Genomic DNA, 43,841 nt, shown 5'->3' on the forward strand with positions numbered 1-43,841 from the left:
AATAGCGCCGGGTGTCGGCGCTGCGCTTGTCGATGAAGCTCATGTCATGCAGCATCACCAGACTGCTGCCATCGGCTGCGTCGGCTTTCAGCGGCTGCACGCCCACATGCACCGAGCCCGACTCGAGCAACAGGCGCGGCACGGTCTGCTCGGCCAGTTCGCTGGCACGGGTGCAGCCGAGCGTCTTCGGATAGCCCTCGGTCCGGCGCAGCATTTCGCCGCCCGGCCCGCACAGCGCGATTGCAACCAGTCGTTCATCTTGGACCGCACTGTCAAACAGGGACTGAATACGCCAGGATTTGCCGTCGGCCTGGGCCTCGTTGATTGCATCCGACAACGTATTGGCCACCAATGCATCGCGGGTGTTGAGATCGCGTGCAAACCAGCGTAGCGTCAGCCTGTCCATCAACGGCAAGGCCACCAGGGCTGCCACCGTTAATGTCAAAAGCAGTGGAACCAGGAATCGAAGTTGGAGACGAAGGGTTTTCATGGTGAACATTGGCAACCGAGGGGCAAACGCCGTGCCCGGCCGCCTGGGGACGGTCGGTCAGGGTAGGCCAGTCCGCACAACCTAACCGTTTGAGTTTGTGTCAATGAACATCGATCCAAAAGCAAGCACACTCGATCTCGCCCTCACCGGCAACTGCGCGGTCAGCGCCCTCATCGAACGTGAAGGGGACATCGTCTGGTGTTGCATGCCCCGTTTCGACGGGGACCCCGTGTTCCATGCGCTGCTGGGTGCGCCCACTGGCGAGCGCGCCGATGGCCGGCTGTCGGTCGAACTCGAAAACATGGTGCGCAGCGAGCAGGCCTACGTGCCCGGCACCGCGATTGTGCGCACCCGACTCTACGACGACCAGGGCCAGGCGATCGAGCTGACCGATTTCTGCCCCCGCTTCTGGCACCACGGCCGCATGTTCCGCCCGACCCAGCTGGTGCGCCGCGTACGGCCGCTGCACGGACATCCGCGCATCCGCTTCATCGTGCGACCGCGCGGCGAGTGGGGCTCGATCGCGCCCGAGCTGACGCGTGGCAGCAATCATCTGCGTTATGTGTTGCCGGCCCAGACGCTGCGCCTGAACACCAGCGCACCGCCGACCTATGTGGCCGCCGAGCGCTGGTTCTCGCTGCATGCGCCAGTCAGCATGATCCTCGGGCCCGATGAAACCTTCGAGGGCGGCATCGAGCAGACCGCGCGCGACTTCGAAGAGCAGACGATGCTGCACTGGCAACAGTGGACACGCCGGCTCGCGGTGCCGCTGGAATGGCAGGATGCGGTGATCCGCGCCGCCATCACGCTGAAGCTGTGCCAGTTCGAGGAGACTGGCGCGATCGTCGCCGCGATGACCACCAGCCTGCCCGAAGCGCCGAACAGCGGCCGCAACTGGGACTACCGTTTCTGCTGGCTGCGCGACGCCTTCTTCGTCGTGCGGGCGTTGAACAGCCTGTCCGAAGTCGGCACGATGGAAGACTACCTGCGCTGGATGCACGACGTGGTGCGCAGCGCCGACGGCCACGTGCAGCCGCTGTACGGCATTGACCTCGAACGCCAGCTGACCGAACGCATCGAGAAGCAACTGCCAGGCTACCGCGGCATGGGCCCGGTGCGCGTGGGCAACCAGGCCTACGAGCACTTCCAGCACGACGTCTACGGCAACATCGTGCTCGGCTCTTCGCAGGCTTTCCATGACCATCGGCTGTTCCGTCGCGCCGATGCGAGCGACTTCGCCCAGCTGGAGCAGGTCGGCGAGCGTGCGTTCTCGCTCTACGACCAGCCAGACGCCGGCATGTGGGAGCTGCGCACCCGCGCGCGCATCCACACCTCATCGTCGCTGATGTGCTGGGCCGCCTGCGACCGGCTGGCCAAGATCGCCTATGTGCTGAAGCAGCCGTCGCGGGTCACCTTCTGGCGCGAGCGGGCCGACCTGATCCGCCACCGCATCCTGACCGAGGCCTGGAGCGACGAACGCCAGGCCTTCGTCGAAAGCTTCGGCGGCCGCGAGCTCGACGCCAGCGTGCTGTTGATGGCCGAGGTCGGCTTCCTGCCGGCGTCCGACCCGCGCTTCATGAAGACGGTCGACGCGATGGAGCGAACATTGTGCGACGGGCCGTTCATGCGCCGCTACGAAGCGCCGGACGACTTCGGCCGGCCCGAGACCGCGTTCAACGTCTGCGCCTTCTGGCGCGTCGATGCGCTCGCGCGCACCGGCCGGCGCGACGAGGCGCGCGAGGCGTTCGAGGCGCTGCTGGCCCGGCGCAACCACGTCGGACTGTTGTCCGAGGATCTCGACCCGACCACCGGCGAGTTGTGGGGCAACTTTCCGCAGACCTACTCGATGGTCGGCATCATCAATGGCGCGATGCAACTGTCCGCGCCCTGGGCCGATGCAGTGTGATTGTTGGCCCCACGACCCCTTCCGGGGCCTGCCCCCCAAAGGGGGCTCGCGCAGCGGACCGGCAGAGCCGGATCCGCGCACGCCCGTTGAAGAAGAGCGACGCTTCGCGCGCTCTCCAAACCCTTCGGTCGCGGCCACATGGCCCCACGGCATGCATCTGCCACACGAGCGCGCTAACCTCGTTGCTTTGCCGATCATCACAAACGAGGAGCGCCCGATGCCTACGCCTGCCACCCCCATGCGCTATCGCCGCCTCGGCCGCGCCGGCCTGCAAGTCAGTGAGCTGTCGCTCGGCTCCTGGATCACGTACCACAACCAGGTCGACGTCGATGCGGCGGTCGAGATGATGGCCGCGGCCTACGACGCCGGCATCAACTTCTTCGACAACGCCGAGGCCTACGCCGGCGGTCGCAGCGAAGAGGTGATGGGCCAGGCGATCAAACGCCTGGGCTGGCCGCGCCTGAACTACGTCGTCTCGACGAAATTCTTCTGGGGACTGGACCGCACCGGCCACGCCACCAACCGGCGCGACACGCTGAACCGCAAGTACCTGATGCAGGCGATCGACGGTTCGTTGAAGCGCTTCGGCCTCGAACACATCGACCTGGTCTACTGCCATCGGCCCGACCCGCAGACGCCGGTCGAGGAAACCGTCTGGGCGATGAGCGACATGATCACCCGGGGCAAGGCGCTGTACTGGGGCACCAGCGAGTGGAGCGCGGCCGACATCCGCGCCGCGTGGGAGATCGCCGAGCGCCACCACCTGCACAAGCCGGTCGTCGAGCAGCCGCAGTACCACCTGTTCCATCGCCAGCGCGTCGAGCAGGAATACGCGCGGCTGTACGAGGACCTGGGCCTCGGCCTGACCACCTGGAGCCCGCTGGCCTCGGGCCTGCTGAGCGGCAAGTACGCAGCCGGCGTGCCGGCCGGCTCGCGTGGCGCGATGGAGAACATGGGTTTTCTGCGCGACGGCCTGACCGACGCCGCGAAGAACGCCGCGGTCGCCGAACTGGCCCCGATCGCCCGCGACCTGGGCGCCACCACCGCCCAGCTGGCAATCGCCTGGGTCACCAAGAACCCGCGTGTGTCCAGCGTGATCACCGGCGCGTCGAAGGTCGAGCAACTGCACAGCAACCTCGGTGCGCTGGCGGTGGCCGATCAATTGACGCCGGAGCTGATGTCGCGCATCGAGGCGATCACCTCGCCGCTGGCCGAATGAGCGCGGCGCCAGCCTTCGTGGTGAGTCGGGGCGACTACGAGATCTCGACCGACCCGGCGCGGTTGGACTTCGCAGCGGTCCACGCCTACCTGACGCGCAGCTACTGGTCGCCCGGCATCTCGCGCGCGCTGGTCGAGCGCGCGGCGGCACACTCGATGAGCTTCGGGCTCTACCATGCCGGCGAACAGATCGGTTATGCCCGCGTCGTGACCGACCGGACAACCTTTGCCTACCTGTGCGACGTCTACGTGCTCGAAGCGCACCGCGGGCAGGGGCTGTCGAAATGGTTGATGCGGACGATCCAGGCCCACCCGGATTTGCAGCACCTGCGCCGCTTCATGCTGGCCACGCGCGATGCGCACGGCCTGTATGCAGCGTTCCAGTTCACCCCGCTGGCGCATCCCGAGCGGCTGATGGAGATCGTGGTGCCGCAGGCGCACCTCACGGCGGCCGCCGCGGGCCGCGCCTGAGCGACCCGCGGCGGGCGTCAACGTCGGCCCGCCGCAAGCGGGTCAGGGCTTGCGCGCTGTCAGCACCGGCTGGAACAGCACGTCGTCGTGGCGGCGCAGGTCGACGAAGCCGGCGGCGTGCATCAGCGTCAGCAGTTGGTCGATCGTGACCGCGTGGTAGCGGCTTTTCAGCACCTGGGTGCGGCATTCGCCGGCCGGCGATTCATGGGTCAGGTAGACGCGCAGGTCGTAGTGCGTGTCGCCATCCCACTCCCAGACCTGGGTCGCGAGAAAGCGGTCGCCGTTCTCGTAGCGCAAGCCGTACGGACGCACGTCGGGGTTCTGGCGTTCAATCGCGGCGTAGTCGCGCACCGACAGCAGCAGCATGCCGCCCGGCCTCAGGCAGCGGTAGGCGCTGTGAAAGGCCTGCAGCAGTTCGCCGTCGGTCAACAGGTGCGGCACGCTGTTGTCGCAGGCCATCACCGCGTCGGCGCTGGCGTCCTCGGACTCGAGCAAGGTGCGCATGTCATCGACGCGCACCTGGGCCTTCAGACCACGCTGGAGCAGCTCTTCGTTCAACCGGCCGACGGCGCCCGGCGAAATGTCCGACGCGCTGACGTGGTAGCCGTAGGGCAGCAGGCCCAGCGTCTGGGTGCCGATGCCGCAGGCGGCGTCCAGCACATGCGCGCCGGGACCGATGCCGTGGCGCCCGAGCAGGCCGGCCAGCGCGCGGCCTTGCTGGGCCGAGGCCGCCTCCCAGTCGCCGTACAGCAGGTGGTAGAAGGGCGCCAGTTCGTCGTAGAAGCTCGCGATCATGGGACCTCGGTTCTGCTGGGGATGGCCGTGGAGGACGGGCTGCGGCGCTCGCGCCGCGGGGGGCATTCTGCGCCGAATCAGCCCTGGTTCAAGGCCGCCAGCCGCTCGGGGGTGCCGACATCGGTCCACGCGCCGTGCCACAGCCGCGCGCCCAGGCGGCGCGCACCGATCGCCGCATCGAGCCGCGGCCGCAGCGGCATGCGCGTGCCGGGCACGATGTCGCTGAACATCGCGGCGCGGAACAGGCCCACGCTGGCCCAGGTGTAGCGCTGCGGCGCATGGGCCAGCGCCAGGCCATCCGGGCCGATGCCGTAGTCGCCGCGCGGGTGGTGCGGTGCATTGGGCACCATCCACAGCTCGGCCAGCCGCTCGGGATGGGCCGCCATCTCGTCCAGCGCGGCGGTGGAGAAGTCGAAACCCGGCAGGAACACATCGCCCGAGACGACCCAGAACGGCGCCGTGTCGTGCTGCGGCGCCAGCCAGGGCAGTGCCTTGGCGATGCCGCCGGCGGTCTCGAGCGCGCCGCCGTGGTCGCGTCCTTCCATCGAATAGCGGATATTCAGGCCGAAACGACTGCCGTCGCCCAGCACCGCCGGGAACTGGTCCTCCAGCCAGTCGGTGTTGACGACCACCTCGCGCACGCCGGCTGCGGCCAGGGCATCCAGGTGCCATTCGATCAACGGCCGGCCCTGCACCACCAGCAGCGGCTTCGGGCAGGTGTCGGTCAGCGGCCGCATGCGCTCGCCGCGGCCCGCGGCCAGCACGATCGCGCGCGGCGGCGCCTGGAGGCTCACCGCTGCTCCGGCCGGCGACGGCTGCTGCCCATGTCGCTCACTGCAAGACCACCGTCGCCACGGTGCCCGGCTGCAGCTCGGCTTTCAGCGTGCATCCCTGCGCGCCGCCCTGGGCGCTCGCGTCACGCACCGCGGCCTTGGCGTCGGCACCGCCGGCGTTGTAGGCATCGATCTTGGCCACGGCACCGCAGGCCTTGCTGCCCTGCAGGCGCGCGGTCACGGCCTGCGCCTGCGACGTCGGGTTGACCATCATCACAAAGGTCTTGCCGTTGGCCTGCAGCGCGGCCGCCGGCAGCTGCGCGTTGGGCTTGCTGGCACCCACCACCTTGGCGCCGGGCGGCACGCTGCCGAACAAGGCCTTCATCGCGAACGCCGCCGGGCGGCGCTGGCCGTTCTCGGCCAGCATGCCGTGCTGCTTCTTGGTGAAGCTGAAGTCCTGCAGCTGCCAGTAGATCAGCGCGCTCGCGCCCTGGCCCAGCAGCAGTGTCGCGCTCGCCGCAGCCTGCACCGCGTAGGCGGTCGAGCCCACGTCGAGGTCGCTGGCCGCCTCGGGATCGTCATCGTTGTGCTTCTTGACGCCGAACTCGGTGACCATGATCGGGCCGAACTTGCCGCGTCCCAGGAAGCTGGCCATGCCGGGGGCGGCATGGTCGGCCAGCACCTGCGGCGTCACGTACGAGTGGGCACTGATGAAACCCAGCGCCTTGGTGGCGTTGGCATTGACGATGCCGCCGATGTAGTGGTCGAAGTTGCGGATGCCCGTGCCCGGCCCGGCGATGGCCCAGCTCTGCAGGCCGCGCGCGTCCATCGCCGCCCGGGTCTTCAGCACCAATGCGGCGTACTGCTCGCGCTCGTACTTGGTATCCCAGGCGCCATGCGGCTCGTTGGTCAACTCGACGGCCACCGCCTGCACGCCCTGGCGCTGCAGCCAGACCATCTGTGCAGTCAGGAAGTTCGCATAGTCCTGAAGGTGCTCGTTCTTCGCGAAATGGGCCTGGCCCTTCGAGCCGGCCTTCTGCATGCGCTTTTCGGCCCAGGGCTCGGGCATGCGCCAGAAGATCAGCACCGGCTGGATGTTGAGCTCCTTCATGCGGCGGTTGAACGCCGCCAGGCGGTCGCGCTGGGCCGGGTTGTCGTTGCGCTGCAGCACCTCCAGCAGCTGGTCCACGCTCATGCCGGGCCGCAGCTGGTCGAAGGTGACCTTGGGGATCAGCGAGACGCGCACGAAGCGGGCATTCAGCTCCTTCAGCAGCTGGGTACCGGCTTCGTCACTGTCCGCCGCGGCGTTGGTGGCGGCCAGCTTCTCGCGCGCTTTCGGCCCGAGCTTGGGGCCGGCGGCGTCCGCGCCACCGCGGTCGCCCTTGAGCCAGACCTGGGTACCGAAGCCGATGAAGTCGTGCGCCCGCGAGAAGTCGAAGTCGATCGCCACCTCCCCGGCCGAGACCGTGCCACCCGCCGCCGCCAGCACGCATGCCGCGGCCCAGCATGCGACACCGCGCCGCCGGGCCATCGGCGGCGATGAAATGATCGATCGACCCAACTCACGCTGACAGCTCATTCCGCAGCCTCCTTCGAACTTCATCCAGTGAATGCGGCCGGGACCTTAGCAGAGGGGGCCGGCAATACACAGCAATACGGTAACGGGCTGTGGTGACAGGCATCGGCCCATCAGCGCCCCGAGCCGGCCAACACCGGCATCGGCAGCTCACCGCGCTGCAGCCGGTGACGCTCGACCTGCATCGGCGCGAACACCGCCACCAGCCGCACCAGCAAGGCCTCGGCCTGCGCCGAATGGTCGGTCCCGAGGTTGCAGACGTAGACGTCCAGCGTCACGGCGCCGAGCTCGGGCCAGGTGTGCACCGCCAGGTGCGACTCGGCCAGCAGCACCACGCCGGTGACCCCCGGCGCATCTGTCGTGCCCGGCCGCGGCGCGAAGCGGTGGAACAACTCGCCGACGGCCTGCAAGCCCACCTGGTCGACGGCCGACTGGCACGCTGCGCGCAGCACGCCCGGCTCGGTCATCACGGGCGCATCGGCGGCGCAGCCGCTGAGGTCGGCGGTGAGGTGCAGGCCTTGCATCGTGGCGCAGATTATCGGCCGCCGATCGACGACCAAGGGGGATCCATCCCTAACCGGTCTCCCGCGATCGGGGCCCCGAACCCCCGCGGGAGCGGGAGGGCGCAGCAGGCACCGCCTGCCTACGCTTCGCCTGGTGGTGATTCGCACCGCAGTTCCGGCGCCAAACCTTGCGGCGCCTTCATCTCAAGGGAGAAATCATGCGACTGAAACTGGCACTCTCGATGTCCACCGCCGCACTGCTGGCGGCCATGGCATCCCCCGGGCACGCGACCGTGCTGCCCTACAAGAACGTCGACGCACTGGTCCACGAAGCCGATGGCATCGTGATCGGCACGGTGCGCTCGGTCGAGGCCGCGGCCAGCAAGCCGCACGACGTGTACACCTACGTCACGCTCGACCAGCTGGACGTGCTGAGCGGGCAGCTCAACGCACCGACGCTGACGCTGCGCCTGCGTGGCGGCCTGGTCGATGGCCGCGGCCTGCATGTCGACGGTGCGCCCAATTTCGCGCCGAACGAGCGCGTGCTGCTCTTCGTGCAGGGCAATGGCCAGGACCTGGTGCCGCTGGTCGGCTGGGGCCAGGGCATGTTCCGCCTGGTGCCCGATGCCGCGAGCGGCAAGACCAAGGTCCAGGACGCCGAAGGCAACGACCTGGTCGGCCTGGCCGATGGCCACCTGCAGCGCCGCGACGGCGAACACATGGACGTGGCGCTGCTCGGTGCGCCCGAAATGACGCTGGCCCGCCAGCCCAAGCCCGAAGCCCATGCCGGCCAGACGGACGACGGCTCGGCCAGCACGCTGGTCGACGTGCAGGCGCTGCCGGCCCGCGCGATGTCGGCCGATCGCTTTGTGGCCGAGATGCGCCAGCGCGCCGCCGGCCACCGCGGCAAGACGCTGCGCAGCATGACACCGCAGACCCAGCAGGCCGAAGCGGCCAGCGCCACTGACGCCGCCGCGGCCCACAGCCGCCCCGCCGCGCAGCCCGTCGCGATGCCCGAGGGCACTGGCGTCAGCCTGCCCGCGCAACGCGCCGTGCCGTCGGCCGCCGACCAGCGCTGAAGCGCGCGGCGCCGACACCCCGACGAACACCGACCGATCAAGAGGAATCCATGAACACGATTGACAAGACCCCCGCCCGCTGCGGCCTGCGCAAAGCCGCCGCCGTGCTCGGCCTGCTGGCGATGACGGCCTCGGCTGCCAACGCCGCCACCTGGCTGGAGTGCGAAGGCAACAAGATCAAGTGGAACAACAACTGGACCAACATGTACATCAGCACCACGTCCTTCCCCGCCGGGTCGACGTGGGACAGCGATCTGCAGAACGCCATGTGGCACTGGAACAATGTCAAGGGCGCCGGCTTCAACTTCTACGTCGGCCGCGACACCGACGGTTCGCACTCGAAGGACAACGGCACCAACGAGATCTACATGCACGGCTCCGAAGTGGGCTCGGCGCTGGCGGTGACCTTCAGCCGCTACCACTGCTACTGGCTGTTCGGCTACCAATACGGTCGCGACGAAGCCGACATCGCCTTCAACAGCAACCTGAGCTGGAACACCGGCAAGCTGAACTACGCCAGCCTCGGCTCGCCCTACAACTTCGAACTGGTGGCGCTGCACGAGTTGGGCCACGCACTGGGCCTCGGCCATTCGGACGGCGTGCAGGCGACGATGAACTCGTACTACGCCAATGGCGGCCCGCTGGGCAACAACAAGGAGGTCGATCCGCTGCCCGACGACCGCTCCGGCGTGCGTGCGCTGTACCCCGACGGCACGACCGCGGCCGATGTCGCCAGCTCGCCGTTCAAGCGCACCGGCACCGGCACCTCCGGCCTGGTCAGCTCGCCGACCTCGGCCGCGCGTGGCTCGTCGGTCAACATCGGCTACACCTTCGCCAACCTGGGCACGGCCACCGCGACCTTCAACATCGGCTTCTACCTGTCGACCAACAGCATCATCAGCACCGGCGACCGGCTGCTGGGCAGCAACACCGGGGCCTGGGCCTCGGCCGGCGCGCTCGGCACCTACACCCGCACGCTGACGATCCCGGCCGACGTGGCCCCGGGCACCTACTACCTGGGCTTCCTGGTCGACAAGGACTCGGGCATCGCCGAGGCCAACGAAAGCAACAACGGCCAGCCGATGCCGCGCTCCATCACGATCTATTGACCCCACGGCCCCCTGCCAGGGGCCTGCCCCCCGCGGGGGCTGAGCCCGGACATCAAAGGTCCAGTGGACCTTTGATGCCTGGCGAAGGGGCGGGGAGAGCGCAGACACAGACAGTCCAGTGAACTGTCTGTGCGAGCGAGCGGCCCGCCGCGGTCTGCAAGACCGCGCAGTGGACCGGCAAAGCCGGATCCACGCACGCCACTTGAGGACGGCGGCTCCTGCGGAGCGTCTGTGGCGGGCATTCGTCACTCAAGCTCTCCGCGCATGAACTCACCCAGCCCACCGTCGTGGGCTCGCGGGGCCCGCTTCCAAGCCGGAAGCCTGGCCCCGCACCTCTTTTGGGTCAGGTCAACCCCGTCTCGGCGGCCGATCCGCCGGCCCGCATAAAATCGCCGGTTCTCCCCCGCTTCCCCCCGACCGGCCCCGCACCGGGGCCCTGGACCGCCCATGGCCGCTGACACCACGCTCCCCCGCAAAGAAGAACCCCTGCAGATGGCCGACGCCATCCGCGCGCTGGCGATGGACGCCGTGCAGCAGGCCAACTCCGGCCACCCCGGCGCCCCGATGGGCATGGCCGAGATGGCGCAAGCCCTGTGGGGCCGCCACTTCAAGCACCACCCCGGCAACCCGCATTGGGCCGACCGCGACCGCTTCGTGTTGTCCAACGGCCATGCGTCGATGCTGATCTACGCAGTGTTGCACCTGACCGGCTACGCGCTGCCGATCGAACAGCTGAAGGCCTTCCGCCAGCTGCACAGCATGACCCCGGGCCATCCCGAGGTCGACGTGACGCCCGGCGTCGAGACGACCACCGGCCCGCTCGGCCAGGGCATCACCAACGCGGTCGGCATGGCGCTGGCCGAGAAGCTGCTGGCAGCAGAATTCAACCGTGACGGCCACACGATCGTCGATCACCACACCTACGTCTTCCTCGGCGATGGCTGCCTGATGGAAGGCATCAGCCACGAGGCCTGCGCGCTGGCCGGCGCCTGGAAGCTGAACAAGCTGATCGCGCTGTACGACGACAACGGCATCTCGATCGACGGCCAGGTCACGCCCTGGTTCATCGACAACACGCCGCAGCGCTTCAAGGCCTACGGCTGGAACGTCATCGACGCGATCGACGGCCACGACGTCAACGCCATCGACGACGCGATCGCCAAGGCCCGCACCGCGGGCGACAAGCCGACGCTGATCGTCTGCAAGACCGCGATCGGCAAGGGCTCACCGAACCGCGCCGGCACCGCCAAGGCCCACGGCGAACCGCTGGGCGCCGACGAGATCAAGCTGACCCGCGAGGCGCTGGATTGGGCCCACGAGCCGTTCGCGCTGCCGGACGAGATCCTGCACGCCTGGGACGCGCATGACGCCGGCGCAAAGGTAGAAGCCGACTGGAACACCCGTTTCGCGGCTTACGCCACCGCCTTCCCCGAAGCGGCCGCCGAGTTCACTCGCCGCATGGCCGGCGACCTGCCGAAGAACTTCGCCGAACTCGCCGTCGAAGCGGTCGGCAGCGCCCACGACAAGGCCGAGACCGTTGCCAGCCGCAAGGCCAGCCAGATTGCGCTCGAGCACTTCACCGCCGCGCTGCCCGAGCTGCTGGGCGGTTCGGCCGACCTGACCGGCTCGAACCTGACCAACACCAAGTCGACACCGGCGCTGCGCTTCGACACCAAGACTGGCGCCGTCGTCAAGAACGAAGCCGGCCAGATCGGCCGCCACATCAACTACGGCGTGCGTGAATTCGGCATGGCCGCGGTCATGAACGGCGTCGCGCTGCACGGCGGCTACATCCCCTACGGCGGCACCTTCCTGACCTTCAGCGACTACAGCCGCAACGCGATCCGCATGGCCGCGCTGATGAAGCGCCGCGTGATCCACGTCTTCACGCACGATTCGATCGGCCTGGGCGAAGACGGCCCGACCCACCAGTCGGTCGAGCACGCCGCCAGCCTGCGCCTGATCCCGGGCCTCGATGTCTGGCGCCCGGCCGACACCACCGAGACGGCGGTCGCCTGGACGATGGCGCTGGCCAACAAGCACCGCCCGAGCGCACTGCTGCTGTCGCGCCAGAACCTGCCCTACGCACCCAAGCAGGACGCCGACGTGATCACCCGCGGCGCCTACGTGCTGGCCGAGCCGAGCGAAGTCGGCCTGAAGAAGGCTGCGCAGGCCGTGATCATCGCCACCGGCTCCGAAGTGCAGCTGGCGCTGCATGCGCAGCAACTGCTGGCGCAACACAAGGTCGCGGTGCGCGTCGTCTCGATGCCGTCGACCACCGTGTTCGACCGCCAGAACAGCGACTACAAGACCGAGGTGCTGCCGGCCAAACTGCCGCGCATCGCGATCGAGGCCGGCGTGACCGACTTCTGGTGGAAGTACGGCTGCGCCGCCGTCGTCGGCATTGACCGCTTCGGCGAATCGGCCCCGGCCGGGGTGCTGTTCAAGCACTTCGGCTTCACGGCGGAGAACCTGGCCTTGACCGTGCGCAAAGTTCTCGCAAAGTAACTCGACCAGGGGCAGACTGCAAAGTCCGCCCCTCGTTGTTTCGGATCACCATTCCACGTTTCGACAAACCGCCACTTTAGGAAGACTGACATGACGATCAAGATCGGTATCAACGGATTCGGCCGCATCGGCCGCATGGTGTTCCGTGCCGCAGTGCAGAACTTCGCCAACGACATCGAGATCGTCGGCATCAACGACCTGCTGGAGCCGGACTACCTGGCCTACATGCTGAAGTACGACAGCGTGCACGGCCGTTTCAAGGGTGAAGTCGCGGTCGACGGCAACACGCTGATCGTCAACGGCAAGAAGATTCGCCTGACCGCCGTCAAGGATCCGGCCGAACTGAAGTGGAACGAAGTCGGCGCCGACATCGTCGTCGAATCGACCGGCCTGTTCCTGACCAAGGAAACCGCCGAGAAGCACCTGGCCGCCGGCGCCAAGAAGGTGATCCTGTCGGCCCCGTCGAAGGACGACACGCCGATGTTCGTCTACGGCGTCAACGACAAGAGCTACGCCGGCCAGGCGATCATCTCGAACGCCTCGTGCACGACCAACTGCCTGGCCCCCGTCGCCAAGGTGCTGAACGACACCTTCGGCATCAAGCGTGGCCTGATGACCACCGTGCACGCCGCCACCGCGACGCAGAAGACCGTCGACGGCCCGTCGAACAAGGACTGGCGCGGCGGCCGCGGCATCCTCGAGAACATCATCCCGTCGTCGACCGGCGCCGCCAAGGCCGTCGGCGTGGTGATCCCCGAGCTGAACAAGAAGCTGACCGGCATGGCCTTCCGCGTGCCGACCTCCGACGTGTCGGTGGTCGACCTGACCGTCGAGCTGAACAAGGAAGCCAGCTACGAGGACATCTGCAAGGCCATGAAGGCCGCGTCGGAAGGCGCGATGAAGGGCGTGCTGGCCTACACCGAAGACAAGGTCGTCGCGACCGACTTCCGCGGCGAGTCTTGCACCTCGGTATTCGACGCCGAAGCCGGCATTGCGCTCGACAAGACCTTCGTCAAGGTCGTGGCCTGGTACGACAACGAGTGGGGCTACTCGAACAAGGTGCTCGAGATGGCGCGGGTTATTGCGAAATAAAAGCCCCCACGGTCCCTTCCGGGGCCTGCCCCCCAGGGGGCTCGCGCAGCGGACCGGCGGAGCCGGTTCCGCGCACGCCACTGGATAGGAAGAAGGGCCACCCGAAAGGGTGGCCCTTCTTCTTTCTGGGGTGCGGCGTTGGGGTGTGATATTTGCTGTTTTGGTAAGAATGGGGCGCTGGCCTAACTTTCAATTAGGGGGATATTGACTCTTTCGTACAGTTTCCGGTGGGTGCGTCATGTTTAAACGTTAGCGTTTCTCCACACGCCGATTCAGGGAGTTTTCAACGATGAACGTCGTCCGATCCATCTTCGCGCTGACCACCCTTGCGGCAGCCGCCGGCACCTGGGCCGCCGAACCGGCCACCTACCACTGCGAGCGCCTCGCCATCCCGGCCGGCTTCGCCTACGACATCAACGACCGTGGCGTCGTGGCCGGCACCGTTTTCGTCAAGCGCGAAGGCTGGTACCCCGCGGTCTGGCGCCATCGCAAGTTGGAAACCGTGCCCCAGGTGGTCGGCTTCGAGAAGGGCATCAACGTCGCCTACGCCATCAACCGCAAGGGCGATCTGGCGGGCTACGTCAGCGACCAGGGTCCTTCGCAGGCCGCCGTCTGGATCGATGGGGTCGGCCAAGTACTGCCGACGTTCCCCAACGCAGCCACGCCGGCCAGCGAGGCCGTGGCGATCAACGACCGCGGCCATGTCGTCGGCTCCAGCACCAATGCCCAGTCCGTCTTGCATGCGACGCTGTGGAAAAACGGCCACGCGATCGACCTCGGCGCGCTGGAGAGCAGGCACGGCATCCACAAGACCCGCAGCTACGCCAGCGACATCAATGCCTCGGGCATGGTGGTGGGCAGCAGCGAGTCGCGCACTGCCTTGCGGCGCGCGGTGCAATGGACAGACGGTACCCGCGGCAGCATGGTGGACCTCGGTGCCACGGCCTACGGGGACCAATCCGAAGCCCTGGCGGTCAACAGCGCGGGCGTGGTGGTGGGTTACAGCACCATCGGTGACTTCTCGCAGCCCAACCGCCCAATCGGCTGGATCGACGGCGTGAGCTTCGACCTGAAGCCGTTCGCCGGCGCCAACAGCTCGGAGGCCCGGGACATCAACGACGCCGGCACGGTCGTGGGCAGCCGCGATGACGGCGCGCTGGGCGCCGCAATCGTCTGGCCGCACTACGGCGACTCACCGATCGACCTGAACACGCTGCTCGACGCCGACGGCTGCCGCGGTTCGAACGGCCGCATCTATCGCCTGACCAGTGGCATCGCCATCAACAGCAATGGTGAGATCCTGGCCGGCAGCTTCGTGTTTCCGCACGACGCGACGTTCAGGTTGGTGCCGCTGAGCAAGCACCGCTGAGGCGCCGACCCGCCATCCCGGCGGGCGCGCGGCTCAGGCGTCGAAATGCCGCGCCAGCACCGGCTGCACGCTCGAATGGTTTTCGATGCGCTTGAGCAGCGCGCTGAACTCGGGGCGGTTCTTCGCCAGGTGGGCGCGGGCGCCTGACCATTTCGAGACCACGGCGGCCATCAGGTCGAGTGCGCCGGGCATCGTGTTGCCGCTGAGGAACGGCGTTGCCGGGAACTGGTCGGCAAATATTTCCCAATGGCGGTGCAGCATGCGGCGCGCCGCTTCGCGCACCGAAGCGCGGGCCTCGTCGCCATCCTCGGTCGTGAAGCGTTCGGGGTAGTCGCTGGCGGTGATCGCGCTGTAGCAGTTGGCGGCGATGAAGACCAGGCCGCGCAACGTCTGGGCGCGAGCGCTCTCGTCGGCTGGCAGCAGTGCGCTGGGCGGGTGCTGCAACCCGAGATGGATCAGGATCGCCGCGCTCTCCGTCATCACGCTGCCGTCGGGCAACACCAGGGTCGGGATCTGCGCCAGCGGGTTGACGCGGCGCAGCTCGTCGATGGCTGAATCTTCTTCCCAGGCCGACGCCCGGACCTGGCGGAATTCGAGCCCGCATCGTTCGAGTGCGGCTTCGACGATTGCCGAGCCGCTGCCGCGTGAGCCATAGAGTGTGTACATGGTGGCCTCCTGTGGGGTGAGGGGGGAGAACGACAACAAACTGCTCAAGTCAGGACCAGCGGCAGGCTGCGCAGCCGCTGGCCGGTGAGTGAAAACAGCGCGTTGGCCAGCGCCGGCGCCACCGGCGGCAAGGCCGGCTCGCCCATGCCCGTCGGCGCGCGGGTGCTGTTGACCAGGTGAGTCTCGACCACCGGCGCATCCCGCAGCGCCAGCAGCGGCTGGTCGGGGAAGTTGCGCGCCTGGACCTCGCTGCGCACGATGTCGATGCGACCGTGCAACGCCGCGGTCAGGCCGAAGACCACGCTGCCCTCGACCTGCTGCGCAATGCCGTCGGGGTTGACGACGGTGCCGCAGTCGACCGCGCAGACGACACGGTGCACCCGCGGCTTCCTCTTGCCATCGACAGCCTCGACCGAGACGTCGAGCACCATCGCGACGATGCTGCCGAAGCTCTCGTGCAGGGCCAATCCGCGGGCCCTGCCGGCCGGCATCGGGCGGCCCCAGCCGGCCTTGTCGGCGGCCAGTCTCAGCACCGCGGCGTGGCGCGGCATGCCGCTCAGCAGACCGAGGCGAAACGCCAGCGTGTCGGCCTTGGCCTCATGGGCCAGTTCGTCGATGAAGCTTTCGCTGAAGAACGCGTTGTGCGAATGGCCGACCGAGCGCCAGAAGCCGATCGGCACGCCGCTGTGCGTCGCCACATGGGCCATGCGCTGGTTCGGCGCCTCGTAGGGCAGGTCGAACAAGCCCTCGGCGGTCGTCTTGTCCGGCATGTCCACTGGCCCGGCCAACACGGGCAAGGTGCGCTCGATCCAGCGTGGGCCGATCGCGTCGCCGGCGCTGTGGATCGTCAACGTCTGCAACCGGCCGTTCGCGTCCAGCCCACCCCGCAGCAGCGCCGCGCCGGCCGGACGATAGAAGTCGTGCGTGAAGTCCTCTTCGCGTGGCCACACCAGCTGCACGGGCCGGTTATTGGTCTCCAGCGCGACCCGCACCGCCTGCGCGACAACGTCGACCTCGAGCCGGCGGCCGAAGCCACCGCCGAGGTAGGGCACATGCAGCGTCACGCGCTCGGGCTCGACGCTGGCGATGCGCGCGGCCGCGTCACGCGCCGGGCCGGGCACCTGCGTCGGCGCCCAGACCTCGACCGAGCCATCGGCATGGACCTGCGCCGTGCAGTTCATCGGCTCCATCGTCGCGTGGGCCAGGTAGGGCGCACGGTAGACAGCTTCGTGCCTACGCGCGGCCTGCGCCAGCGCCTTGGCGCCATCACCGCGCGAATGGAAGCCGAAGCCGTCGTCGTTGTCGGCCGCGGCGCGCGCCTGGATCTCGAGGCGGTCGAGGATCGCCGCCGAATCGAGCACGCCGCCGGCCGGTGGCCGCCACTCGACCTCCAGCGCCGCCAGGCCCTGGCGCGCATGCCAGGTGCTGCGCGCGACCACCGCCACCGCATCGGTCGAACCGGCCAACGGCCGCAGCCGCACGACACGCTCGACACCGGGCTTCTGCATCGCCGCCGACGCGTCGATGCGGCCGGGCGCGCCCCCGATCGCCGGGGCGTGGCGCAGCACCGCATAGAGCATCCCCGGCAGGCGGATGTCCAGGCCGTAGCGCGCCTGGCCGTTGCTCTTGGCCACCGCGTCCAGCCGCGGCTGCGGGCGGCCGATGCGCTTCCATTGGGCGCGCGGCTTGAAGCGCACGTCGCCGGGCCGCGTGTTCGCCGCGGCCGCGGCCAGGTCGCCATAGGGCGCCCTGTCGTGGCCGGCGATGTGGATCACCACGCCGTTGTCGACGCTGAACTCGGCCACCGGCAGCTTCCAGCGCAACGAGGCGGCGCCCAGCAGCTGCGCGCGTGCGGTGGCGGCGGCCAGGCGCAGTGGCTCCCATGCGTCGGCGAGGGTCGATGAGCCGCCGGTCACCACAATGCCGAACTCACGCGCAAGCTTCTTCACCATCCACTGGCCCAGGCGCGCACCGGTCGTCTCGTGGCCGGGTTCGGTGCTGGCGGGGTGCAGCGGCAGGCTGCCGACGAACATGGCGACGTTGCCGTAGATCGCGTCGTGCGGTGCCTGCACCGGTGTCACGCGCTCTGGCGCGACGTCCATCTCTTCGGCCACCAGCAGCGCCAGCGCGGTGTGCACGCCCTGGCCCATCTCGACGAACGGCGTCGCGAACTGCACGCTGCCGTCGCGCAGCACCTTGATCCAGCCGTTCAACGCGACCTCGCCGGGCGCCTCGGCCAGCAGTTCCGCGCGGCCCAGGCGGCCACGCGGCGGCAGGCCGGCCCAGCCCAGCAGCAAGGCACCGGCGCTGCCCACGCCGGACAGCAGCAGCACGCGACGCGTGGTTCTCATGTCTGCGTCCCAGGCCTTGGGCCCGACCCTCCAGGAGCGAAGCAGCCCCCTCGGAGCAACCGTGCAAGGCTCATGCCTTCTTGCCCGACTGCAGCAGCGCCGCCGCGGTGTGGATCGCAGCGCGCACGCGCGGGTAGGTGCCGCAGCGACACAGGTTGGTGATCGCCGCGTCGATCTCGGCGTCGCTCGGGTTCGGGCTCTTCAGCAGCAGTGCGGCGGCGGCCATCAACATGCCGCTCTGGCAGTAGCCGCACTGCGGCACGTCGTGCTGCGCCCAGGCCTGCTGCAGCGCATGCGGCGCATCGGGCTGGCCCAGGCCTTCGATCGTCCTGATCTGCTTGCCGACCACGGCCGCGACCGGCGTCACGCAAGATCGGGTGGCCTGTCCATCGACCTGCACGGTGCAGGCGCCACAGGCCGCGACGCCGCAGCCGAACTTGGTGCCGGTCAGTTCCAGCACATCGCGCAGCACCCACAGCAGCGGCATCTCCGGCGCGATGACGGCGTCGTCCACCGCCGTCTTCCGGCCATTGATCGTCAACTCCATCGACCCCACACTCCAACGCCCGGCCGGGCGGCAAAAGGAGTGTGGCAGATCCGATCGGTCGAAATCAGGCCGGCGGCTGCACGCGCAACGCGGCTTGCATGAGTTGCACCCTGTTTCGGGCACCGAAGCGTTTACGCAACCGCCGCAGGTGGTAGTCAACGTTGTGGCGCGAGATGTCCATCCGCGCCGCGATCTGTTTGTCGCCCATGCCACGTGACAGCAGGTCGAGAATCTGCGCCTGCGTCGGCGAGAGCTCGCCGGTCGGGCTGTCTTCGTCGCCGGCGCCCGACAGGCCGGGCAGCGTGCCGTGGAACTCCTCCAGGCACAGCGCCAGCATCAGCACCCGGCCCAGCGCCGCGTCGTCCAGGCGGCCGACGCAGGCACCCCGGCTGAGCAGGCTGACGAAGCGCCGGGCCTGGCCCGGCAACGCCGGCAACGCCAGCATCAGGCCGCCGACCACGCCGCGCTCGTGCAGGTCATCGACCAGCGCACACAGGTCGGCCTTCTGGGCCGCCGCCACCGGCTGACGCACCAGCTCGTTGAGCGTCCACACGCAAGGCAGGCTGCTGCGCTCGATCGCACGCAGGCGCGGGTCGACGTCCTGGTAGCGACGCGAGAAGTAACGCTCGATCCAGGCCGTGTCGGCGTACTGGCCGCAGAACGAGCGCACGACCGGGGTGCCGCGACTGATGTCCAGGCTGCCAAAGCCGATCTCGTCGAAGCCGAGCGTTTGCAGCTCGGCCTGCACCAACTCGCGGCGGCGGCGCTCGCTGCCGGCGGCCATCAGGGCCTCGAGCAGGCGCGGACGCATGCACCAGGGGGCCGGCCCGGCCTCGATCGCCTTCGACGGGCCGGTCACCAGCAAGGGTTCGAAGTCAGGGTCGAACGCGCCGTTCGCGCTCAGCCCATGAAAGTCCCGGGAGTTCAGTTCCAGCACGCTGTCTCTCCTCGTCGAGCACGTCGCTCATGAGTCAATGAAGGGCCGCTCCCGAGTTGACTCAACCCCCTTGGGGGGCGGAAACGTCGAAGACGTTTCCTGGGGGCGCTCCCTTGACCAAAGCGCAAGCCGCGGCCGCGACGGCTCACGCCGTTGCAATTGGCAACCGCCGATACAGGCGAGACCGGCTCCGCAAGCGCCACACGACGCCAGGATGGAAACGATTACGAGCGGTCAGGGCTTGGTAACAACCCCAGGCGACCCCTCCCAGCCCAGCGCCCGCGCCAGCGAGCCGGCCAGCGGGTCGGGCACGGTCTGGTCCAGCGGCACGGTGCGGTCGATCTGCTCGGTCAGCTCGTTGAGCTGCACTTGCGGCAGCGTCTGCGCTTCGGCCAGCGCCCGGATCTGCGCCGCGATCTCGCCCCGGCCCTTGGCCGCCACATAGGCCCCTTGCCCCTTGCCCAGCCGCATCAGCGCGATCGCGACCCCCGGCGTGTGGATCACGACGTGCGCGAACTTCATGCGGTCCGGCAGCGCGCTGAACAGCGCCTCGTGGCGCAGGCTGCGGCGCTGGTTGCGCACATGCGGGTCGCCCTCGTCGTCACGGTGCTCGCGCTTGACCTCTTCCAGCGACATGCGCTGCTGGCGCAGGTGGTCGAAACGCTGGAATGCGAGGTCGGCCGCCGCGACCAGCGCGAAGATCACCGCCGCCCAGGCACTGACGCGCGACAGCAGCGGCCCGGCCACGTCGAGCACCTTCAGCGGCGGCGCGTTGCCCAGCCGCACCGCGCTGTCGAGCGACCAGCGCACGCTGGCCCAGATCACGCCGCCGAGCAGCAACGCCTTCAGCACCAGCATCGCCAGGCCGAAGGCATTGCGCCAGGCGAAGATCTGCTGCAGCCCGTTCACCGGGTTGAGCCGGTTCAGGTCCGGCTGGATGCGCTGCCAGGCCAGCAGCGGCCCGACCTGCAGGAACGATCCCACCGCCGCCCCCACCGCCGCCAGCAGCAGCGCCGGCAGCGCGATCTGCGCCAGCGTCAGGATGGCCTGCGTGACGAAAGGGCCGAGGAACTCCGGCCCCTGCGCCCAGGCCACCGGGTCGACCGCCCGGAACCACAGGCTGCGCACCGCCGGCACCAGCGCGTTGGCCGACCAGACCACGCCGAGCATCGCGCCGACGAAGGCCGCGGCGCTGGTCAGCTCGGCGCTGCGCGGCACATCGCCCTTGCGGCGCGCCTCGCGCAGGCGGCGCGGCGTCGGCTTGAACTTCTTGTCGCTCATCGCAGCGCCGGTGCTCCTTCAGCGCTCGGCCAGGCTGCGCCAGACACTGAGCACGTTGGTGCCGGGCCGCACGAATTCGAGCAAGGTCTCGTGCAGCAGGCTCAGGCAGATCAGCAGCATGAAGATCGCGACCAGGCTCTTCAGCGGCTGTGCGATGACGAAGACGTTGAACTGCGGCACGAAGCGGCCGAGCAGCCCGAGGCCATAGTCGACCAGCATCAGCACCATCAGCACCGGCGCGCCAAGCTTGACGATCCAGTTGAACAACGAATCGGCCTGATGGATCGCGAAGGCCTCGAGCAGGCGCGGCAGATCAGGCAACGGCGCGGCGAGCGGCCAGATGCGATAGGACTCGGCGAGCAGCGCGACGACGCCGGTCAGCCCGCCGGCACTGACGAACAGCACCGCCATCACCCAGCCGAGGAACTGGCCGGTCGGCCCGCCCTCGTGGCCGAACGCCGGGTCGAAGAACTGCGCGTTGGCGGCGCCGGTGTGGAAGTCGACCAGGTCGCCGACGCTGTGCACTGCCCAGATGAACACCCCCAGGCCCAGGCCCAGCAGCAGGCCGATCAAGCCCTCCTTGGCGGCGATGACCATGGCCTGCACCGGCGTCACCCCTTCGGCCGAGCCGGCCAACGGCAGCATCAGCATGCCGAGCAGGAACACCAGGCCGCGCCGCACCGAGCCGGGGACCATCGTGCGTGACAGGAACGGCACGACCATGAACAGCACGAACGGGCGCGGCAGCAACAGCACCATCGCCAGCGCGTCGCGGTGCCATTGCGACAGCACGGGGCTCAACCAGGCCATCATGCCGCCGGCATCGGGCGCCAGGCTCTGCGGATCCATCGGCGTCACCCGTTCAGCGGCCGCTGCGCCACCAGCGCAGCGGAGCCAGGTCTTCGAGCTGCTGCTCTTCGGCCTGCTGCGCGGCGGCGGCGGCGCGGGCCTGGGCGCGCTCGATCATCTGCTGCGCGCGGTCGTGGTCCTGCGCGGCGCGGCGGGCACCGGCCTGCGCGCCGCGCGCAAACATCTGCGCCTGCATCGCCTCGGCGTGGGCCAGCAGCGCGAGGCGGCGGCCGTCGTCGATGCGGCGCTGCAATTCGCCCGACCAGGCGTGGCCATCGCGCCAGTCCGCGGCCGACAGGGTCGCGCCGCGGGTCTGGCGCTGCGCCGCGCTGTGGCGCAACCGGGCATCGGCCTGCTGCCGCACCTCGGCGTCCTGGCGCTGCGCTTCGCCTTGCCGCGTGCGCCAGTCGGCCGCGGCCTGGGTTGCTCGGGCCACCGCCAGGCGCTGGCGCCGCTCGCGGATCTGGCGGATCTGCTGCCAGCGCTTGTCGTCGAGTTCGGCCATCGGGTCAGCGGCCTGCCAGGGCCTGCAGCGCCGCGACGGCATCGCGCCAGCCGATGGCCTCGGCCTCTTCCTGGCGCAGCATCGCATCGATCCCGGCCTTGCTGCGCACCGCGGCGTCGGCCTCGGCGTCGGCGCCGGGCCGGTACTCGCCGATCTGCAGCAGCAGCTCGACTTCCTTGTAGCGCGCCATCAGCGCGCGCACGCGGCCGGCCGCACGGCGGTGCTCGTCGTCGACCACCCGCGGCATCACGCGGCTGATGCTGCCGAGCACATCGATCGCCGGGTAGTGGCCGGCGCCGGCCAGCTCGCGCGACAGCACGATGTGGCCGTCGAGGATCGAGCGCACCTCTTCGGCGACCGGGTCGTTGTCGGCCTCGCCTTCGGTCAGCACGGTGTAGACGGCGGTGATCGTGCCGCGCGCGCCCGGCCCGGCGCGTTCGAGCAGCCGCGGCAGCATCGCGAACACCGACGGCGGGTAGCTGCGCCGCGTCGGCGGCTCGCCGCAGGCCAGCCCGATCTCGCGCTGCGCGCGCGCCAGCCGCGTCAGCGAGTCGACCAGCAGCAGCACCCGCTTGCCCTCGTCGCGGAAGTGCTCGGCCACCCGCGTCGCCGCCTGCGCGCAGCGCAGCCGCTCGGCGGCCGGCCGGTCGGAGGTCGACACCACCATCACGCAGCGTTCACGCCGCGCGCCGATGCCGGTGTCGAGGAACTCGGCGACCTCGCGACCCCGCTCGCCGACCAGCGCCACCACCACCACATCGGCTTCGCAGTGGCGCGCCAGCATGCCCAGCAACGTGCTCTTGCCGGCGCCCGGCGGCGCGAAGACGCCCACACGCTGCCCTTCGCCGAGCGTCAACAGCGCGTCGAGCGCACGCACGCCGGTCGGCAGCGGCTTGGCGATGCGCTGGCGCGCCAGCGCCGGCGGCGGCGCGGCCTGCACCTCGGTGCGCACGCACGACAGCAACGGCCCGCCGCCGTCGATCGGCTCGCCCATCGAGTCGAGCACGCGGCCGAGCAACCCCGGCCCGACCGGAAACTGCGCCGCATGGCCGGTCGGCATCACCGCCGCACGAGCCGTCAGCCCATCGATCGCACCCATCGGCGCCAGCAGCGCGGTGCCCTGTGCAAAGCCGATCACCTCGGCCAGCAGCGGCGCCGCCTGGCCGACCGACAGCTCGCAGACCTCGCCGACCCGCGCCAGCAGGCCGGTGGCCTCGATCGCCGGCCCGATCGCCTTGGTGACCTGGCCGACGACGCGCGCCGGCGGGGCCTGCGCCAGGCGCCGCCGCAGGTCGGCCAGCGGGTCCAGCGTCGGCAGCGGCACGACGGCCAGGGGGTCGGGGCTGGTCATCGGTCGGCTCGGTTCGACGGCATCAGCGTGCCGGCGCATGCAACGCACGGCGCAGCGCTTCGATCTGCGCCTGCAGGCCCATCTCGACCCGGCCCGACGCGGTCTGCACCCGGCACTCGTCGCCGGTCAGGCTCTCGTCGACGACAACCCGCACCTGGCCGCCGTGGCGCGTGCCGTCGAGGACGCGGCGCACGGCGATCTCGGCCTCTTCACGCGCCCCGGCGGCGACCCACAGCGTGACCACCGGCTCGTCGGCCCACATCGCCTCGAGCCGGCGCAACACCGCCTCGTAGCGCAAGGCGGGCGGCAGCTCGCCGAGGCACTGCGCCAGGGTCTCGACCACCAGCTGGGCCATCGCCTCGCGTTGCGCGTAGACCGCGTGCTCGGTCGCCCAGGCCTGCGACAGATGACGCCGCGCATGGTCGGCCTGGGCCTCGCGCCAGCCCTTGTGGTAGCCGTCGCGCAGGCGCTGCTGCACATCGCGGTCGGCGTCCTTGCGCACGCGCGAGGCTTCGCGTTGCGCGGTGCCGATCACCTCGTTGGCATCGAGCAGCGCGCCGTATTCGTCGGCCTTCAGCACCTTGCGCTCGCTGAGCAGGTGCAGGTGCTCGGCGGTGATCAGAAAAGCCAGTCCCATGATCCAAACCTTTCCGGCAACGCGCACATGAACAGCAGCTCTTCGTAGACGACGCGTCGCTCGGCCGACATGACCGGCGGGCTCGCCTGCGCGATGCTGCGCGGGAACTTGACCCGCGCACTGCGCCACAGGCCGTCGCCCTGGCTGGCCAGCAGGCCCAGCATCAGCTGGTAGCTGCGCCGCACGACCGTGCGCCCGGCCGCGCGCGGGCGCTGCACCAGCGCACGCGGGCTCATCGCGAGCGCCGGGCACGACGGCCAGCGCGACAAGGCAAAGTCCGGCAGCTCGCGGTCGAGCCGCTTCGCCTGGCGCCACATCTCCAGCGCCAGCCCGGGGGTTTCGAAGTGGTCGCGGTGGGCCACGAAGCCGGCGAACAGGGCCAGCCGGCGCAGCGCCGGGCCGTCCATCCAGGCCAGCCGCTCGATCGGGCCATCCGGCCGGGCGGCAGCCTGCGCGGCGTCGGGCACGGCGTGGGTGCGGCGCAGCCAGGTCGAGCCGGCCTGGTGGCCGCCAGGCCCCAACGCCATGATCCCTCGCGTGCGCCAGCCGGGCGGCCACCAGCTGACATGCGCATCGAGCGATGGACGGGTGGCAACACGCACCCGCGCCCGCAGCGCCCGCATGGCGGGCGTCGGCACGGCCGGCGGTGCTGCCGTGGTGATCATTTCACCAACCCCGCCCGCCGCAGCCAGACCCGCAGCGGCAGGCCCGAGCGGCGCAGCAAGTAGGGCAGCGTGACCACCGCCGCCGCGCCCAGCAGCGCGACGATGGCCAGCGTCGCCAGCGCGGTGTTGCTCAGGCCCAGCGGGCCGGTCGCATCGGCCGCGGCGCGCGCGCGTGCCGAGGCCGTGCTGATGATCTCGCTGGCTGGCACCAGCGTCAGCGAGACCTGCTCGTAACTCAGGCCTTCGACGCTGTGCGCAACGAGTTCCTTGACCGCCGGCGCCAGCAGGCGCAGGTCGGTGCCGGGCCGGTGCTTGATGAAGACCGCCGCCGAGCTGGGCTTGAGCTTGTCGCTCAACGGGTCGTTGGCCGGGATCACGACGTGCACCCGCGCCGAGACGACGCCATCGATCTCGGCCACCGTGCGCGACAGCTCCTGCGACAGGCCGTAGATGTAGCGCACGCGCTCTTCGGCCGGCGTCGCGACCAGCCCCTGCTTCTGGAACACCTCGCCCAGCGAGGCATGGCGCGGGCCCGGCAGGCCACGCTCCTGCAGCACGTCGACAGCGGCCGGCAGGTCGCGCTCGTCGACCTGCAGCTGCCAGCCGGCCTCGCCGGCCTGGACCTTGACCGCGTCGATGTGCGCGTTGGCCAGCGCGGCCAGCATCTGGTTGGCCTCGGATTCGTTCAGGCCCGAGTACAGCTCGACGCGGCAGCCGGCCAGCGCCAGCACCAGCACGGCGGCCGACCACCAGGCGTGCTTGCGCGGGCGGTTATTCATTGCTGCTCAACAGCTGGTGGAAAGTGGTGTTGGCGGCACTGGCCAATGCGCTGGTCACCGACAACATCGTGCTTTCGCTGGCCAGCTGGATGCTGGTCTGGATCGCGAAGGTGCTGACCCGCTGCAGGCCCTCGACCGACGCGTCGTTCAGCGTCGCTTCATCGGGCAGGCCGGGCACCAGCTGTTGTGCGGTCGGCTCGGTCGCGGCGCGGGCCGGCGCGATCACGCTGTTGGTCAGGTGGTTCAGCAACTGCATCGGGGCCGACGTGCTGCTCGTGCGCTCGGCGCGCACGCCGTGGCCGACGGCCTCCGGCGCCTGCGCCGCCTGGTGCAGCGCCTGCAGCGATTGGTTCAGCAGCGGCTCGCCAGGCGGCATTGCTGCGCCGGGCAGCGTGGCGCCGCCGGCGGCGTGGGATGCAGGCGCCGGCATGCCGGTGCCAACGGCGGACACGGGGTCGATCGGTAGGGCCATGGATGCCTCCTGCGGTGCTGCTGAGAAAAAGGGGGGGAAACGAGAACGGAGAAAGGCCGGGACGACCGGCCGGGCGCCTGCGACGGCGACGGTGCCCGGTCGCCCCGGCGAAGGCTTATTCCTTCACCTTGGCCGACTGGCGCAGGTCGCCGCCCATCTGGGCAGCCAGGTCGCCACGGGCCTTGGCGGCGCCGGTGATGGACGAGGTTTGCAGCTGGATCGATGCCATCTTGATCGATGCCATCTGGGCTTCTTCGGCCCGCTTCTGGAAATCGTCCACGGCGCCAGGAACGGTGCCACCGTCAACGGGTTGGGCGGTATTGGCCATGCTTAACTCCTGTGATGAATGTTGGAAACAGACGGGGGACACAGCAGGCCGCTAGGCCCGCGAGATTCCCGCCGCCGGGGCTGCAGCACCCGGCAGGCGGAAATGGGGAATGGGTCGCGACGCGCAGGTCACGGCCCATCGTGGTTCTCCTCGTTGGCCTTCGGCACCGCGAGGTCGTCGGCGCTCACCGGCCCGAGCGCACCGCCGTTGCGCAGTGGCGCGCCTTCGAAGTAGCGGTCGCCGTTGGCCAGCTGCACGAAGCGCAGGCCGTCGGGGCCTTCGGTGATGCTGACGACGCGCGCCGGCAGGCGATCGGCCCAGTCGGGCGCCGCACCGGCCTTGGCCACGCGTGCGACCGGCTTGTAGTGCAACTCGTCGTCGACCACCACCATCGGGTACAGGTCACGCGTCAGCCGCTTCACGCGTTCGGGCGTGCCGGCCTGGTCGGTCGCGCCGGTGAGCTGCAGGTGGCCCTGGCCGCGGTAGCTGACCGCAACGCCCGGGTCGGCGAGGAATTCACGCGCCCGACTGACCACCTCGTCCAGCGGCGTGACACCGACCTGCACGCGGCCGCCGACACCGCCCACGGCCTGCGCCAGCGCGCGTTGGCGGGCGGTCGATTCGACAAAGCCTGTCAGGCGCACGGTGCCTGACGCATCGGGCGGCTGGGCGACCACCTCGGGGAAGTCGCGCAGCAAGGTGCGCAGACGCGCAGCGTCCAGCGCCGGGCCCTCGTCGCCGGCACTGCGCGGGCTCGGCCGCCAGGCCAGTGCCGCCGCGGTGACGCCGAACGCCGCCAGCACCACCACCACCATTGCGCGTGGCCACCAGCGGCCCGAAGCCTTCTGCATCGCGGCGCGCGCAGCGGCCGCAGCCTCCTCGTCGAGAAACATCGAATCGGGTGCGTCGTCGGCCGGGGCCTGGGCGTACTCGCGGTCGATCTGCATGTCGATCGAGCCGACGCGCAGCACGTCGCCCGGCACCAGGCTGCGCCGCTCGGCGGTCATCGGCGCGCCGTTCAGCTCGACCGCCGCATCGCCGAGCCGGCGCACGGTCAGCGCGACCTCGCCGGCGGTCAGCGACAGGTGCTGGCCGCGGGCATCGGTGTCGGGCAGCAGCACCTCGCATTCAGGCGCCGAGCCGAGCGTGTTCGCGCCAGCCTTCAGCGTGATGCGGCGGCCACGCATGCCGCTGCTCAAGAATCGCAGGCACCAGGCGTCGTGCGGCGTCGGTTGACTCATGTGCGCTCCCCAGGGCCTTCGGCCCGTCCCTCCGGGAGGGGGTGAGCCCCTGCGGACGGCGGGGCGGGACTGGCGCTTCCCCGTAGGCCTTCGAATCGGCGCTGACTCATGACCCGCTCCACGGCATCGTCTCGGCTTCGCGGCTCAGTGGCGTGGGACGCACGTTGGCGGCCGAGCCGACCGGCACTTCCTGCGACGGCAGGCTCGTTGGCGCCGCCCCGGTGACCGCGGCGTCGGGCATCACGAAACGCGGCGTCAGCAGGTAGAAGCGTTCGAGCTTGCCGCCTTTGTCTTCCGAGTACTTGAACAGCCGCCCGATCACGGGAATGGCCGACAGCCCCGGCACGCCCGAGTCGGCCGTGCTCTTGCTCTCGCTCGAATAACCGGCGATCAGCAGGCTCTTGCCTTCGCCGATCATGGCCTGGGTGTTGACGCTGCGCCGGCGCACGATCGGGATGTTGTCGACAGTCTCGGTGGCCAGGCTGTCGTCGCCGATGTTGATCGCCAGCTTGACGCTGTTGCTGCCTTCCTCGTCGATCACCAGCGGCGTCACGCGCACGTCGGTGCCGGCGCTGATGGTGTACAGGCTGGAATCCTGGAAGCCCGGCACCTTGACGTAGAACTCGCTCTTGTTCTGCAGGCTGGCCTCGGTGTTGTCCAGCGTCAGCACCTTCGGCCGGGCAACGAACTTGGCGCGGCCGTTGCTTGCCAGCGCGCTGACGCGGGCGAGCAGGAAGTCGCGCATCTCCTTGCCCAGCGACGCGGTGATCACGACGCCCGACGGCACCGTCAGCCCAGTCTGGCCGGCGGCGGTCGTGGCGCCGGACCAGGTCAGCGGTGGGTTGCTGCCGTTGCCGGTCTGCACGTCCATCTGCGTGCCGTGAGCGCGCCAGTCGACACCGAGCTTGTCGACCGAGTCGTCGCTGACGTCCATGATCGTCAGCTCGATCTCGACCAGCCGCGGCTTGGCATCCATCGACGCGATGAGCTTGGCGTACTGCGCCATGCGCTCGGGCACATCGCGGATCAGCACCGCGTTCATCCGCGCATCGGCCTGGAACTGCGGCCCGTCGATCGCCGCGCCCCACGCGCCGTTGGCATCGGCACCATCGCTGGCTGCGCCATCGGCCGCGCCCGTGTTGCCGGCGTTGGCGGCGGCCGCCGCCGCTGCCTTGGGGCTCTTCATCTTCGGCACCGCGGCGGCACCGCCCGCGCCGCCGGACGACGACACCGACGGGCTGCGCGCGCCGTAGAGGCTGCGCAAGGTCGTCACAACGCCGGGCACGACCTGGCTGCCCCCGTCGCGATTCAGCCGCAGGTCGTTGGCCCAGGCGTAGCGCAGCGGGAACATCTTCACCTCAGCGTGGTCGACCTGCGAGGCGCGGTAGTCGATCGACTTGACGATCTGCCGCACCATCTCGACATAACGCTTCGGGCCGCTGACGAAGACGCTGTTCTCGTTCTGGCTGATGACCAGCGGGTAGCGCTTGTCCCAGACCTGCAGCTTGTTCAGCGTGTCGGCGATGCGCGGCGCATTCGAGCCCAGGATCGGCAGCACCTCGTTGCGCGCATCGGCGGCCAGCTCGACGAACAGCAGCGAGCCGTCGAAGTACCAGGTCAGCCCGTAGTTGGCGCAGACCGCCTCCAGCACCGCCTTCGCGTTGCTCGCCCGGCCACTGCCCACGGTGTTGCCGAAGGTGCCGCTGATGACCCCGTCGATCTTCGGATCGACCACCGCGGTCGTACCCTGCGACGCCGCCAGCTCGCGCAGGAAATCCGCCAGCTTCTTCTCGCTCGCGACGATGCGCACCGGCTTGTTCGCCGACCACCGCAGTTCAGCTGCGTGAGCCATGCCGGCCACGCACAGCGCAGCCATCGCGACAGACCGCAACGCCTGCATCGCACCGCGGCGCTGCACAGCAGTCGCCGCAGCGCGGATCCGGCTTGGCCGGTCCGCTGCGCGAGCCCCCTCGGGGGGCAGCCCCCGGAGGGGGCGTGGGGGCATCATGTTGCGCTTCATTTCAAGTGTTCCATCCACTCGAAGGCCCGCTCGGCGAAGCGCAACACCTCGCGGCCCAGCCAGCTGACACCGATCATCAAGCTGATCAGCACGACGACCAGGCGCACCGACTGGCCGATGCTCTGGTCCTGAATCTGCGTCACGGCCTGCAGGATCGCGACGCCCAGGCCGGCGATCGTCGACACGATCACCAGCGGCAGGCTGACCCACAGCACCACCGACAACGCGTCACGCGTCAGGCTCAGCAGGTCATGCCCCATGCGCGGCCTCCGTGCCCGTGACCCAGCCGACCGGCTGCAGCGTGATGTCGTCATCGACCTCCTGGTACGACAGCACCGGCAGCTTCGGCAGTGCCGGCGCTACCAGGTTGCGCACATAGCGCCGCACCGCACTGGAGACCACCACCACCGTCGTCGCTGGTGCGCCATCGACCAGGCTGCGCAGTTGGTCGAAGATCGCCTGCTTCACTGCTGGGTCCAGCAGCAGCCGGTTGCCCAGCGCCGTGCGTTCGATCGACGCCTCGATGCGGTCGATCAGCTGGGTGTCGAAGAGCACCGCGTGGATCTCGCGCTGCGGCGTCGCGTGCAGGCTCGTGATGTAGGGGCCGAGGTCGGCACGCACCAGCTCGGTCAGCGCGATCGAGTCTTCCTCGCGCGGCGCCCAGCGCACCAGGCTCTCGAAGATCGCCTTCAGGTTGCGCACCGGGATGTTCTCGGTCAGCAGGCGGCGCAGCGTCTCGGCGATCTTCTGCACCGGCACCACCCGCGTCACCTCCACCGCCAGCTCGGGCGCCTGCGCCTGCATGCCGTGGATCAGCTGGCGCACCTCTTGCAGCCCGATCAGCGCCGGCAGGTGCTGGCGGGCAACGCGCTCGACCAGCGCAGCCAGCGGCGCCTCGGGCCCACCGGTGGCCTGCGGGTCGATCAGTTGGGTGGCCTGCACGACGTCCTGCACCAGCACCGCGACCTGGCCTTGCGGCACCGCGGCCGACGCCGAGATCTGGATGCGTGGGAACACCGGCCCCAGCTCGGCCTCGACGCGCCGGCGGGTGTCGATCAGCAGGCGGTCCAGCTGCGCCGGATCGATCAGTGCGTGCAGGTCGGGCGCCAGCCGCAGCGCGACCGGGAAGGTCAGCGCGCCCCCGGCCACCACGCCGCTGGCGCCGCTGTCGGCATCGTCGTGGAAGATCCATTCCGGCGTGTCGCCACGCTGGCGGTGCCGCCGCGCGGCCCAGGCCAGGCCGAACAGCAGGACCAGCCAGACCACGAAGGCCCAGGCCGGGAACCCCGGCGCGAACATGAAGCTGGCCACCGCCAGTCCTGAGATGAACAGCGCCCGCGGGTGGTTGGCGAACTGGCCCAGCATCTGCGCTGCCAGCGGCTGCGACAGCGAGTCGGTGCCACCACCGCCGCAGCGCGTGATCACGATGCCGGCCGCGATCGAGACCAGCAGCGACGGGATCTGCGAGACCATGCCGTCGCCGACGGTCAGGATCGCATAGCGCTGCACCGCATGGCCGATGTCCATGTCGTGCATCAGCGTGCCGACCGCGACGCCCCCGAGGATGTTGACCGCCGCGACGACCAGACTGGCGATCGCGTCGCCCTTGACGAACTTCATCGCGCCGTCCATCGCGCCGTGCAGCTGGCTTTCCTGCTCCAGCTGCGAGCGGCGGGCCTGGGCCTGCGCGTTCGACAGGTTGCCGGCGCGCACTTCGGCGTCGATGCTCATCTGCTTGCCGGGCATCGCATCGAGCGCGAAACGCGCGCCGACCTCGGCGACCCGCTCCGAGCCCTTGGCGATCACGATGAACTGCACGATCGCGACAATCAGGAACACCACGCCCCCGACGACGACGTTGTTGCCGACGATCAGCTTGCCGAACGCATCGATGATCTGGCCGGCGTGCGCATGCAGCAGGATCAGCTTGGCCGACGCGATGTTCAGCGCGAGCCGGAACAGCGTCGTGAACAACAGCAGCGACGGGAAGGTCGACAACGACAGCGCCGAGCCGACATACATCGACACGATCAGCAGCGCCACGCTGATCGACAGGTTGGCCGCGATCAGCAGGTCCAGCGCCGCCGGCGGCAGCGGCAGCATGAACAACGCGACGATGCCCACGAGGAACAGCGCCAGCAGCGCATCGCTGTGGCGCATCGCCGCCATCAGCGGCGAACGCGGCCGCTGCGCTGCGGTGGTTCCTGTGAACAAGGGCATGGGATCGGCCAGGGTGAGGTGAGGGTGGCGATATTGACGACGAAGGGGCGGCCCCTCAACGACGAGGATTCGTAATGGCCAGGACCGGCATACGCCGACTCGTAGTTCACGCACCGGCGCGCCGTCCCTAAGCTGCAGGCGCTCTGGTGACCCGGCGCATGGCGCGCCCTCGATGTCTTTTCTTGACGGCGCCAGGTCAGCGTTCTAGCCATGCACATGCCCCCGGCCACCTTGTTGATGCCCGCCTGGACACCCCTCGGCGAGGCCCGCGCCTTGCCTCGGCTGTGGCCGGGCTTCGCACACACCTGCCGCACGCTGGCCGGCCGGCCATGGCCGATCGTGCGCGGCGGGTCCTCGGCGACGCTGCGCCTGGACGCCGTCGCGCCGGCCCATTGGACCGAAGCAATCGCGTTGCGCCTGCGCTGGCACGGCCACGATGGCGAGCTGGCGCTCGATGCGGCGACCCAGGCCTGGTGCCTGGGCCCGGACCAGGGGGAGGAGGGGATCCCGCCCGATGCGCCGCTGGCCTGGCGCCAGATCCTGCTGGCCGACCGGCTGCATGGGCTGGCGCGCACGCTGCTGGGCAGCGTGCCGGAGTGGGAGCCCGCCGCTGCGCCCTGGCCACGCGATCCGAACACCTTGTGGTGCAGCGTCGACAGCGATCCGGCGTGGCCGGCGGCCGCCGGTCACGCCCGCCTGCGCTGGGCCACCGCCGAGGCCTGGTCGGCTTTTGCCGACGCGGTGCAGCGCCACGCCCCGCCGCCGGTCGCCGAGGCGCGCCCCGCCGCTGAACGGCGGGCCCGGCTCGCCGCCTGCCGCGTGCCGCTGCGGCTGGAGCTCGGGCGCACCCGGCTCGACCTGGCCTCGCTGCGCCAGATTGCACCGGGCGACATCGTCGCGGTCGACGAATGGCGCCCGCGTGGCCAGGCCCTGGGCGTGCAGCTGTACGCCGGCCGCCGCGGCGAGGCGCAGTGGCCGGCCGAGGTGCGCCAGACCCGATTGACTGTTCTTCCTGCCACGGAGCCCGCGATGCCAGCCCCCGCCGCCCCTGCGAACCCTGCCACGCCAGCCGCCGCGCCGGCCATCAAGGCCGACCGCGTCGCCGACGCCACCTTGCCGATCGAGCAGCTCGAGAAGCTCGAGGTCGTGCTGCATTTCGACCTCGGCGGCCTGGCGCTGAACCTCGACGCGCTGGAGCAGGTGGCCGCCGGCCACGTGCTGGAGCTGCCGCAACCGCTGAACCAGTGCGAGCTGAGCATCCTGTGCCAGGAGCGTCTGCTCGGCAAAGGCCAACTCGTGGCGGTGGGTGAACGCCTGGGCGTGCGGGTGACCGAGTTCGCGGTGAGCGCCGATGCAGCACCTGCCTGATCCAGCGACCGTCTTCACGCTGATCCTGGCGTTTGGCGTCGCGCCGTTCGTCGCGCTGATGATGACCTGCTACACCAAGCTGGTCATCGTCTTCGGCCTGCTGCGCACGGCGCTCGGCCTGCAGCAGACGCCGCCGAACATGGTGCTCAACGGCATCGCGGTGATCCTGTCGATCTATGTGATGGCGCCGGTGGCGATGGAGATCGGCGACAACCTGAAGCTGCACCCGGCCGCCAGCACCGCCAGCTCGACCGAGCAGATCGCCAGCGCTGCGCAGGCCGCCGAAGGCCCGATGCGCGCCTTCCTGAAAAAGCACGCGCAGCCGCGTGAGCGCCAGTTCTTCCTCAAGACCGCGAAGGAGATCTGGCCCCCCAGCCGCGCCGAGAACCTGCGCGACGACGACCTGATGGTGCTGGTGCCCAGCTTCACGCTGAGCGAGATCACCCGCGCATTCCAGATCGGCTTCGTGATCTACCTGGTCTTCGTCGTCGTCGACCTGATCGTCGCGACGATCCTGCTCGCGCTCGGCATGTCGATGCTGTCACCGTCGACGATCTCGCTGCCGTTCAAGCTGCTGCTGTTCGTGATGCTCGACGGCTGGGAACGGCTGATCCACGCGCTGGTGCTGTCGTACAGATAGAGCCCCCACGCCGGCTCCGCGCACGCCACTTGAGGGCGGCGGTCAGGGCTTCGACGTGCTCAGCTGCAGGATCGTCACGCCGGCTTCGTCGGTGCCGATGAAGCCGGTCTTCAGGCGATCGCCGGCCCAGGTGTGGCTGGCCACGCCGCTGAGCGTGCTCAGCGCGCCGGGTTGCGAGATCTGCTTTTGCAATGCCTTCGGCTTGCTGAAGCTGGCACCGCCGTCGGCCGAGTAGGCGACCATCGGCTGGTAGCCCGCCTCCAGCGGCTGGGCACGCTGGTCCAGCCAGGTGACCGCCACCAGCCCTTCGGCGTTGACGCTGACCCACGGCATGAACTGGTCGGCCAGCTTGGGCCCGGCGGCCACCGGCTGCGGTGCGCTCCAGGTGGCGCCCTGGTCGTCCGAAGCGGCCAGCAGCACCTGCAGGCGCTGGTGGGCGTAGGTCGTCATCACCGCGTAGAGACGGTTCTGGTGCGGCCCGCCGGAGTTGTCGACGGCGATCACCGGCGAGAAGGACAGCGCCGTGCCGGTGCCCGGCAGGCCCCCGTAGTTGGGGTGCTGCCAGTTCCCCCGGTCAGGCGGCAGCCTGGTCTGTGCCAACACGACCGGCGCGCTCCATGACTTGCCGCCGTTGGCCGAGCGGATGACCCGCAGTTCGGCCGGGCGGCCGTGGCAGTCGGTGCCCATCACGCCGATGCAGCTCAGGTAGCTGAGGTACACGCTGCCGTCGCGGCCGGTGGCCAGGTGGCTCATGTCCAGCAGTTCCTTGCCGCTGGCCACCGGTGACGCGTTCTCGACCGTCCATTGCCGGCCGCCGTCGTCCGACCAGCCGACGCGGATCACCACCCGCTTGCGGCTGTTGTCGGTGTAGCTGGCGTAGAGGCGGCCGGGGTAGCGGCTGGTCGGCGACGTATCGATCGCGAGGGTGGCGTTCGACAGCGTGCCGCGTTCGAAATGGCTGCGGGTGACCTTGTGCCAATCGCCCCAGGTCTGGCCGCCGTCATGGGAGCGGCCGACCACCAGGCTGCCGCCGTCGGCGTCCCAGTAGAAGGGCTGGGCCACGACCAGGGTGCCCTCGTTGTCGAAGGCCACGGCCGGCGTTTCCAGCGGGCGCTCGTCGTCCGCGTTGCCGGGCAGGGTGCAACCGGTGCGCCAGGTGGCGCCCCCGTCTTCGGACAGGTGCACGCCGGCGCCCACGCCGCCGCAGTGGTCGGCGCCCCAACCGCTGATCACCAGCCGCTTGGGATGGGCCGCATCGGCGGCGATCGCGACGCGCCCGGCCGTCTCGCTCGCGACCGGCACGGTCTGGCGGATTTCGGCCTGTGCCATGGACGGCCACTGCACAGCCAACGCGGTCAGAAGCAGAACCGGGGAGGCGTAGTGGCGCACGGAACATTCCTTGGTTGAGTTAGCTAACTGATTATGTAGTGTGAATCCAACCGGCATCAAACTATTACAACCATGGCATTCGCCAGGCCGCGGCGGCACCCCCGCCAGGGCCATGCAGCCACACGCGCCCACCCAGCCCGCCACCGCTACGAATTTCCGTAGGACCACGAATCCCCGTACTTACATACGGATTAGCTCAAGCGCGGCGCTGCGACGTAGCATGCGCCCTCGCTGATCGGAGCCGAACGTCCACATGAAGCCTTTGGCGTCCACGGCGCCACCGCCGCCATCCCAGCCAGACGAGCCGGCCGAACCTGCGGCCGCACCCGCCGCGCCCGCCGCAGCGGACGTGACCGGCCTGCTGCAAAGCTGGGCCGACGGCGACCGCGCGGCACTCGACCGGCTGATCCCGGCGGTCTACGGTCAGCTGCGTCGTGTGGCGCGCTCGGCCTCGCGCGGTGAACGGCCGGAGCACACGCTGCAGGCCACCGGCCTGGTCCACGAGGCCTTCATCCGCCTGTCGCAGCAGCGCTCGTCACGCTGGTCGAATCGCTACGAGTTCTACGCCTGGGCCAGCCACGTGATGCGGCAGATCCTGGTCGACCACGCGCGCGCGCGCCACGCCCAGAAACGCGGCAGCGGTGCCGTCCACGACAGCCTCGACGACGAGGATCTGGCACTGCAGGACCGGCTCGCGGCGCCGACCTCGCCATGGATGGAACTGCTGGCGCTGGACGAGGCGCTGACCCGGCTGAAGGCGCTGGACCCGCAGCAGGCACGTGTCGTCGAGCTGCGCTTCTTCGGTGAACTGGGCGTCGAAGAGACCGCTCAGTGCCTGGGCATCTCGCCGGCCACTGTCAAGCGCGAATGGGCCACCGCCCGCGCCTGGCTGTTGCGTGAGCTGCAATCGGGCCCGACCGGAGCCGCCCGTTGAAGCGCGACGACACCTCGGAGCTCGGCGACGAAAACGCACGGCGCTGGCAAGTGGCCAAGGCCGCGCTGGCGCAGGCGCTCGAGCTGCCGCCGGCGGAACGCGCCGCCGTCGTGGCCGAGTTGCGCACGCGCGATGCGGCGCTGGCCGACGAGGTGAGCTCGCTGCTGGCCGCGCACGACCAGACCAGCCCTCAGCTGATGGGGCTGGCGCCCGGCGCCGTCGACGGGCTGGTGCGGGCGCATGCCGACGCGCTGCGCATCGACCAGCGGCTGGGCGCCTACCGGCTGGTCAGGCGGATCGGCAGCGGCGGCATGGGCGACGTCTACCTGGGCGAGCGCGCCGACGGCACATTCGAGAAGGCGGTAGCGGTCAAGGTGCTGCGCGACGGCCTCGTCGGCGAGCATGCGGTGCACCGATTCGAGCGTGAGCGCCAGATCCTGGCCAGCCTCGACCACGTCAACCTGGCCAAGGTGTTCGACGGTGGCGTGACCGACGAGGGCCTGCCGTACTTCGTGATGGAGCTGGTCGACGGCCAGCCGCTGGACGACTACTGCGACGCACGCGGGCTGGACGTGCGCGAGCGCATCGAATTGTTGCGCGCGGTCTGCCAGGTGGTGCACCACGTCCACCAGCGCGGCGTGATCCACCGCGACCTGAAGCCGCGCAACATCCTGGTCACCGCCGATGGCCAGATCAAGCTGCTCGACTTCGGGATCGCCAAGCTGATCGACCCGCAACCCGATGGGGTGCAGGACCAGACGGTCACGGCCTTGCGCACGATGACGCCGCTGTACTCCAGCCCCGAGCAGGTGCGCGGCCAGGCGATCGGGCCGGCCAGCGACGTCTACGCGCTGGGCGTGGTCATGTGCCAGCTGCTGGCGGGCCGCGCGCCGTATGACCTGGACACGACAACCGCACCGTCGTTCGAGCTGGCGCGGGCGATCTGCGACGAAGAGCCGCTGCGCCTGAGCCAGGCCGCCGCTGGCCGCCCCGGTGCGATGCCCGCGCGTGCGCTGCGCGGTGACCTCGACGCGGTCGTCGCCAAGGCCTTGCGCAAGGATCCGTCGGCCCGCTACGAGTCGGCCCAGCAGATGGCCGACGACCTGTTTCGCCACCTCGAACGGCTGCCGGTCGGTGCGCGTCGCGGCGACACCGGTTACCGCGTCGGCCGCTGGCTGGTGCGCCACCGGGCGGTCGCCGCCGGCGCGCTGGTGGCCAATCTGGCGCTGCTGGCCGGCCTGGCCCTGGCGCTGGACCAGGCCCACGAGGCGCGGCTGCAGCGGCAGAACGCGCAGCAGGCCTCGGCCAAGGTGCGCACGCTGGCCAACCTTGCGCTGTTCGAGTTCCACGACGCGGTGGCCAAGCTGCCCGGCTCGATCGACGCGCGCAAGCTGCTGGTCGAGAAGGCGCAGGCCTATCTGTCGGCCCTGGAGAACGAGATCGCGAGCGACCCGAGCATCGGGCTGGAGCTGGCGGCCAGCTACCGCAAGCTCGGCGACATCCAGGGCCGGCCCAACACGGCAAACCTGGGCGACTTCGACGGCGCGCTGGCCAGCTACGACCACAGCCTCGCGCTGCTGCAGCGGCTGGTCGGCCGCAGCCTGCCGACGTCCGCGGTCGACCTCGACCTGGAGCGGGTCGCGACGCTCGGCCGCAAGGCCTCGTTGCAGAGCTATACGGCCCGGCGCGCAGCGGCACAGAAGACGGCCGAAGAGGCGCTCGCGCTGCTCGACGGCGTGGCGGCCCTGGAGCCGAACAACACCCGCGCGATGTCGATGCGCGCCGGCGTGCACGGTGTGCTGTCGTGGGTGCTGCACGAGCAGGGCGACGCGGCCGGCTTCCTGGCGCAGGCGACGGCGTCCGAGCTGCAGCTCGCGCGCGTGCTGCAACTCAAGCCCGACGACCCCGACGCCACCTTCAACCTCGCGTCGGCTTATGCACGACGCGGCGTCTACTACCTCGAGCGAGACCACAGCCCCGAGAGTGCCCGCCTCGCCCTGGAGCCGCTGCAGAAATGGACCGCGCTGGTCGAGCGCATGAGCACGCTGCAGCCCGACAACGCGAACCTGGGCGGCTCGCTCGCCGAAAGCCGCAGCTACCTGGGCCTGGCCTACGAGCGGATGCAGGACCCGCAGCGTGCGATCGACGTGCTGCGCCATTCGACCGACGAGCTGACCCGGCGCATGCAGCTGAACCCGCGCGACGAGCACCTGACGTTCGTGCTGCTGAACGCGCGCAACGAACTGGCATCGGTGCTGCTGAGCCAGGGGGACCCGGCCGGCGCGAAGGACCAGACCCGGCTGGCACTGGCGCTGTACAACGACTGGCCCGAAGCGACCCGCCAAAGCGTGATGCACCTGCATTCGGCGGCTCAGTCGCACTTCGTGGCCGGCATGGCGGCCGCGGCCGCCGACCCGAAGCGCCCGGGCCGCGAGGCCTGCGAGCACTTTCGCGCCAGCCGCGGCTTGCTGCAGGCCATCCCCGGCGAGCTGCCCAGCTCCAGCAACAGCGAGCTGAGCCGCCAGGATGTCGAGGCCGAATTGGCACGCTGCGGAGCGTAGGCAGAGCGCGCCAAGCGCCGCTCTTCTTCAGGTGGCGTGCGCGGATCCGGCTTGGTCGGTCCGCTGCGCGAGCCCACCCTGGGGGCCGAGCCCGGGCATGAACAGTCCGGTGGACTGTTCATGCCTGGCGAGGGGCTTGGCCACTGGCCAAGCGCGGCCTGCAAGGCAGCCCCCGCGAGGGGGCGTGGGGGCTAAGCGCTCCCCAGATACTCGTTCTTCCAGAGCCTGTTGTCGCGCATCCAGCCCTCGAGCCCGGCCGTGCTGTCGCCGGTGATCGTGCCGTCGTCCTTCATTTCGTCGTCGAGCACCTTGTGGGTCTGGCCGACCAGCTTCTTGATCTCGTCCGGCGTCAATGACAGCAGGTATTGCATGCGCTGCTGCTGCGGCACGCCATTGGCATCGAACAGTGGGTTCAGCACGTGCATCGGGCTCATGCCGCCTTCGGTGAAGAAGGACTCGGCCTCCCCATACAGGCTCACGCCCGGGATCCACGACTGCCAATCGTCCGGCTTGATGTCGGACGCGCCGCCGTTCTGGTTCATCAACTCGCGCGCCTGTTCGTCGCTGAAGCCGAGCGACTTCACCATGTTGGCGTAGTCCTTGTTGTCGTCGTACTCGAACTCGTTCTTCGCCTTGCTGACGCCGTAGGCGAAGCGTGCGCCGAGGAACACCGCCGTGACGCCGGCGCCGATCCAGCCGATCACGGGGATGGCCCCCTCCACCGCCAGCGCCGCACCTTCGGTCAGTGCCAGGCGCAGCAGCGCGCCGCCGACCTGCGTTCGCAGCGCCATCGCGCCCATGTCGAGCAGGTCGCCCGCGACGATGCCGCTGGTCAGCAGGCCGGCCTTCCAGTCCGGCGCACCGGTCGGGTTGCCACTCAACGTGTGGCCGGTGAAGTCCTCGACGGCCCACTCCATGTCGGCCAGCGTCAGCAGGCTGCCGACGCCACCGGTCTTGATGAACTTGGCCAGGTCGTCGGCCGCGCCGGGGCCGACCTTGTTCAACTGGTTGCCGAAGGCCTTGTCCAGGGCGTTGGTCAACGCGCCGCCCTGGAAGCTGACACCCCGAACGGCGCGGTAGGTGTCCGCTGCGCCACCGGCCATGAAGAACGCGGCGAACGCGTCGCTGCTGGTGATGCCCTGTTCCTTGCCGGCATTGACGGCGTTGTTGTAGGACGAGCCGAAGAAGCAGGTGGCGCCGAGCAGGCGGGTGAAGCGTTCCGCCACGCGCAGCCCGTCGGGGCCGGCCTTGGCCGCGGTCGATACCGACTCGCCGAAGGTCGGCAGCTCCTTCTTGTACTCGGCCATCAGCGTCGCGCGATCGGCCTCCGACAGCACGCCGTTGTTGGCATCGGTCGCGGCCTTGATCTTGGCCTGCCACTTCTCCATGAACTGGAACGATTTCTCGACCGACGCCTTGTCGGTGAAACCCAGCCAGGCCACGTTGCCCACCAGCTTGCTGCGAGGGTCGAAGTCGGCGTCTTGCAGACCGCGGCGGAACGCCACCTTGGTGTACGAATTGATCAGCGCATCGCCGGTGCCCTTGTACCAGTTGAGCACCAGGCGGGTCGTCGAAGTCGTCGTGCCGATGCTCTGGGTCGTCGTCCTGATCGTCGCGACCGTGTCGTCGGCCGGCCGGACCAGCACCTGGTCCTTGCCCGGCGGCATCTTGTCCTTCAGCAGGCCGCGCAGATCCTGTTCATAGGCCTTGGTCAGCGAACGCAGCGTGTCGTCGGAGGCCTTGTCGCCCTTGGCCAGCTCGGCCTCCAAGTCCTTTTCCCACTGGTTGGTTCGCGCGTGAGCCTTGTCGTACTGCTCGGGCGTCAGGTGGTAATCGCGCTCGAGCTTGTCGAGGTAGTCGCGCTGCGCCCCGACCACCGCGGTCGGGTTCCATGGGCTGGCATTGCCGTCGAAATCGCCGAAGTTCAACTGGTTGGTGCGATGGGTGTCGAGGCTGACGTTGTTGTGCAGCGTGCTCATCGCCACTTCGTCGTTGTCGAGGTCGCGCAGCGCGTCGCCCAACATCTTCTCGGCCGGCACCTTGGGGTGGTCGAAGTCGATCTTCAGCCCGGTCAGGTCGCGGATCAGCCCATCGAGCTGGACGCCGCGCTTCTCCATCTGCTGCTGGGCCACGTCGATGCCGACCGGCTTGCCGTCGTCGTCGAGGCGGTAGTACTTGCCGGGATCGTTCTTGCGGTCGTCGATGATCGCCTGCGCGACCTGCTTCGGATCCACGTTGCCGAAGTCCTGCACCAGGCGCAACGCATTCTTGTTCTGCTTTTGCCAGTCTTCGACATCGCCCTTGACGTTGTCGCGGAACTCCTTGACGCCGTCGCGGATCTGGTTGCGAACGTTCGCCTCGACGCGCTCGGACCAATCCTGCGGATCGTTCTTGCGATCCTTCACCGCGTTGTACAGCGCGACGCTGAGCTTGGCCGCGCCGTGGTCGGCGATGGCCTTGTTGGTCTGCTGGTACAGGCCCGCGTTGCCGGTGGTCAGGCCGAGCACGCTGGAGGCGGTCTTGATGTCCGACGCGGCGTCGTTGATCGCCCGCACGTAGAAGGCCGCGAACTCGTCGGCGCGGTGCGCCCCCAGGCTGTCGGCCGTTTCGATCAGCTGGCTCAAGCCTTTGTAGGCGTCGCCGCCGACTTCGGCATCGGACAGCAGCGATTGCCACAGCGGATCGTCACGGCCCTTGTCGAGTCGTGCCTTGGCCGCGTCGAGCAGCAGGTTGGCGGCCTCGGGCGGCGCGTTCTCGCCGACCTGCGAGAACAGCTTGGCCAGTTCCTTGTTGTGGTTGAACTGGGTCTTGTCGCCGAGGATCTTGCCGATCTGCTGGTCGAAGTATTCGCGCGTGAAGACCGGCTTGCCGGCCGCGTCCCACAGCTTCGCACGCTCGGCCGGATCGGCCGCCGCGTCCATGTTGGTTCGCAGCAGCTTCATCGCCTCGTCGGGCTTGCCCTTGCCGACCAGATCGGTGACCTTCTGCGTCGTGTAGTCACGCCGGTGCTCGGGGATCGCCTTGGTCAGCAGGTCGAGGTAGGCCTTGTCGCCTTTGTGCTCGCGCTGCAGCTTCAGGTAGGCGTAGGTCACCGGGTCGTCGGCGGCCACGCGCCGCAGATCGTCGTTGATGGTTTCCTTCGAGGTCGCGGTGTCATGCGCACCGGCCTCGACCTTCGCCAGGTCGGCCTTGACGCTGTCGGCCGTCGGCGGGCCGGCCTTCGTCGTCGGCGAGGTCGATGGCTGGGTGGTCTGCGCCACGGGCGGCGCACCGGTCGGCCCGTTGGGCTTGACCTCGCCCGCTTCCTTCAGTGCCTTGTCGACGCCCTTGCTGCCGTCCAGCGCGTACTCCTCGTCACCGTACTTGACCAGCTTGTCGATCGCCACGTCCCGCTGGTTCTGCGCGAAACCACGGAAGCGCGGGTCGGTCGTCGCCTGCAGCACCGAGTCGAGGATCTTCTGCTTGTCGGCGGCGTCCGACTTGTCGTAGAGCTGGCGGTTGGCCTGGACACGCGTCAGCGCGTCCAGCGAGGCGCGGGCGTCTGCCGGTGCGAGGTCGGTGCGGCCGGTCAGCTTGTCGACCACGCCGCGGTAGATGCCGTCGTGCTGGTAGGCGTCCAACACCTGGAACTCGCCGGCCTCGTTGTCGAGCGCGCGGAAGCCGCTGTGGTCGACCAGTTTCTTCAAGCCATCGAGCCGGCCCGCATCGTTCTTCGCGAACTCGCTGAACAGGCCCAGTACGCGGTTCTGCACGTGGGCGTTGACGTCGTGGAAGTTCGACGAGCCGATCAGCTCGCGTAGCAGGTTCTTGTGCGCCTCGCTGAGCGGCTTGTCCGTGGCGTCCTTGTTGTTCCTGTCGATCGAGCGATCGACCTGGGCAATCGTGCGTTCGAACTGGCCGATCGCCTCGATCTGCTGCTCGGCCCCCAGCTTGCGGAACGCGTCGGAGTGGACCAGCTTGTCCAGGTCGACGCCGTACGCCAGGTCGTCCTTGCGGGTGCTCTTGGATTGATCGACCGCCGTCTGCACGTCCTTGGCCAGCGGCTCGGGCAGGTTCTTGCGCGGGTCCTCAGCCTTGTAGGTGAAGGTGTCGCCGCACTTCGCGTTGTCGACATCCTGGCCCGGGTTCTGCTCGCGCAGGTTCTGCAGGCCGCGCGCGGTCTTCTCCTTCAGCACCTCGTCGGCAGGCCAGCCGTCGGTTCGCTTGGCGATGTCCTTGCGCTGGTCGGCGGTCAGGAACAGGTCGGGGTTCTGCTCGATCTCGTGCCAGATCGTGCCGTCGTGCCTGACGCCCTGGTCATCGGTCCAGTCCTTGACGGTGACCTGCGCCGGCACATCGGGCGCCAGCAGCCGCGCCGCCTGGTTGCGCTGGTCCAGCGGCGTCGCCATCATGCTGTGGACCGGTGCCTTCGCATCGGGCTGGATCAGCGCGGCCGACAGCGCCGTCTCGAGCATCGACGTGCGGCCCGGCGACGACTGGCCCAGGTCCAGGCCCAGCAGGCCGAGCAGGTTGTTGGCGCTGTTGCCCTTGGTACCGCCCGGCATCACCTGCAGGATGTCGTGGGCGATGTGAAACGCCGCCTCCTTGTCACCGGCCAGCTCGACGCTGGCCTCCAGGTCGGCCACCGCGTGGTCGAACTCGCTGCGGGTGTCCAGCACCGCGGGGTCGTCGCGCCCTTCGACCTTCCACTCGCTGTCGTCGCGGCGGCTGTTCGTCCCCAGGTCCTTGGTGACCCGGTCGACCACCGGCATCGCGCCGCGCAGGATCGCACTGCGCTCCTGCGGCGTCTTGGCGCTCTCGAGTTCGGTGCGCAACTGCTTGGCTGCGGTGCTGGCGTCGCCTGACGCATAGGCGCCCGCGACCCGCTTGGCCGCCGCATCGGCGTTGGTGTTGCCCGTCGCGACCGTGGCGATGTCGGGCTTTTCCTTCTGGGCGGCGTCGACCCGCTCGGTCCAGTTGGTGTTCTTGCTGTCCAGCGCTTTCAGGTCGCCCGCCATCTTGGCCTGACCCTGCGGGCCGGCGGCCTCGAGCGCCTCCTTGCCGGCCACCTTCGCGTCGGCCCACTTCTCGTCGGCCGTCGCCTTCTTGGCGTCGAAGTCGTCCTGCAGCGCCGCCTTCTTGGCCACGTCCTTGTTGTCGTTCAGCGCCTTCTGCGCCTTCTCCATCTCGGCTTGCGCCTTGCGGGCCGCATCCAGCGCGCGCTGCGCCGCA

Annotated in this window: 35 protein-coding genes and 1 pseudogene (1 of these 36 running past the window's edge); 12 read left to right on the top strand and 24 right to left on the bottom strand. The window is 69.5% G+C overall.

Annotated features, from left to right (window positions below; genetic code table 11):
- On the bottom strand, positions 1-490 hold the start of the coding sequence (locus VFY73_RS28200; RefSeq protein WP_329724914.1) for a trehalose-6-phosphate synthase. The gene continues 1,766 nt to the left of window position 1, outside the view; only the first 490 of its 2,256 coding nucleotides appear in the window; it begins with the start codon at positions 488-490; its stop codon lies off the left edge, out of view.
- Positions 491-593: 103 nt separating this feature from the next.
- Between VFY73_RS28200 and VFY73_RS28205 the strand changes: the two genes are divergently transcribed.
- The 3 genes from VFY73_RS28205 (at position 594) to VFY73_RS28215 (ending at position 4,085) form a co-directional block, all read left to right on the top strand.
- The gene (locus VFY73_RS28205; RefSeq protein WP_329724915.1) at positions 594-2,396 is read left to right on the top strand and encodes a glycoside hydrolase family 15 protein; all 1,803 of its coding nucleotides are present in this window, start codon (positions 594-596) and stop codon (positions 2,394-2,396) included.
- Positions 2,397-2,634: 238 nt separating this feature from the next.
- Positions 2,635-3,615, top strand: coding sequence for an aldo/keto reductase (locus tag VFY73_RS28210; protein ID WP_329724950.1), 981 nt, complete (start codon positions 2,635-2,637; stop codon positions 3,613-3,615).
- On the top strand, positions 3,612-4,085 hold the full coding sequence (locus VFY73_RS28215) for a GNAT family N-acetyltransferase (RefSeq protein WP_329724916.1): 474 nt from the start codon (positions 3,612-3,614) through the stop codon (positions 4,083-4,085). Before VFY73_RS28210 ends, VFY73_RS28215 begins: the two co-directional genes overlap by 4 nt.
- Before the next feature lie 42 nt (positions 4,086-4,127).
- On the opposite strand, the gene VFY73_RS28220 is transcribed toward VFY73_RS28215, so the two are convergent.
- The 4 genes from VFY73_RS28220 to speD form a co-directional block, all read right to left on the bottom strand.
- Positions 4,128-4,880 carry a class I SAM-dependent methyltransferase gene (locus VFY73_RS28220; protein ID WP_329724917.1) on the bottom strand — a complete coding sequence of 251 codons (753 nt, stop codon included), beginning with the start codon at positions 4,878-4,880 and terminating at the stop codon, positions 4,128-4,130.
- A 77-nt stretch (positions 4,881-4,957) separates the two neighbouring features.
- Positions 4,958-5,674: a nucleotidyltransferase family protein gene (locus tag VFY73_RS28225; protein ID WP_329724918.1), complete on the bottom strand. Its 717-nt coding sequence runs from the start codon at positions 5,672-5,674 to the stop codon at positions 4,958-4,960.
- Between the two features lie 37 nt (positions 5,675-5,711).
- Positions 5,712-7,232: a hypothetical protein gene (locus VFY73_RS28230; RefSeq protein WP_329724919.1), complete on the bottom strand. Its 1,521-nt coding sequence runs from the start codon at positions 7,230-7,232 to the stop codon at positions 5,712-5,714.
- Between the two features lie 110 nt (positions 7,233-7,342).
- Positions 7,343-7,753 (bottom strand): adenosylmethionine decarboxylase, encoded by a 411-nt coding sequence (gene speD / locus VFY73_RS28235; RefSeq protein WP_329724920.1) that lies wholly within the window; start codon positions 7,751-7,753, stop codon positions 7,343-7,345.
- Between the two features lie 197 nt (positions 7,754-7,950).
- On the opposite strand from speD, the gene VFY73_RS28240 reads away from it, so the two are divergent.
- The 5 genes from VFY73_RS28240 to VFY73_RS28260 all read left to right on the top strand — a co-directional run bounded on the left by VFY73_RS28240 (position 7,951) and on the right by VFY73_RS28260 (position 14,889).
- Entirely contained in the window at positions 7,951-8,811 is an 861-nt protein-coding gene (locus VFY73_RS28240; protein WP_329724921.1) for a hypothetical protein, read from the top strand.
- Between the two features lie 50 nt (positions 8,812-8,861).
- Positions 8,862-9,920, top strand: coding sequence for a matrixin family metalloprotease (locus VFY73_RS28245; protein WP_329724922.1), 1,059 nt, complete (start codon positions 8,862-8,864; stop codon positions 9,918-9,920).
- Positions 9,921-10,367: 447 nt separating this feature from the next.
- Positions 10,368-12,428 (top strand): transketolase, encoded by a 2,061-nt coding sequence (tkt, locus tag VFY73_RS28250; RefSeq protein WP_329724923.1) that lies wholly within the window; start codon positions 10,368-10,370, stop codon positions 12,426-12,428.
- Positions 12,429-12,518: 90 nt separating this feature from the next.
- Positions 12,519-13,520 carry a type I glyceraldehyde-3-phosphate dehydrogenase gene (gap, locus tag VFY73_RS28255; RefSeq protein WP_329724924.1) on the top strand — a complete coding sequence of 334 codons (1,002 nt, stop codon included), beginning with the start codon at positions 12,519-12,521 and terminating at the stop codon, positions 13,518-13,520.
- Positions 13,521-13,809: 289 nt separating this feature from the next.
- Positions 13,810-14,889 (top strand): DUF3466 family protein, encoded by a 1,080-nt coding sequence (locus VFY73_RS28260; RefSeq protein WP_329724925.1) that lies wholly within the window; start codon positions 13,810-13,812, stop codon positions 14,887-14,889.
- A 33-nt stretch (positions 14,890-14,922) separates the two neighbouring features.
- Here the strand turns inward: VFY73_RS28260 and VFY73_RS28265 are convergent, their stop codons facing one another.
- From VFY73_RS28265 to VFY73_RS28345, 17 genes are all read right to left on the bottom strand, one after another.
- Positions 14,923-15,555: a glutathione S-transferase family protein gene (locus tag VFY73_RS28265; protein WP_329724926.1), complete on the bottom strand. Its 633-nt coding sequence runs from the start codon at positions 15,553-15,555 to the stop codon at positions 14,923-14,925.
- A gap of 44 nt (positions 15,556-15,599) precedes the next feature.
- Positions 15,600-17,906, bottom strand: coding sequence for a xanthine dehydrogenase family protein molybdopterin-binding subunit (locus VFY73_RS28270; protein ID WP_329724927.1), 2,307 nt, complete (start codon positions 17,904-17,906; stop codon positions 15,600-15,602).
- Positions 17,907-17,976: 70 nt separating this feature from the next.
- Positions 17,977-18,453 carry a (2Fe-2S)-binding protein gene (locus VFY73_RS28275; RefSeq protein WP_329724928.1) on the bottom strand — a complete coding sequence of 159 codons (477 nt, stop codon included), beginning with the start codon at positions 18,451-18,453 and terminating at the stop codon, positions 17,977-17,979.
- Between the two features lie 64 nt (positions 18,454-18,517).
- Positions 18,518-19,390 (bottom strand): helix-turn-helix transcriptional regulator, encoded by an 873-nt coding sequence (locus tag VFY73_RS28280; protein ID WP_329724929.1) that lies wholly within the window; start codon positions 19,388-19,390, stop codon positions 18,518-18,520.
- A gap of 234 nt (positions 19,391-19,624) precedes the next feature.
- Positions 19,625-20,671 (bottom strand): EscU/YscU/HrcU family type III secretion system export apparatus switch protein, encoded by a 1,047-nt coding sequence (locus VFY73_RS28285; RefSeq protein WP_329724930.1) that lies wholly within the window; start codon positions 20,669-20,671, stop codon positions 19,625-19,627.
- An 18-nt stretch (positions 20,672-20,689) separates the two neighbouring features.
- On the bottom strand, positions 20,690-21,520 hold the full coding sequence (gene sctT / locus VFY73_RS28290) for a type III secretion system export apparatus subunit SctT (RefSeq protein ID WP_329724931.1): 831 nt from the start codon (positions 21,518-21,520) through the stop codon (positions 20,690-20,692).
- A gap of 13 nt (positions 21,521-21,533) precedes the next feature.
- On the bottom strand, positions 21,534-22,025 hold the full coding sequence (locus tag VFY73_RS28295; RefSeq protein WP_329724932.1) for a hypothetical protein: 492 nt from the start codon (positions 22,023-22,025) through the stop codon (positions 21,534-21,536).
- 4 nt (positions 22,026-22,029) lie between these two features.
- On the bottom strand, positions 22,030-23,376 hold the full coding sequence (locus tag VFY73_RS28300; RefSeq protein WP_329724933.1) for a FliI/YscN family ATPase: 1,347 nt from the start codon (positions 23,374-23,376) through the stop codon (positions 22,030-22,032).
- A gap of 22 nt (positions 23,377-23,398) precedes the next feature.
- Complete coding sequence (locus VFY73_RS28305; protein ID WP_329724934.1) at positions 23,399-24,013, bottom strand: HrpE/YscL family type III secretion apparatus protein; 615 nt, start codon at positions 24,011-24,013, stop codon at positions 23,399-23,401.
- Positions 23,995-24,678 carry a hypothetical protein gene (locus tag VFY73_RS28310; protein ID WP_329724935.1) on the bottom strand — a complete coding sequence of 228 codons (684 nt, stop codon included), beginning with the start codon at positions 24,676-24,678 and terminating at the stop codon, positions 23,995-23,997. The genes VFY73_RS28305 and VFY73_RS28310 overlap by 19 nt, the downstream gene beginning before the upstream one ends.
- Positions 24,675-25,457: a type III secretion system inner membrane ring lipoprotein SctJ gene (gene sctJ, locus VFY73_RS28315; protein WP_329724936.1), complete on the bottom strand. Its 783-nt coding sequence runs from the start codon at positions 25,455-25,457 to the stop codon at positions 24,675-24,677. The genes VFY73_RS28310 and sctJ overlap by 4 nt, the downstream gene beginning before the upstream one ends.
- Entirely contained in the window at positions 25,450-25,929 is a 480-nt protein-coding gene (locus VFY73_RS28320) for a hypothetical protein (protein WP_329724937.1), read from the bottom strand. Before VFY73_RS28320 ends, sctJ begins: the two co-directional genes overlap by 8 nt.
- A gap of 115 nt (positions 25,930-26,044) precedes the next feature.
- Positions 26,045-26,257, bottom strand: coding sequence for a hypothetical protein (locus VFY73_RS28325; RefSeq protein ID WP_329724938.1), 213 nt, complete (start codon positions 26,255-26,257; stop codon positions 26,045-26,047).
- Positions 26,258-26,385: 128 nt separating this feature from the next.
- Complete coding sequence (locus tag VFY73_RS28330) at positions 26,386-27,498, bottom strand: FHA domain-containing protein (protein WP_329724939.1); 1,113 nt, start codon at positions 27,496-27,498, stop codon at positions 26,386-26,388.
- Between the two features lie 106 nt (positions 27,499-27,604).
- On the bottom strand, positions 27,605-29,350 hold the full coding sequence (gene sctC / locus VFY73_RS28335) for a type III secretion system outer membrane ring subunit SctC (protein WP_329724940.1): 1,746 nt from the start codon (positions 29,348-29,350) through the stop codon (positions 27,605-27,607).
- Positions 29,351-29,514: 164 nt separating this feature from the next.
- Positions 29,515-29,778 (bottom strand): type III secretion system export apparatus subunit SctS, encoded by a 264-nt coding sequence (gene sctS / locus VFY73_RS28340; protein WP_329724941.1) that lies wholly within the window; start codon positions 29,776-29,778, stop codon positions 29,515-29,517.
- Positions 29,768-31,738, bottom strand: a complete 1,971-nt coding sequence (locus VFY73_RS28345; protein ID WP_329724942.1) for an FHIPEP family type III secretion protein — start codon at positions 31,736-31,738, stop codon at positions 29,768-29,770. The genes sctS and VFY73_RS28345 overlap by 11 nt, the downstream gene beginning before the upstream one ends.
- Positions 31,739-31,948: 210 nt before the next feature.
- Between VFY73_RS28345 and sctQ the strand changes: the two genes are divergently transcribed.
- The gene (gene sctQ / locus VFY73_RS28350; RefSeq protein WP_329724943.1) at positions 31,949-33,106 is read left to right on the top strand and encodes a type III secretion system cytoplasmic ring protein SctQ; all 1,158 of its coding nucleotides are present in this window, start codon (positions 31,949-31,951) and stop codon (positions 33,104-33,106) included.
- Complete coding sequence (gene sctR, locus VFY73_RS28355; protein ID WP_329724944.1) at positions 33,090-33,746, top strand: type III secretion system export apparatus subunit SctR; 657 nt, start codon at positions 33,090-33,092, stop codon at positions 33,744-33,746. Before sctQ ends, sctR begins: the two co-directional genes overlap by 17 nt.
- A gap of 42 nt (positions 33,747-33,788) precedes the next feature.
- On the opposite strand, the gene VFY73_RS28360 is transcribed toward sctR, so the two are convergent.
- Entirely contained in the window at positions 33,789-35,075 is a 1,287-nt protein-coding gene (locus tag VFY73_RS28360; protein WP_329724945.1) for a sialidase family protein, read from the bottom strand.
- Positions 35,076-35,388: 313 nt separating this feature from the next.
- On the opposite strand from VFY73_RS28360, the gene VFY73_RS28365 reads away from it, so the two are divergent.
- Both VFY73_RS28365 and VFY73_RS28370 read left to right on the top strand, forming a co-directional pair.
- Positions 35,389-36,069: a sigma-70 family RNA polymerase sigma factor gene (locus tag VFY73_RS28365; protein WP_329724946.1), complete on the top strand. Its 681-nt coding sequence runs from the start codon at positions 35,389-35,391 to the stop codon at positions 36,067-36,069.
- Positions 36,066-38,630 (top strand): serine/threonine-protein kinase, encoded by a 2,565-nt coding sequence (locus tag VFY73_RS28370; protein WP_329724947.1) that lies wholly within the window; start codon positions 36,066-36,068, stop codon positions 38,628-38,630. Before VFY73_RS28365 ends, VFY73_RS28370 begins: the two co-directional genes overlap by 4 nt.
- A 191-nt stretch (positions 38,631-38,821) precedes the next feature.
- Here VFY73_RS28370 and VFY73_RS28375 read toward each other — a convergent pair.
- Positions 38,822-43,841: pseudogene (locus VFY73_RS28375) on the bottom strand (hypothetical protein); the annotation flags it as partial.

Source organism: Ideonella sp. (assembly GCF_036277275.1).
Lineage (GTDB): Bacteria > Pseudomonadota > Gammaproteobacteria > Burkholderiales > Burkholderiaceae_C > Ideonella.

Coding starts and splice junctions, on each gene's coding strand:
- VFY73_RS28205 (WP_329724915.1), top strand. CDS start 594: ATGAACATCGATCCAAAAGCAAGCACACTCGATCTCGCCCTCACCGGC.
- VFY73_RS28210 (WP_329724950.1), top strand. CDS start 2,635: ATGCGCTATCGCCGCCTCGGCCGCGCCGGCCTGCAAGTCAGTGAGCTG.
- VFY73_RS28215 (WP_329724916.1), top strand. CDS start 3,612: ATGAGCGCGGCGCCAGCCTTCGTGGTGAGTCGGGGCGACTACGAGATC.
- VFY73_RS28220 (WP_329724917.1), bottom strand. CDS start 4,880: ATGATCGCGAGCTTCTACGACGAACTGGCGCCCTTCTACCACCTGCTG.
- VFY73_RS28230 (WP_329724919.1), bottom strand. CDS start 7,232: ATGAGCTGTCAGCGTGAGTTGGGTCGATCGATCATTTCATCGCCGCCG.
- speD (WP_329724920.1), bottom strand. CDS start 7,753: ATGCAAGGCCTGCACCTCACCGCCGACCTCAGCGGCTGCGCCGCCGAT.
- VFY73_RS28240 (WP_329724921.1), top strand. CDS start 7,951: ATGCGACTGAAACTGGCACTCTCGATGTCCACCGCCGCACTGCTGGCG.
- VFY73_RS28245 (WP_329724922.1), top strand. CDS start 8,862: ATGAACACGATTGACAAGACCCCCGCCCGCTGCGGCCTGCGCAAAGCC.
- tkt (WP_329724923.1), top strand. CDS start 10,368: ATGGCCGCTGACACCACGCTCCCCCGCAAAGAAGAACCCCTGCAGATG.
- gap (WP_329724924.1), top strand. CDS start 12,519: ATGACGATCAAGATCGGTATCAACGGATTCGGCCGCATCGGCCGCATG.
- VFY73_RS28260 (WP_329724925.1), top strand. CDS start 13,810: ATGAACGTCGTCCGATCCATCTTCGCGCTGACCACCCTTGCGGCAGCC.
- VFY73_RS28265 (WP_329724926.1), bottom strand. CDS start 15,555: ATGTACACACTCTATGGCTCACGCGGCAGCGGCTCGGCAATCGTCGAA.
- VFY73_RS28270 (WP_329724927.1), bottom strand. CDS start 17,906: ATGAGAACCACGCGTCGCGTGCTGCTGCTGTCCGGCGTGGGCAGCGCC.
- VFY73_RS28275 (WP_329724928.1), bottom strand. CDS start 18,453: ATGGAGTTGACGATCAATGGCCGGAAGACGGCGGTGGACGACGCCGTC.
- VFY73_RS28285 (WP_329724930.1), bottom strand. CDS start 20,671: ATGAGCGACAAGAAGTTCAAGCCGACGCCGCGCCGCCTGCGCGAGGCG.
- sctT (WP_329724931.1), bottom strand. CDS start 21,520: ATGGATCCGCAGAGCCTGGCGCCCGATGCCGGCGGCATGATGGCCTGG.
- VFY73_RS28295 (WP_329724932.1), bottom strand. CDS start 22,025: ATGGCCGAACTCGACGACAAGCGCTGGCAGCAGATCCGCCAGATCCGC.
- VFY73_RS28300 (WP_329724933.1), bottom strand. CDS start 23,376: ATGACCAGCCCCGACCCCCTGGCCGTCGTGCCGCTGCCGACGCTGGAC.
- VFY73_RS28305 (WP_329724934.1), bottom strand. CDS start 24,013: ATGGGACTGGCTTTTCTGATCACCGCCGAGCACCTGCACCTGCTCAGC.
- VFY73_RS28310 (WP_329724935.1), bottom strand. CDS start 24,678: ATGATCACCACGGCAGCACCGCCGGCCGTGCCGACGCCCGCCATGCGG.
- sctJ (WP_329724936.1), bottom strand. CDS start 25,457: ATGAATAACCGCCCGCGCAAGCACGCCTGGTGGTCGGCCGCCGTGCTG.
- VFY73_RS28320 (WP_329724937.1), bottom strand. CDS start 25,929: ATGGCCCTACCGATCGACCCCGTGTCCGCCGTTGGCACCGGCATGCCG.
- VFY73_RS28325 (WP_329724938.1), bottom strand. CDS start 26,257: ATGGCCAATACCGCCCAACCCGTTGACGGTGGCACCGTTCCTGGCGCC.
- VFY73_RS28330 (WP_329724939.1), bottom strand. CDS start 27,498: ATGAGTCAACCGACGCCGCACGACGCCTGGTGCCTGCGATTCTTGAGC.
- sctC (WP_329724940.1), bottom strand. CDS start 29,350: ATGGCTCACGCAGCTGAACTGCGGTGGTCGGCGAACAAGCCGGTGCGC.
- sctS (WP_329724941.1), bottom strand. CDS start 29,778: ATGGGGCATGACCTGCTGAGCCTGACGCGTGACGCGTTGTCGGTGGTG.
- VFY73_RS28345 (WP_329724942.1), bottom strand. CDS start 31,738: ATGCCCTTGTTCACAGGAACCACCGCAGCGCAGCGGCCGCGTTCGCCG.
- sctQ (WP_329724943.1), top strand. CDS start 31,949: ATGCACATGCCCCCGGCCACCTTGTTGATGCCCGCCTGGACACCCCTC.
- sctR (WP_329724944.1), top strand. CDS start 33,090: ATGCAGCACCTGCCTGATCCAGCGACCGTCTTCACGCTGATCCTGGCG.
- VFY73_RS28360 (WP_329724945.1), bottom strand. CDS start 35,075: ATGGCACAGGCCGAAATCCGCCAGACCGTGCCGGTCGCGAGCGAGACG.
- VFY73_RS28365 (WP_329724946.1), top strand. CDS start 35,389: ATGAAGCCTTTGGCGTCCACGGCGCCACCGCCGCCATCCCAGCCAGAC.